The sequence below is a fragment of the Noviherbaspirillum malthae genome (assembly GCF_015352985.1).
Classification (GTDB): domain Bacteria; phylum Pseudomonadota; class Gammaproteobacteria; order Burkholderiales; family Burkholderiaceae_D; genus Noviherbaspirillum; species Noviherbaspirillum malthae.
In genome coordinates this window covers 1-44,470 of record NZ_JACYXF010000053.1, presented here as the reverse complement: position 1 = coordinate 44,470, position 44,470 = coordinate 1, and the positions used below count along the sequence as shown (strand labels likewise).

The following is a 44,470-nucleotide window of genomic DNA, read 5'->3' as shown; positions in this document are numbered from 1 at the left end:
GCGCGCTGGTTTCATAAAGATTCGCACCTCTATCAAACCGGGTAACCCCACCCTTTGGCAAGGCCTTGCTGTCAGATCAAGTCTGAACTACTACAGGTTAGGGTGGGGATGTTTATTCGCGTACTTCAAACCCATCCCCACCCTAACCCTCCCCTTGAAGGGGAGGGAACTACAAGGTGTTAGCCAAGCATTGGGAGATGCGGGCCATCGAGAGACTTTTATCTCACCTGCTCAACTGCCGGATCAAGGCTCTCCTTCTCCGTATCGATAGCAGTCAGCGCTGTGCCAAACATGAGGTCACCCTCCCCAAACGCCCTCTCCGGCAAAAACCCGCCCGACTGCTTATTCCAAAGTCGATGATAAGCCCCGCGCATCGCCAGCAATTCCGCATGACTGCCGTCTTCGATAATGCGGCCATTGTCAAAAACAAGAATGCGGTCCAGATGCGCGATCGTAGACAGCCGGTGCGCCACCACCAGCACCGTCTTGCCGAGCATGACCTCATCGAGCGTGTCCTGGATCGCCTTTTCCGTGACCGTATCAAGGCTTGACGTTGCTTCGTCCAGGATCAAGATGGGCGCATCCTTCAGGATCACGCGCGCAATCGCGATCCGCTGCCGCTGTCCGCCGGAGAGCTTGACGCCGCGCTCGCCTACCATCGACTGATACTGCTCGCCGATCTGCATGATGAATTCATGCGCATGTGCTTTCTTAGCCGCGTCGATCACCTCTTCGTCGCTCGCATCCAGCCTGCCGTAGCGGATGTTTTCCATCAGGCTGCGGTGGAACAGGCTTGGGTCCTGCGGAATCAGGCTGAGCTGTGCATGCAGCGCATCCTGCCGCATGTTGCGTACGTCGACGCCGTCGATCAGTATGCCGCCGCGCTGTGCATCGTAGAGGCGCAGGATGAGGCTGACGAACGTGGACTTGCCCGAACCGGAAAAGCCCACCAGCCCCACGCGCTGGCCGGCGGGAATGCGCACGTTGAGCTTGTCGAAGATCTTCCGGTCGGGGTGATAGCCGAACTCCAGGTTACGAAACTCGATCTCCCCGCGCCGGATGGAAGGCGACACGGCCTCGGACTTGTCGACCAGTTCATGCGATCGCACGATGGTCTGCACGCCGTTGGCGACATTGCCGACATATTCGAAGAACTCCAGGAAGCGCCGGCTCAGGTTGCGGGCTTCATTGATGATCAAAAGCGACAGGCTGACCGCCATCACGAAGTCGCCGACTCCGATCTCGCCTTTTCCCCAGAGGGTCATTGCGTAGTACAGCACGCCGACCTTGAGCACTGCGGCAGCCGAGAACTGGAACCAGCGTACGCGTTCGTTGTAGCCGTTGGATCTGCGCACCGCGCGCAGTTCATGCTTCTGCGTTTCCGCCAGCAGTTCGCGTTCATGGTCCAGCCGCGCGAACAGGCGGGCGCTGGTCAGGTTGGTCACGGAATCGACCAGCTTGCCTGTGGTTTCGCTGCGTGCGGCGGCGGCGCCCAACGCATGCGGCTGGCAGCGGCGCGCCAGCGCATAGGAAATGGCGATGAAGAAGAAGGCCCATGCGCCGACGAACAGCCCCAATTCTGCATGCGCACGGAAAAGCAGCACGATGGACACGCCGAACACGATGGCCACAGGCCAGAATTCGGTAATCACCGACCACAGCGTTTGCGTGACGCCCATCGCGGTTTCACTGATGCGGTGGGCCAGCGCGCCGGCGAAGTTGTTGCTGAAATAGCGGTGCGAATGGTATTGCAGATAGTGGTACACCGACCGCGTGACGTTCTGCCGCTGGCGCGGCCCGAGCCGGATATGGATGCCGCCGGCCATGCGCCCGAACAGCAGTTCGCCGGCCGAAAAGGCGACGAACAGCAGCAAGGGACCACGCATGGCGTCGACCATGGCCATCGAATGGCCGGTAGCGCCCGCCACACCCTTGACGATGGAATTGAGCGCATAGGGAATCATGATGCCGCAGACCGAATGTCCGGTTTCGAACAGCACCAGCGCAAGATAGGCCCAGCGGTAGCGCGCGACGAAGTGGAGGATGAAGCGCAGCGGCGTATTTGGCAGGGAAGGCGCATCGGGTGCGCGCTGGATGGTGTCGGCATTGCCTGGCGTGGTACTGCTTGATGTCATTCTGTCTATCTATCTGGGCGCTGGATAAGCGCAATGGTGGGCATGCCGCGTTCGGCGCCACCTTTCACTGGTCACTGTCCGAAACGCACATTGCTCAGAAATGCGTCGGCCTCGTTCAGGCTCGCTCTCGCCGGAGGCGGCTCCCATGCCTGCGCAAACTGTTCGGTATGGAATAGTTGAACGATCTGCAAGGAAGAGTCCGGTACCCGGCAAAACAGGCCGCGATGGCTGAACCGGTATCGCGGTTCGGTGGATTCCGGAAGATAGCGGTCGACCTGCACGGCGCGGTAGCTGATGCATTGCACGCCGGGGAAACGGTCGGGCGCAGCGGCGCTGGCGTCGAGTTCGACCATCTCCCGGCGGAAATTGTTCATTTGTGCCGACAATAAACGGCGTACATCTTCCGGACTCAGGCCATGTTGCCGATTCGGCAGCAGGTCGCGGCTAAATAGCGCCGCACCGGCGGTGATGATGTAAGGATGCGGGTCCGGCGACGCGTCGGCCGAGCTTGCATTCTTGCGATATAGCACTTCTCTTCCATCCTGCAGGACCAGGCGCCATCCCGTTCCGGCGGGCGGCACCAGCAGAACGGCACCATTGCCGAGCACCGCAGGTGATTGTCCTGCCGGCGGCAGGATCCGGCGGGCAGTACATGAAGAAAGCAGGCAGGCGAACGCACATGCCATGATGGCAACATGCATTCTTTCGCTCGTGGCCGGGGAAAACAAAAGTCGCTTATCGCAATGCAAATCCCAGCCCTTCAAGCGCCTCGCGCAGGCGATGCCGTCCTTTCAGGTCCTCGGCGGCGCGCAGGCGGGCAACCGAATGCTCGCTCCACACGCTGGCCTGCATCCCCTGCTCCGCATAAAAGGCCTTCATCGCTTCGTCATAGCTGCCGATTTCCTGCTCCACCGGCGCCGGCGCATACTGCTCGCGGTACAGCACCGACGACTGCGGCAGGCGCGGCTTGATGGCCGACGGGCGGTCCGGGTCGGGACGGCCGACGCACAGGCCGAACACCGGATAGACGCTGTCGCCGGGGCGTATGCCGAGTTCGGCGGCGACCTGCTCGGGCTTGTTGCGCAGTGCGCCGATGTAGACGGTACCGAGTCCGAGCGACTCGGCGGCATTGACGGCATTCTGCGCGGCGAGCGCCGCATCGATCACGCCCATCAGGAAGGTGTCGAGATAGTGCACGCCGTCGAGCTGCTGATGGCGCTGCTGTGCGATGCGCTGGAGGCGCGACAGGTCGACCAGCCAGGCAATGAACAGCGGCGCTTCCCTGACCTGCTTCTGATTGCCGACCAGCACCGACAGGCGTTCGCGGCGAGACGCATCCTCCACCGCGATCGCGCTCCACACCTGCAGGTTGGACGAGCTCGGCGCCGACTGCGCCGCCGCGATCAGCAGGTCTAAGGTGCCCGGATCAAGCGGATCGGGCAGGAAGGCGCGCACCGAGCGGTGGGCAAACAGGGTTTCCAATACCGGATTGAGCGATGCGCCGGCAATGGACGGTGCGTCTTGCCCCGCGCCATAGCGGGCTTTCAGGAGTTCGTAGGGGTCGGCCATGATGAACTGAGTGGATTGTTGTCTTACCAGGAAAACTGCCAGTCGGCGACGGTTCGCTGCACCGCTGGCTGCAGCAGCTCGACACGCGGCGTATCGGAAAACTCGGCCAGCACATCATCCTTGATTTCGGCGAAGGCATAGCTGCCCCGGTCGCGCGGGCGCGGCAGCGGCACGTCCACGATGCGGCGTATGCGGCCGGGACGCGGCTGCATCACCACCACGCGGTCGCCAAGGTAGACGGCCTCTTCCACATCATGCGTGACCAGGATCGCGGTGATGCCTTCCTGTTCCCAGATGCGCTGCAGTTCCTGCTGCAGATGACTGCGGGTCAGCGCATCGAGCGCGCCAAAGGGCTCGTCAAGCAGAAGCACTTCCGGCCGGTTCACGAGCGCGCGCGCAATCGCCACGCGCTGCGACATGCCGCCCGACAGCTGATAGGGGTAGGCGGACTCGAAGCCCTTCAGGCCGACGAGCTCGATATGCTCCTGCACCGACTTGCGTTTCTGGTCCTCGGGCAGACCGGCGTTGAGCAAGCCGAGGCTGACGTTCTGCTCCACCGTCAGCCAGGGAAACAGTCTATGTTCCTGGAACACGATGCCGCGCTCTAGGCTGGTGCCGACGATGCGCTTGCCGTCCAGCAGGATCTCGCCGCGGTAATCGTCCTCGAGGCCGATGACCAGCCTCAGCAGCGTGGACTTGCCGCAGCCGCTCGAGCCGACGATGCTGACGAATTCACCCGGCTTGATGGACAGCGAAATGTTGTCCAGCACCGGCAGGGATTCACCCTTCACTTGATACTGCTTGCTGAGATTCCTGATCTCCAGCGTGGCTGCGTGTGCCATATGGTCCTCCTTGAGTTTCAGTAGATTCAGTATTGGGCCGTCGATGTGCCGCGCCAGCGCAGCAGGCGGGCTTCGATCCGGGTAGCGATCAGGTTGAGCGCGAAGCCGACGAGGCCAACGATCACCACGCCGAGCAGCACCTGGTCCATCCAGAGATGCTCACGTCCATCGGTAAGCAGGTTGCCGATACCGATGCCCGAGGTCAGCAGGTATTCCGCGCCGAGCGTCGCCAGCCAGGCATAGATGAGCGCAAGATAGACACCGGTGAAGATGGAAGGCATGGCGGCCGGCAGCACCACGCGGCGCAGCAGCTGCGTGCGGCTGAACGAAAACACCCTGGCCACTTCGATCAGCTCGCGCGGCACGCTGCGTATGCCCTCGAAGGTATTGAGCATGACCGGAAAGAACGCTGCCAGCGACAGGAAAACGACTTTCGCCGTGTCGCCCAGGCCGAACCAGACCGAAATCAGCGGGATCCAGGCAAACAGCGAGACCTGCTTGATCGTATGCAGCGTCGGCCCGACGAGGTTTTCCATCAAGCGCGACAACCCGAGGGCGGCGCCGACCAGCAATCCGACCGTAGTCCCCAGCGTGAAGCCGGCCAGGTCGCGCGCCAGCGAAGCACCCAGCGACTTCCATAGATGGCCGCTGTCCCACATGCGTACCGCCGTGTCCCAGACTTTGCTGATCGGCACCAGCATCGGCGAATCGGTCCACTCGAAGCGAAATGCGGCCCACCAAAGGAGGAGCAGCAAGCCGGGCAGCGCCGCGCCGCGCAGGAAGCGCCGCCACGGCAAGCGGCGGCCGTACTCTCCTTCCTGTTTTGCAGCCTTGTATTCCGTGTTTGGTGCAGCATGCGTTTGGGTCAATGTCGTCATGGTCATTCTCGTGCAATGAAGTTGATGTAGACGCTGCTCAGAAGCCTTCTCGCCGCCAGCGCAGCAGGCGTGCTTCGATCACGGCCAGCAGCTTGTCGAGGACGAAGCCGACGGCGCCGACGACGATCACTGCGGCCAGCACCACGTCGAGCTGATAAAGCTGCCGTCCGTAGACGATCATGAAACCCAGCCCTTCCGACGACGCCAGCAGCTCGACGGCGACCAGCGCCAGCCAGGCATGGGTAAGGCCGTAACGCACGCCGCTCCATATCTGCGGAAAGGCGGCGGGAAAGACCACCTTGGAAAGCAGTTGCCAGTGCGTGAAGCGGTACACCTTGGCCACTTCGATGAAGCGCGTCGACACGTTCTGAATGCCCTTGTAGGTATTGAGCGTGATCGGCACGAAGGCGGCCTTGGAAATCAGGATGATCTTCAGCGCCTCCTCGATCCCGACGAGCATCATCAGCAGCGGCAGCCAGCCGATGGACGGCACCTGCGCGATGATGCGGAAGGTCGGATACAGGTAATCCTTGGCGACCGGCGACAGGCCGATCAGCACGCCGAGCACCAGTCCGGCAGCGCCGCCTGCAGCGAAGCCGACCACCACGCGCCAGAGGCTGATCCAGGTGTTGTCGGGCAGCTCGCCGCTCTGGATGAGTTCGTAGAATGTGTTCGCGACCATGGCCGGCGGCGGAAGGATTTGCGCCGGCACCCATTCCTGGTCGGCGGCGATATACCAGACCAGAAGCACCGCCAGCGGGAACGGCCATGACAGCGCAAATCGCTTCAGGCGTGCATACCATGCCGCATGCCGGTTGACGGCGGAAGAGGTCTTTCCATCAGTCTTCTGTGAAGCGGATGAAGGCTTAGGCGTGATGCTGCCCGCGACATCTGCGGGAATACGGGCGAGAGGTAGTGAAGACATGACGATGGTCGCGTAAGGGTTGGTAGGGATAATGGCCTGCCGGCCGACATGGTTCATCATTGGTTTGCCGGTCCGCGCCAGTGCAGCACGCGTTGCTCGATCAGCGTGGCAAGCTTGTTGAGCAGCACGCCTACCAGGCCGATGGCCAGCATGCCGAACAGGATCAGCTCGACGTTGAATGCGGCCTTGCCGCGAATGACGACGCTGCCTATGCCTTGGGAAGAAGACCCGAGCAGGTATTCGGCGCCTATCGTCGCCAGCCATGCGTAGAGCAGCGCGAGATGCAGCCCGGTAGCGATTTGCGGGGCCGCCGCCGGCAGGATCAGGCGCAATGCAAGCTGCATGCGGCTGAATCCGAGCACCCTTGCCACCTCAAGCTGTGCACGATTGACGCTGCGCACGCCTTCGAAGGTATTGAGCGCCACCGGATAGAACGCGGAAATGGCGATGAACACAATCTTCGCCGGCTCGCCGCTGCCCAGCCATGCCGACATCAGCGGCAGCCAAGCGAACAGGGAAATCTGCTTGAGCGTATGAAAGGTCGGTCCGATCAGCCGCTCGGCCCAGCGCGACACGCCGAGCAGCACGCCGAACAGGATTCCGGCGATGCTGCCGAGAGCGAAGCCGGCGAGATCGCGCAGCAGGCTGGCCTTGAGGCCGTTGAAGAACTGGCCGTTGGTCAGGTAGTTCCAGCCGGTTTCGATAACCCTGGCCGGCGGCACGATGAGTTTGGTGTCGACGATGCCGGCGGCGGTGATGGTCTGCCAGGTGGCTAGCAGGATCAGTGGCAGGGCCAGGCCGCGGAAGTCGTAGGTGCCGAGCAGAGGACGTAGCGAGATGCGTTTCATTGGCAATTCTTTAAAACGAAGATAGATAAAATTTTTCTGCCGATATGCTGGCGATGCGGATTGGCTCCCTTCTCCCGCAGGCGAGGCGCAGGCAGGACGTCGCAAACCACTGGTTTGCGCTGCCGTAGCCGACTTGGCTTGCAAGCCAAGTCGTGGGGCGCGGAGCGAGGGCTGGGGATGAGGGGCACCGCACAACCTCATGAGGTCTCGGCAATCTCCCTCACCCCTGCCCCTCTCCCGCCTGCGGGAGAGGGGTTTCGTTCTCCGTTGCAGCTTCAGGCTGTTGACTCAATACGCCGCCCGCCTCCATCCCTGCAGCCGCGACTCCAGCAAGCCAAGCACCCGATCCATCAGCAAGCCCACCGCGCCAATCACGATCATCGCCACCACGACAATATCAAGCTGAAGCAACTGCCTTCCCCAAACCATCAGGTAACCGATGCCTTCGCTGGACGCCAGCAATTCGACAAACACCAGCGACAGCCAGGCCTGCATCACGCCCTGGCGAAGACCGTTGAAAATACTGGCGGACGCCGCCGGCAGGACCACCCTCCCCACCACCTGCAGGCCGTTGAAGCGGTACACCTTCGCTACTTCAAGCAGCACGCGCGGGATATTGGCGATACCCTTGTAGGTGTTGACCGCGACGGGCACAACCACGGCAATGGAAATTGCCGAAATCTTCAGTGCCTCCCCGATGCCTGCAAAGATGATCAGCAGCGGAATCCAGCCCACCACCGGGAACTGCGACAACAGCGAAAAACCGGGATACAGATAAGCCCTTGCCGAACGCGAAATGCCCATCATCACCCCTAGCAGCAAACCGCTGCTGCCGCCGATGAGCAGGCTCCAGCCGAAGCGCGACAGGCTGATGCCGAGATGCGAAGCGAGCTCGCCACTGCTCCACAGTTCCGCAAGCGATTGCCAGACGAGGGATGGCGGTGGAAGGATCTGTTCGGCCAGCCAGCGTTCATCGACCGCATGCTGCCAAATCGTGAGCAACAGGAGCGGCAGCAGCAACCCGCTGGCAAACATGGCAAGACGTCGAGCGAACGAAGCGGCAGAGGCACGCCACGACACCGGTGTCGTTATTGCGGCCTGGCCGGGCAGATAGCGGGTGGACGAGACGGTATTCATGTCAATGGGTGTCGGTGCTGGTCGGTATCACTTCGGCGAAGCCTTGGGCTTGCCGGCCGCGTCGAACTCCGGCCAGTAGCCGTCTAGCTTCAATTCCTGCAGCGCCGTATTCAGGTACTGCGGCGCCAGCCAGCCGTTGACCTCGATATCGCGCCGGATCAGCTTGAATTCCTTGGCCTGCTGGATCGATTTCTTCAGGTTCTCGACAAAATATTCATCCAGCAGCGGCGACAGGCGCCATTTGAGCGGGATATCCCCGAAGGTCTTCTGGTACTCGTAGTAGCTGGTGCCGGAGTTGGACCAGAGCTTGTACTGCGCATCCCGGTTCTTTTCATCCGAACTCCATGCGGCCACCCTGATCAGCGTCGTCACCACGCGCTGAACGATGTCCGGGTACTTCTTCTCGAAATCTTCCGACACCCAGAACACTCCCTGCGACGACAGTTCAGGATCAGGACCTGTTGCATAGATGACCTTGCCCACGCCGCGTGCCTCAAGATCAAAGGGAGCGATCACGCCGCCGTCGACGTCCTTGGTGGCAATGGCCGCGCGCAGGGTGTCGCCATCCATGCTGAGCGTCTTGAAGTCCTTCTCGGTCAGGCCGTGCTTCTTCAGGATGCGTCCGAGCGTCAGCTGGCTTGCCGTCCCCTTGAATACCGCGAGACGTTTCCCTTTCAAGTCTTCCAGGCTTTTTGCCGGAGAGTCGATCGGGCCGGTGATGTAATTGCCGCCGAATCGGGTGTACGAAAACAAGATCTTCGTGCGCAAGCCGGTCGAGCGGCCGATGATAATGGGCAGGTCGCCATGGTGGGCGAAGTCGGCGAGGCCGTTCGCCAGCTGTTCATTGGTCGCCGGGCCGGCGCCGGGATTGAATGTCCACTGGATCTTGATGCCATCCTTGGCAAACTCCTTTTCCAGCGCGCCTTGCTGATGTGCGGTGGAGATCACGGTGCCGCCGGTCAGCGGCCGGCCGCCGGTGCCCGCGCCGGAATAGGCAATGCGGATGACCTTGGGCTTGTCCTGAGCGATCGATGCAGGAGCCGCCAGCATGCCGCCGGTAGCAAAGATGACCGCGCCCAGAATAGATGCAATTCGTGTAATGCTGAATTTGTTCATGTCGATATCCATTCAAACAATGCAAAACTGATCAGAATCCGAACTGGAATTGCGCAAGCAATTCATTGACGGCCTGCTGCGCCGGGGTCTCGTACTTGTAGCGGTTCAGATTGATCTGGAACTTGGTGGTCTCTGCAAAGAACAGGTTGAAGCCGGCGGTATAAACCTTGACCTTGTCGTTGGCGGCCCGCACGTTGGGATCGAAGGTGTCGAAGCGTGCGAACAGCTGATAGGACTTCGGCCAGTAGTCGTCGTACTTGGCTTGGGCGCGCGAACTGGCGACCCACTGCTCGCCCCAGGTGTAGAAGGCAGTGAGGTACTGGCCGCGCGCCTTGAGCTCCGGGCCGGCGCCGAGCACGCCATCGCGTCCTTCCGCATATTCATAGGTGATGCCGAAGGGTGCATGGTTGTAATAGATGTCGAATCCGTAGCGATCGCGCTTGCCCTGGCCCACCACCGTGGTGGTGCCGGTCGTCAGGTTCTTCGTGCCCTTATAGCCGGATACGCCGAACTTCAGTTCGCGGAACGGGCTGTTGTAATCCACCGGCAAGGTGTAAGCGAGACGGCCGATCCAGTCCTTGGCATTATTGTCGTCCGACTTGTTCGGGCCGCTGCCGTTGACGATGCCGACCGCATATTCGAGCAGCGGTGCGCGGTAATTGAAACCATAGTCAACATACGGATCGTAGTCACCGCGCACGATGAAACCGATCTGGCGCGTCCCGACGCCGAGACCGCTCAGGAACTGGGCGTTGTTGATCACCGGCCGCAGTTCCTCGCCGATCTGCGCCTCGAGCCCGAAGGGAATCTGCTGCTGGCCGAAAGTGAGCGTCAGGCGCGGATCTTCCAGCCCCGTCAGTGTCGGGAACGGGCTGTAACGCACGAAGGCATCGGTCACATTGAACTGGCTGCCGTCGGTGGCCGGATTGTTCTTCGCATACGCGAAAGCGAGACGGTAATCCAGGTTGCGGCCTTCGGAATAGTCGCGGTACAGGCTGCCGCTGAAGTTCAGCGTGCCCTGGGAGATGTCGAAACTGGAATTGCGGTCTGTAACTGTAGACGAGCTGCCGGTGCGCGTGCCTGGAGTTTGCGCAGCGGCACGCACCTGCACGCTGCCGCCGATGGTGGTGCCGCGTGTCGTCAGTGCGGTCTTGGTCTCTCGGCTGCGGCGCTGCTCGTACTTGTAGTTCTCAAGATCAGTGCGCAGGCCGTCGATATCGGCCTTGGTTGCACTTTCCGGCTTGTCAGCGGCAAGGCCTGGCGTCAGTGCTTCGGCGGCCGTTGCGCTTTCCTGCGCAGCCGGTCTCTGCTGAGACTGAACCTGCTGCTGCAGGCTGTTGACCACTGCTTTCAATTCCTCGATCTGCCGCTTCAACTCCTCGTTGCTCGGTCCCGCTGCGTGACCTGCGCCGGCGAACGCCAGCAAGCCGGCTCCCAGCAGTGCCCTGCCCTTTTTCCTCTCTGCGTGCTTCAATCAATACTCCCTGTATGTGCGTGATGCCGAGCCGCACTGCGGCCTGCTCCATGATTCGTCGCTTCGTGAGTCGCCTGTCCTGCGCCGTCTAGCCGCGGCCTGGGTTCAGCAGCGTGACGCCTGCCGTTGCATTGTCATTAGGCAGAATCCATGCCATGCGTTTTTCATCGTTTTTACGGCCGTCGCGAACGTTTTTCGCCGATGGCTGTGTGAATGCCAGCACATCGACACAGGATGCTGCTGATTGCGCAACAGGAAGTCGACACGAGAATCGATTTGCAAAGAAAACGGCGGCCGGTCCCATATAAATAGAGCGATGAACCAAGTACGAAAGCATTCGTTCTCGTGCGGAGCGTGTTGGCTTACCCTAAGCACACTGGGAGAGAAACCGCCTGATCAATGGCGGTCGTATTTCTTCGCTCATCCGTCAAAGGTTTCACATGCCCGCAAATCTCTTCGCCGACTTTCGGCTGCTCACCGTTCCCGGCCTGCACGGCAGCGGTCCGGAACACTGGCAATCGCGCCGGGAAATCCAGCTGCCGCATGCGCGGCGCGTGGAGCAGGAGCATTGGGATGTGCCGGAACTGGAAGTCTGGTCGAAGCGTCTGGCGCAGGAGCTACGGCAGTCAAGCAAGCCGGCGCTGTTGATCGCACACAGCTTCGGCTGCCTGACCACTGTTCACCGCGCCAGGTTCGATGCTTCGCGCATTGCGGGAGCGCTGCTGGTGGCGCCCGCCGACCCGGTGAAATTCGGCGTGGCCGCGCAGCTGAGCAATGTGCGCCTTGCCTTCCCCGCCGTGGTGATCGGCAGCACCGATGATCCCTGGATGAGCAGCGAGCGTGCCGCCCACTGGGCGCGCCAGTGGCAGGCCGGCTTCGTCAATGCCGGTGCGCTCGGTCATATCAATGCCGACTCCGGCCTGGGCGACTGGCAATACGGGCTTGATCAATTGTCCCGGCTTGCCGGTCTGGCGAGGCTGGCGGAAGCCGAGCGCATTGCCGTGAACTGATACAGGCAACGCTGCAATAACTCGTTTGAGCCAAGGCGCTTGGAGCGCGGTACGAGAAACGCGGTGCGGGCATGCAGGTCTGCACCGCGTTTTCTATTTTTGCAATAACCGGCGTCAGGCAGCCTTCGCCGCCTTGACCGTATGGCGGTTGACCGGCCGGTCGAGTCCCAGATTCTCGCGCAGGGTGCGGCCTTCGTATTCCGTACGGAACAATCCGCGCTTCTGCAATTCTGGAATCACGAGATCGACGAACTCATTCAGCGATTGCGGCAGCACCGGCGGCATGACATTGAAGCCGTCCGCCGCGCCGTTCTCGAACCATGCCTGCATCTCGTCGGCAATCTTCTCCGGCGTTCCGACGACCACCCAGTGGCCGCGAGCGCCCGCGAGGTATTCGTAAAGCTGGCGCACCGTGAATTTTTCGCGCCTTGCCAGTTCAATGACGACATGATGGCGGCTGTTGCGTCCCGCTGGCGGCTCCGGATAGTAAGGCGGCGGCGCATCCAGATCCCAGGACGACAAGTCTTCGTTCGGCCAGTAACGGGCTATCGTGCCGAGGCCGACGGAAGGATGGATCAGGCTTTGCAGTTCCGCCCATTTCGCTTCCGCCTCTTCCTGCGTGCGGCCGATCACCGGAGATATGCCGGGCAGGATCAGCAATTGTTCGGGACGGCGGCCGTATTTCGCCAGCCTGCCCTTCACGTCGCGGTAGAAGGCTTGCGCCTCTTCCAGGCTGGTCCATGCGGTGAAGATGGCTTCCGCGGTTGCCGCCGCGAGTTCGCGTCCGGGTTCGGAAGACCCTGCCTGGACAATGACGGGATGGCCCTGCGGCGGACGCTCGATGTTCAGCGGACCGGACACCTTCAGGTGCTTGCCGGCGTGGTTGAGTGCATGCAGCTTGTCGGGATCGAAATAGACGCCCGACTCGGGATTGCGGATGAACGCGTCGTCCTCGAAGCTGTCCCAGAGACCCTTGACCACGTCAAGGAACTCATGCGCCTTTTCATAGCGAAGCTCAGGGTCGGGATGGCGGTCGAGTCCGAAGTTGCCGTACACGCTCTCGGCACTCGTGGTCACCACGTTCCACGCGGCCCGCCCCTTGCTGATATGGTCCAGCGATGCAAATTTTCGCGCAAGCAGGAAAGGATCTTCATAGGTAGTCGACGCGGTAGCGACGAATCCGATATGTTTGGTGGCCACCGACAACGCAGCCCACAACGTTACCGGCTCGAAATACGATACTCGCCCCTGCCGGCTGAACGATTCATCGTCCCCCTGGTGCCAGACGCCGGGGCTGTCTGCGACGAATACCTGGTCGAACTTGCCGCGCTCGGCCGTCTGCGCGACTTCGATGTAATGGTCGATGTTGACACCGGAATCGATCTGCGATCCCGGATGGCGCCAGGCGGCGACATGGTGTCCGGTCGCCATGATGAAGGCGCCAAGGCGCATCTTGCGTTGGGTCATGCGATGTTCTCCCTGTTTGAAATCAAAACGGTCGCGCGCCGGCGAGGCTGACGCGCTTGAGCAGGCGGCGTTCCGCTGCATCGAAGCCGGTGCGAGCGTGCAGCGTGGCCTGGTTGTCCCAGTGCACGATGTCGCCGACCTGCCAGCGGTGGGTGTACTGGTACTTCGGCTGCAGAATGTGGGCGCGCAGACTTGCGATCAGCTCGCTGCCTTCCTTCGGATCGAATCCGGGAATTTCCACTTCCGAATGGGTGGCAAGGAAAAGAATCTTTCTGCCGCTGCCCGGATGGGTGCGCACCAGCGGATGCGGAAAGCCGTGTCCCAGCGGAGCGATATCGGGGGTGCGGTAGAGCGGCCGCGTCTGGCCGGGGCTGCGCACGAAGGGGTTGTAGGTAATCAGCTTCAAGCCGTCGATACGCTGCTTCGTCGCCTCGTCGAGATCGCTGTACGCCTGCGCAAGATTGAACCAGGTCGTGTCGCCGCCCTTGTGCGGCACTTCCTCCGCATACAGCAGCGACGCCGCCGACGGCAGCGGCGTCCACTGGTGATCGATATGCGGCCTCAATTCGCCGTTGCCGGTATAGCCGCCGTCCAGGTTGGAGACCGGAACGACATCCGGCGCAACGCCGGCATGATCGGAGGAACCCAGTACCGGCACATCGGCCTGTGAATGAAACACCGGACCGAAGTGCGTGGCGAACGCCAGCAAGGCCCGGTCATCGAGAGACTGGCTCTTGAAGATCAGGATGTGATGGTCTTCCAGCGCGCGCTTGAGGCGCCACACCAGCGCGGCGCTCAAGGGACGGTTCACGTCGAGGCCGGTAACGACAGCGCCGAGTCCTTCGCCGGCAGGAACGATGTCTACCTCATCGTCACGCTGCCGTGGAAGCGGCGAATGCGACGCCTCGTGAACGGCGATGGAGACGGAAGTGAAAAGGGGTTGGCTGGCAAAGCTGGTATTCAGTATGGCGCTCAATGAAGAATCTCCCTGACTGTTTCCGTCGAATGACGGAAATGCAGGGCGATTTGAGCAAGGGGTGTACCAGCGGAATGTGCGATCCCATGCGATAAAACGGCAAGACGGTGCGCAGAACGCAACCGCTCCTGCTGCGTTCGCAACATGAACTGTGGGCGAGGAAGCACCCCCGCCCACAGTGACCGATGCTAACGAATTGCTTCTATTGCGGCATCTCCTTCAACCCAGCTTCTTCGACAGATCCCACATCGCATCGACCAGGCGGTCGATATCCGAGGCGTTGTGCCACAGATGCGTGGAGATGCGTACCGGCCAGTGATCAGTGGGAGAATTGATCACCGGTACGTTGACGTTGCGGATCACGAATCCGCGGTTGTAGTCGGAAAGCAGCCTCGATACGAAGGTGCCGGACTTCGCGGAGTTCAGCACGTCGGCCGTATTGTGGAAAGGATTGAACGAGGTGATGGCAGACAGCAGCTTGGGATCGTCCTTCGGCGAATACAGGCGTTCCACGCCCCAGCGTTCGGCAATCTTCTCCTTCAGGTACTGGCTGAGCGTGAGATCATAGGTTTCGATCTTCTTGCGTCCGATCTGGTCCCACAGCTCGCACGCCTTCACCAGCGCCGAGAACATCGGCGTATGCAGGCTGCCGCAGCTGGTAATGATGCTGCCGATGTCGAAGCTTGCCGTGCCTGTCGTGGTGCGCACCAGCGGTGTGGTCGGATAGCTGCTGGTGTGGATCGGATACCACTTCGGCAGCGGCAGCGGGTTGGAACCGCGGATCTTGTTCCTGACCACAAGGATGCCTGTCGAACCCGGGCCGCACTGCCATTTGTGCCCTGCACCGGACATGAAGTCCATGCCCAGGCTGGCATAGTCGTAAGCCATCATGCCCGGCAGGTGGGCACCGTCGACAATGCTGATCAGCTCATTGCGCTTGGCCACGTCCACCAGCTCCGCGATCGGCAGCATGGTGCCCGTCTTGTAGGTCGGCGACGACCACATCATCGCCCTGACCCGCTTGCCGGCAGCCCTGAGTTCCCGGATGCGCTGTTCGAACAGGTTGACGTAGGTGGCGGCTGTCTGGTCATTGCCTACCGGCAGTGCCACGCGCGACACCTGGATGCCGTAACGATCCACCGCAATCTGGAGCGGCACGTCACCGCCGGGATGCTCGTGATTGGTCGTGACGACCACGTCGCCGGCCTTCCAGTCCAGGCCGAGAATCGCGTGGCACATGCCCGAGGAGGTATTGGCCGAGAAGGCGAGTTCGTCCGGGTCGACGCCGAAGCCCGGCGCCACCTTGGTCCGTTCCGCGAGCAGGTTGGTATAGCCGCTGCCGGACGTTCTTGCCTTGGTGCGGTTCTCCTCGTCGAAGACGTCGAGCGATATTTTCGGCATCGATCCCGCCGTGCCGATGTTCATGAAGGTGCGGCTCGGATCGAGCACGAACATGCTGTTGATGCTGGCCCAGAAACGGTCGTCCTGCAGCAAGCGGCTGCGGAGAGCGCCGGCGCCGGCGGAGCCGTTGTTTGCAAATGCGCTCAGCGGGCTGGCCGCGGCGACTGCCGCTCCTGCGCCCAGCATGCGCAGGAAGTCGCGCCTGCTGGGTGTCCAGTGCCGGGTTTCGTCGTGAGAAAAACCGGAAGGCTTGTTTCCTGCAACGTCAGTGACAACATCTTTGCTCATGGTCCTGTCTCCTGCATTCGTTGATGTTTAACGGCGGCCAGCAACAACAGCAATTTCGATCAGCACATCACGCGGCAGGCGGGCGACCTCGACGGTAGCCCGCGCCGGTGCGTTCGTTTTGAAGTACTCCCCGTAGATCTTGTTCATCACCGCGAAATCGTTCAGATTTTTCATGTACACGGTGCTCATCAGTACATCGTCATAAGACAGTCCCTGGGACTTCAGCTTTTCGCCGATATAGTCGAGAACCAGCCTGGTTTGTTCTTCGACGGTGGTTCCCTGAACGGCATTGCCTGCCTTGTTCAATGGGATGACCCCGGAAAGGAAGATCAATCCTCCGTGGGAAGTCATTTGGGAATAGGGCCCGATGGCTGGATAGATCTTGTCGGTGGAAAGGACTTGTTTGGAAGTTTTTCCGGGCATTGCGCAACCGGTCAGCGCAATTGCAGCGGACATGGCGACTACGCGGAATACCGCTCTTTTATTACCCATCAGAATGTCTCCTTATATTTATTGGCAGGATGATTACCCGGAGGCATCATCGAGTCCTGATATCCGATTGGCTTTTTCGATGTCGATGGCTCTCCTTTCAAGGTGGAATTAAGGAGTGAGAGCGGCGATGGAATGAGTGCGATTCATGAACAGCCGCGCCATATGCATTCACTGCATACTTAAATCACATTAGACGCAGTTGGTGTTACAGGATTGATTAAAGATAAACGGAATGCGGGAGATTAGAACGTTCAAGTATCTTAATTTTATTCTTAAGATTCGCTTAAGGTTTTCTGCAGTTGCACAATTTCCTGGTGGCTTCACGATGTATTGTCTGATGTGCAGAACGGCCGAATGAAAGTACGCAATTCGAATGTCAGGCCAAACGTAGATAGTGGTTCTTTAGCCTCCAACAGGAACTGGACAATTCACACTACGGACAATCAGAAAGGAAAGCCCTCTCCCGCAGGCGGGGCGAAGGCTGGGTGTCGCAAACCATTGGTTTTCGCTGCCGTAGCCGGTTCGGCTTGCAAGCCGAAGCGTGGGGCGCGGAGCGGGGGAAGGGGTGAGGGATGAGGGGGATTGTCAAGACCGCGGTGAGAGGGCCTGGCGGTCCCCCTCACCCCCAACCCTCGCTGCGCGCCCCACGACTTGGCTTGCAAGCCAAGTCGGCTACGGGAGAAGGAAGTTAAAATCTCAGCGCCAAATTTTAACAATGTTAAAAAATGGAAGATTTCCTTGATCAAACATTTTAATAATTCGATCTAATTAATCACCAGAGCTGAAGGTTTGTATTAAACATTTTTTAACCAATACTTATTCACCCGCCTTCATACCGACTTTTAATTTTCCCTCCACCGCAGTTCCCTTGAAGAAATCCGGGTTCGCCTCGGTGTACAGCTTGTACGGATTTTCAAACACATACGCCTTGAAATCCGCCTCGCTGAGGATCCCCTCCTCCACCAGTCCATACGCCTCGGCCAGCGCATCTGTCAGATCCGGCACATCCCAGTGTCCGACATCGGAGGAGTAAATCGCATTGATCTTGACGCCGAGAGGATTGGCCTTGTCATTGAAGGCGGTAGCGATCGTACGGTCGTCCGATTCGGAACCGAAGAAGAAGTTGTCGACCCAGCGCGCCTTGATGTCTTCCGGCCTTTCAATGCCTGCCGCCGCAAAATCCTCAAGTTCACTGCCCTGAGGCTGGCGGGCCGAACGGGTATAACGCTCGCCGAGCGTATCGCGAATCAGGTCTTCGCCCTCGATCGAACGGCCCTTGGTCAGGTCGGCGCCGTAGCGGGCGAACAGATCGGTCAGCAGCGCCCGGTCGGTGGCGGCGGGATCGTAATTCTTCAGACCTTCGAGACTGCGCTTTTCCCAGCGATCGACCAGATGGGTGAATACCCGCGCACCCCAGTCAGCCCCGCCCTCCAGCATGCCGACACGCAGCTTGGGGAAGCGGCGGGTGACCCCGCCGAAGAACAGCGACTTGGCAAAAGCTTCCGAACCGTCGGCGAAGTGGCCGATATGGTTGTTCATGTAATTGCTGATGGAACTGCGCCCGGTCCAGCCCTGGCTACCGTAGTGGGTGAGAATGGGCACGCCGAGCTCGACCGCCTTGGCCCAGAAGGGATCGTAGTCGTATTCGCTGTCGAGACCGTAGAAGTCCTGGTAGGAAATGTATTTCTGCAGTTCCGGGTATTTGTCGGCGGGATATTTCTCCGCAAGAGCCCGGATCGGCCGGCGCACGCTGCCGGCGATATTGATGGCCTTGAGGCCCAGCGTCTTGACGGAAAACTCAAGCTCGGCGATGCCCTCTTCCGGCGTGTGCAGCGGCACGCCGGCCACTGGCGTCAGGCGGTCGCTGAATTTGCGGTAGAGATCGGCATGGTAATGATTGACGGCGCGCTGCAGCGCGGTGCGGTCATCCTTGTCGCGTACGCCCAGCGGCGCCAGCACATTGTTCGGGAACAGCACCGAGTAGTCCGAGCCTTGCTCTTCCTGGCGCTCGTACAGCAGTTCCGGCAAATGGTAAGTGGCGACATCGAGCGTGTTTTTCGTCACGCGCGCCCACCACGGCGCACGGATGGTGCGGTAGTACTGACGCTCTTCCGGCGTCTGCTCGTACCAGTTCTTGCCGTTGCCGACGCCGCCGCGTTCGATGCGCGATGCGGATGCCTTGCGCAGCGCATCAACCAGTTTCACGCCGCCATAGTTGGCGACATAGTCTTCGAGGTCGGGCGTGTAGTCGTTGGTATGGACATCGGTATCGATGACGGGGAAATCGAGTTTCTGCTTGACGGCGACCGAGGGCGAAGCCTGGATGCGGCTGAGACGATCATTCACTGTGGTTCTCCAATGGATGTTGAGGACAGTCTGCAGAGTGGCGACGCATCGTCCGCCTGCAGAGCCTCTACCTCATTGCAGCATCCATGCCATTGAAAAACCCTTGATCGCCGTGGAAAACGCCACTGCGCTGCTGCGCTTTCAACCGTGCGATGCGAAAGACCAAGCAGGCTGGTTGAATTCGCAGCAGCATCGTCGCTCAGTCTTCAGCGGGCTGCATCGCCGCGCCGGTACTCGGCGGTGAGTTCGTCCAGCCGCTGCTTGAGCGATGCATCGAGCTGCACGTCGGCCGCCTTGAGCGTTTCATTCAGCTGATCCGGCCGGCTGGCACCGATGATGGCGGACGTGATCACGGGATTGGCCAGCACCCATGCGACCGATGCCGTAGTCAGCGAAAGACCGGATGCGGATACGGCTTCGTTGAGCGCTTCCACCGTGGCAAACTGCCGCTCATGCCAGTAGCGGTCCTGGTAACGATCGGCGGCAGTGCCCAGCGTGAAGCGGGTGCCTGCAGTCGGACCGGTGCCGTACTTGTGCTTGCCTGTCAGCAGGCCTCCCGCCAGCGGGTTGTATGGAATCACGCCGAGACGGTCTTCCTGCGCCAGAGGAAGCAGTTCGCGCTCGATTTCGCGGAACAGCAGGCTGTAGCGCGGCTGTATCGATACCACCCTGGTGAGGTTGCGCGCTTCTGCACGGCCCAGCAGGCGGGCGATGCGATAGGCGAGGAAATTGGAGACGCCGACGTAGCGGGCCTTGCCCGAACGCACGATGGTATCGAGCGCTTCTAGTGTTTCATCGAGCGGCGTATTCGGATCGTCGGAGTGCAGCTGATAGAGGTCGACGTAATCGGTACCAAGACGGTGCAGGGAGGCGTCGATGGCATCGAGCAGATGCTTGCGCGACGCGCCCTGGTCCCAGGCCGAGGGCCCCATCTTGCCGACCGCCTTGGTGGCAAGGATGAAACGGTTGCGCCTGCCCTTGAGCCAGCGGCCGACGATTTCTTCGGTGCGCCCCGCCGTGCCGGTATCTCCGCCGAGCGGATATACGTCGGCGGTATCGATGAAATTCACGCCGCCTTCCGCGGCCCGGTCGAGAATGGCGTTCGAGGTCGTCTCGTCCGATTGCAGTCCGAAGGTCATCGTGCCGAGGCAGAGGCGAGACACTGTCAGGCCGGTGCCGCCGAGTCTTGTGGTTTGCATGTGCTGTCCTTTTCTGTATTGGATTGAAGGCTGCAAAACTGAATGCTTATCCGATGATATTGAAGAGTTCGCCATCCAGCGGCTGCGAACGGAAACCGTCGGGCCCGACCGGCAGATCGCCCGCACGGTGATGCGGCGCACCACGCGAGGCAGGTCGAAGTGCGCATAATCAATCGGCCCCGCATGCGCAGTCGCCTGGTTGTCCCACATGGCGATCGCATTCGGCGTCCAGCGGAAACGCACCGTGTATTCCGGACGGCTCACTTCTTCGAACAGCAAGTCTAGCAGCGCTTGGCTTTCCCGTTCTTTCAGCCCAACGATATGGCTGGTCGTGCCGGGATTGACGAACAGTACTTTCTCGCCGGTATCGGGATGGACGCGCACCAGCGGATGCAGGGCCACGAAGGGGCCGGCCCTGCGGCCATCCTGCCGGATGCGTCCCGGCTCGCCGCTGTCGTAGCTTCCGGTGCGGTGCACCGCCTGCAGGCCGTCGATCAGATTCCTTATCTGCGGCGACAACCCTTCATAAGCCAGCGCGAGATTGCTCCACAGCGTGTCGCCTCCATAGGCCGGGATTTCGACGCCTCTCAGGATCGAATACTTGTTGGGATTGGCGACGAAGATAATGTCGATATGCCAGCCCTTGTAGTCGCGCGGCGGCCGCGCGCTCGGAATGGTGAGATCGCCGCGATGGCGCGTCTTGTACTCGGCCGCCTTGCGCTCCCAGATTTCCGGATGCCCGGCAAGTCCTTTCGCGATGGGATGCGCCGGTGTCAGGGGACCGAACAGGCGACCGAAGGCCAGCTGCTGTTCGTCGCTGATGTCCTGGTCGCGGAAGAACAGCACTTTCCATTTGTGCAATTCCGCGCGCAGGGCGGCGACGGTTTCGCCATCGAGCGTTTCACGCAGATCGGTGCCGTACACTTCGGCGCCGATCACCGGCGTGACCGGGCGTACGTCGAGCCTGACGCGGGTGGATGCTGTGAACATGATTTCTCCTTGTCTGAAAATGGTGATGGCGTTCTTGTAATCGGTGATGCTTCTCGCGGGGCTTATTGAGAGGCGTCCTTCCAGCGAAGGAGGAGCCATGCGCGCGTGCTGTTCCGGGGGCACGCGCGCATGACGGGAAGCTAACGTGGATCGACCGTTATTTCGGTTCGAACCCTTCGCGGTTGGGCATGCGGACCTTGGGCAGCGAAGCGGCATCGAGCACGGTGTCCGCGGCGACGATGCCGTTGAGATGCAGCAGGTAAGCCGACACCGCATAGACGTCTTCGCTGGAAAGGGATTGCGGTTCCCCGAATGGCATTGCACGCCGGATGTAATCGAACAGCGTGGTCGCATAGGGCCAATAGCTGCCGATGGTCTTGACTGGCTTGGCCGTCGCGAGCGTGCCTTTGCCGCCGGCAAGGGCATCGCCGATACCGCCCTCTCCGGCTGCGCCATGGCAGGCCGCGCATTTTGCCTGGTAGACGGTCTTGCCTTCGACGACACTTCCCCGCCCGGCAGGCAAGCCGGTGCCGTCGGCGGAGACATCGATATCCCAATGGCGCAATTGCTCAGATGAAATCGGCGTGCCGAGACCGAGCGGCGAGGCCGATGCCGCCGGAGACAGGCAAGCGATAAGCGCGAAGGCGCATGCCGGCAAGGACAGCCGGCGTCTGGTGTCTTGCCTATGCATTGCTCAGCTCCCCGGACGGGTCGACCTTCCAGCTCTGGATGCCGTTGTAGTGATAGGTGCTGTTGACGCCTCGCCGGGCGACCAGCTGCTCCCGCGTCGGCTGCACCTCGCCGGTTTCATCGACTGCCCTGCTCTGCAGGCGCGCCGGCCCGCCGTCCCATTGCCAGCCGATGCGGAAGCGGGTCAGCGCCCGGTTCAGCGGATCGCCGTCCAGCCTTGCGCGCTGCCAGCTTCTGCCGCCGTCGGTGGAAACGTCGACCTGCCTGATCCGCCCGCGGCCCGACCACGCGATGCCGCTGATTTCGTAAAAGCCGGCGCCGCGCAAGCGGTAGCCGGGCGAAGGCTGCAGGATCACGGATTTGGTCTCCATGACGAAAGTGAACTGATCGGCGCGCCCGTCGGGCATCAGGTCGGTGTACTTGGAAGTTTCCTCGCGCGTCATGAACGGCTCCCTGCCGAGCTTCAGCCTGCGCAGCCACTTGATGCTCATGTTGCCCTCGAAGCCCGGCAGGAACAGGCGCAGCGGATATCCGTTCTCCGGCCTCAGGCGCTCACCGTTCTGTGCATACACGATCAGCGCATCGTCGAGCGCCTTGCGGATGGGAATGCTGCGCGACATCGCCGCCCCGTCCGCGCCTTCGGCGAGTATCCATTTTGCTTCCCTGTCATAGCCGACCTCGTCGAGCAGCGTCGACAGCGGCACGCCCGTCCATTCGCAGCAGGACAGCAGGCCGTGGGTGACCTGCACTGGCTGGCCGGACGGACCGTTCCACTCGCGCCCGGTGTTGCCGGAGCATTCCAAAAAGTGAATGCGGCTGACCGACGGAAAGCGAAGCAGATCATCCATCGTGAAAACCCGCGGCGACTTCACCAGGCCGTGCAGCGCAAGGCGATGCGCATCGGGATCGATCAATGGAATGCCTGCATGGTGTCGTTCGAACACCAGGCCGTTGGGCGTGATGGTTCCGTACAGCTTGTGCAATGGGGCGAGCGAGGAAGCGGCGCCCGGCGTCGCAGCCTTCAATGTCACGGAGCGCCGTACGACATCGCGTTCATGGCTCGACGGCTGCCCGTAGGGATGCCAAAGCACGGGTTCGCCTTGCCTGAGGCTCCAGGGCGCGATATCGAGTGCCGGCGCCGGGTCGGCGTCCACCCTTGCAGGCGATGCCAGCGCCTGCGAAGAGGCTGCGCCGAGCAGGCCGGCAGCCATGCCCTTGAGCGCTCGCCGCCGGCCGGCATGCGCCTGCGTCGGGGTCTGGGTCAGGCCGGCATCTGCGCGTGCCGCACCGGCGTCAGGCCGCTGCTGCACTTGCAGCCTCCCGGCGCAATGCGAACTGGTTCTGCGGTCGCGTCAGGCCAAGATTCTCGCGCAGCGTCCGCCCTTCGTATTCGGTGCGGAAAATGCCGCGCTGCTGCAATTCCGGAATCACCAGTTCAACGAAGTCGTCAAGCGATGCCGGCAGCACCGGCGGCATGACATTGAAGCCGTCCGCGCCTTCGTTGCGGAACCAGGCCTCGATCTCGTCTGCCACCTTCTGCGGCGTGCCCACCACCACGCGATGCCCGCGCGCGCCGGCGAGGCGCTGGTAGAGCTGGCGAAGCGTCAGTTTTTCGCGCTGCGCCAGTTCGGTCACCAGCGCAAGGCGGCTGGTGTTGCCGTTGGTGCTGTCCGCAAACGGCGGCGGCGGACCGTCGAGGTCATATTGCAACAGGTCGACGCCGGGGAAGAAGCGCTGCAGGATGCCGCGCCCGACGGAAGGATGGATCAAGTCCTGCAGTTCGCGGTACTTGGCATCCGCCTCTTCCTGCGTGCGGCCCACCACGGGCGAGATTCCCGGCATGATTTTCAGCTCGTCCGGATGGCGGCCATACTTCGCCATGCGGCCCTTGACGTCGCGGTAAAAGGCCTGGGCCTCGTCCAACGTCTGCCATGCGGTGAAGATGACTTCCGCGGTCCTTGCCGCGAGCTCCCGCCCGGCATCCGATGCGCCGGCCTGCACGATGACCGGATAGCCCTGAGGAGGGCGCGAAATATTGAGCGGCCCGGCGACGGAAAAATGCTTGCCTTTGTGATTGAGCGCATGCAGCTTGTACGGATCGCTGTAGACGCCGCTTTCCTTGTCGCGCAGGAAGGCATCATCTTCGAAACTGTCCCACAAACCCTTGGCGACATCGATGAATTCCTCGGCGCGCTCGTAGCGCAACGGATGCGCAGGATGTTCTTCCTTGCCGAAATTGCCGGCCGCGTTTTCATTTCCCGTGGTGACGACGTTCCATGCGGCGCGGCCCTTGGAGATATGATCGAGCGAGGCGAACTTGCGTGCCAGCAGGTAGGGCTCTTCATAGGTGGTCGAGGCGGTCGCGACGAAACCGATGTGCGTCGTGGTCGCCGCAAGCGCGGAGAACAGGGTCACCGGTTCGAAATGCGCGATGCGTCCATAGCGGCTGCGCGATTCGTCGTCGCCGTGCTGCTGGATGCCGACGCTGTCGGCCAGGAAGACCATGTCGAACTTGCCCTTCTCGGCGGTGCGTGCGACCTGCTGGTAGTGATCGATATTGATTCCCGAGTCGGCTTGCGAGCCGGGATGCCGCCATGCGGCGATGTGGTGGCCGGTCGCCTGGATGAAGGCGCCGAGTTTGAGCTGGCGTTGCGTCATGATCGAGTTCTCACAGTCTCTGTGCGATGGAAGGAAGGACAGCCCCACGGCTGCATCCCGTATCGCTTCGCAAATCCTGTGCCATCGGGAATATGTGGAATCCGCCCAGGCGCCTGCAGAAGCGCCAGCAAATTTGCTGCCGAAGCAACAGCGGTCCACACAACGTGTTCAAAACCAAGCAGGTGCGGCGAGCCAGGACACCGGTATGCCTTAGCAGACCGCAGCTTGCGCTGGTATGGACCTTGCACCGGGATGGTCGTGCCGGACACTAATTCATCAACCCGCATTGCAGGATATCGACATGCAGAACGAAAGAACACCACGATCCGAATTGCGCCAATCGCATCGCCGGGGAGGCCATGCAGCATGACTTCACTCATCCGCAGACAACTGATCAAGGGTATCGCGTCCCTGCCGCTGTCGGGCATCGCACTGCCTGGGCTTGTGCAGGCGCAGGCGCCGCAGGTCATCCGCTTCGGCGTGTCGAACGCAGGCGTGGGCAATCCGCCGCGCATCAGCACCAGCACCCTGGCCATTGCGCAGTCGCAGCGCGTGGTGGAAGAGGAATTCAAGAAAGACGGCATCCGCGTTGAATGGATTTTCTTCAAGGGGGAAGGCCCTGCCGTCAATGAAGCGCTGTCGAACAACCAGCTCGACTTCGCAACCCAGGGCGGCTTGCCTGCCATCGTGGGCAGATCGGTCGGCCTGGACACGCGTGCCGTGTTCATCTCGAGCAGCCGTGCCAATACATTTTTGCTGGCCGGGCGCGATTCCACCATCAAGTCCGTTGCCGATCTGCGCGGCAAGCGCATCGCCTTCCACAAGGGCACGGCCACGCAGCTGGCGGTCAACCGCATCCTCAGCCTGCATGGCTTGTCCGAACGCGATGTGCGGGTGATGAATCTCGATCCCGCCGCCAGCCAGGCGGCGTTGCAGGCCGGCGACCTCGACGCCATCTTCGGCGCCATCACCATTCTCCGCCTGCGGGAAGCCGGCGCGGCGAAACTCGTCTTTACGACACGCGACGCTGCGGTCGCGACTTCGCCGTCTCAGGTGGTCGCCAATCAGGCATTCGCCAGCCGCCATCCAGAACTGACACAGCGCACGGTGAAGGCGCTGGTCCGCGCCGCGCAATGGGTGTCCGATGAAAGGAACCGGGAAGACGTGTTTGCGACATGGAGCAAGGGCGGCAGCATCACTGCGGACATGTACCGCGAGGAGTATGACGGCGTGCCGCTGGCGGAACGGCTGTCGCCGGTATTCGACCCGTTTGTCGTCGCACGCATGCGCCAGTCGGTGGAGGATGCGCACAAGTTCAAGCTGATACGCAAGCCCTTCGATATTCATGCCTGGATCGATACGCGCTATCTGGACGCGTCACTCAAGGAACTGGGCCTGGACAAGCACTGGCCCCGCTTCGATGCTTCCGGCAAGCGCATCGGCCATGCTGCCATTGCCTGAATGCTGCGCGGCTTGCGATGTCTCGGCATCGCAAGCCGCAGCTCTTGAAAAGTGCTGCGGTGCTGCAGCGCTACAGTGCGATGGAGATGTGACGGAACTGACCGCTCTCGGCAGGCGTGCTGCTCTCGGCGCCGCCGTCCGTGCCGCCGATCAGGCCGAAGCGCTTGAGATGGGTGCGCAAGATATTGCGGCTGATGCCGAGCACCTTCGCCGTCTGCACCTGGTTCTGATGGCACCATGCATAAGCCGTGCGGATCAACGCCTCTTCCACGGTATCGAACAGAACGGGCTCCCCGGCTTCGATGAATTCATTGAACAGGCTCTCGAGCCGCTGGCGCAATGCCGGCGCCGGCTGCACTTCCTCCGCCCGGGACGCCGGCACAGCATGCAGATGCCGCTGCTGTTGCTCTGGCGGCAGCTGCAGCGGCTGCGAATATTGCGAAGGCACTGAAGCCGGGCGGCTGCGATGCAGCGTGCCGACCATGCGCAGATCTTCGGAGCGTATGCTCCCGTCGCGGCAGACGATCAACGCATAATGGATGACGTTCTCCAGCTCGCGGATATTGCCCGGCCATTCGTAGGCAAGCAGCGCCGCCTCGGCGTCAGGCCCAAGATCGACATTCTCGAGCTTGAGCTTGGCGCTGTAGAGTCCGATGAAATGGCGGGCCAGCGGCAGGATGTCGCCAGGCCGCTCGCACAGCGGCGGCAGGTTGACCGTGGCGACACTGAGACGGTAGAACAGATCGGACCGGAAACGCTCGGCAGCGACGGCCTTGTGCAGGTCGACGTTGGTGGCGGCGACCAGCCGCACATCCAGCGGTATCGGCCGGCGCGAACCGAGGCGCACCACCTGGCGCTCCTGCAGCACCCGCAGCAGCTTGACCTGCAGGGCCATCGACAGGTCGCCGATCTCGTCGAGGAACAGCGTGCCGCCGTTGGCGGCTTCGAACCAGCCTGAACGTGCCTGCGTTGCTCCGGTAAATGCGCCGGTCTCATGACCGAACAGTTCGGCATCGATCAGCGATTCGCTGAATGCGCCGCAGTTGACGGCAATGAACGGTCCCTTGCGTTCGCTCTGCGAGTGGATATGGCGGGCGATCAGTTCCTTGCCGGTGCCGGTTTCGCCGATCACCAGCACGGTGGCATCGCTGCGCGCAATGCGCTCGACCTGCTCGAGCAATGCGGACGAGCGCGGGTCATGAAACAGGAGAGCCTTGGCGCGGATCGACAACGCCATGCCGAAGGAATCAGGGAATGTCAGGAGTTTGTTCACAATGCCGTCTTAAAATGGAATCCGAAGTCGTGTTTCAGACTATCGGTTGAACAAGCTGCTGAAAACGAATGATTTCAGAAAACCATATTTAATTTTCTGATAACGAGGCGTCATCCCGCCGAGTCCTTTGCTGCTTTGAATACACCCGTAAATGTAGTGTTCAAACTCCATGCTGTCTGAACCAGTCCAGCATGCGCTGCCAGCCATCCTGTGCAGCTTCTTTCCGGTAGGATGGCCGGTAATCTGCATAGAACGCATGCGGCGCATCGGGATAGACATGAATCGACGACGGACTGCCGGCTTGCGCCAGCGCATCGCGCATCTGCTCGACCGTGTCCAGCGGAATGCCCTGGTCCTGGCCTCCGTAGAGGCCCAGCACCGGCGCCTTCAGCTGCGTGGCTAGCTGGACCGGATGCTGCGGCGCCAGGGCGCTTGCATCGCCGACCAGCTTGCCGTACCAGGCGACGCCCGCCTTGAGCTTCGGCTGATGGGCCGCATACAGCCATGTAATGCGGCCGCCCCAGCAGAAGCCGGTCACGCCCGCGCGATTCACGTCGCCTCCGTGGTCCTGCGCCCATGCAAGGCTGGCATCGAGATCGGACATGACCTGCCGGTCCGGCACCGTGACCACGATCTTGCGAATTTCGTCGATGCTTTCCATTCCGGACACATCGCCCTGCCGTACATACAGGTCCGGTGCGACCGCGAGATAGCCGAGCTTGGCAAAGCGGCGGACGACATCCTTGATGTGTTCATGGACACCGAAGATTTCCTGCACCACCAGTACGACCGGATGCGGACCCGCCCCCGATGGCGCGGCCCAGTAGCCGGGAATCGTCCGGTCGGCGGCCGCTATCTGGATGTCTCCAGCCTGAAGGCCGGCGGTATCCGTCGTGATCAGCGTAGCCTGGACCGGCGGAGTTGCGGTGGCAAATGCGGTGGGAGTGGAATTGCTCATGACTTTCCTTTTCGCTGCATTGCTGCGCCGCCTTTCATGGCGGCACGAAAGAATATGGCCGCGGCATGCGATAGCCGCGGCCATGCCAGCCGTCGTGCGCGACGGCGCTATCTCAGGTTCAGTTCCAGCGGCCGCTCTGCCCGCCTATGCTGTATCTGCCGGCGCCAAGGAAAGCGACGGCAAGCGCAGAGGCCAGGAACATTCCCTGCAATTCCAGGGCCCAGCCGCCGGTCTTGTTCAGGCTGCCCAGATCCCCCATGTGCGCCAGCACGACGGCAAACACCATGTTGACGGCAATGATCAGCGCCGCCGGCCTGGTCATGAGTCCAACCAGCACCAGAAGCGGTGCAATCACTTCCCCGACGTAGACGAGGTAGGTGAATGCCGGCGGCAGGCCGATCTTGGTGACCATGCCTTCGATGCCGGTGACACCGTTCATGATCTTGGACACGCCATGCAAAAGAATGAGCAATGCGAGCGTCACTCGCAGAATGAGTTTTCCGAAGTCTTCGGATACGTTTCCTGACTGGTAACGATGCATGGCAGCTCCTTTGATTCATGTTGTTATTGGCGGAAAGATATGCGCTACGCCGAGTACCGCGCTGCCCTTGCCGAAAGGCACGCTGTTCGCGGGAGGCAGAGCTTGCGTGCGAACCTCGCCGGCGGACCTCCATGCAGCACCCGGCGGTTCAAGGCGGCTCTGCGCGCATGATAACTCCGAATGCTTGTTGAGGTGCAATCACGCCATTGATGCAACTCCAAGCTCCTTGCATTGCGCCGGCCGGCAGGCCCTCTCCACGAATGAAACATGATATACGACGGTCTCCCCCGCCATATCGCCGGCCGCGTCCGCAGTCCTTCGGCAACGATGGCACGCAGTCCTTCGGCAACGATGGCAGGCCGTTGTTCACATTGACCAGGAGCGATCATGAGTACAGCAAAAAACGTGGCTGTCATCGTCGGCAGCCTTCGGAAGGATTCGATCAACCGCAAGCTGGCGCAGGCATTGCAGAAAATGGCGCCGGCCTCGCTGACCCTGAATATCGTGGAGATCGGCAACTTGCCGCTGTACAACCAGGATAACGACGCCAACCCGCCGCAGGCGGCCCGCGATTTCAAGACGCAGATCCAAAATGCCGATGCGGTGCTTTTCGTTACGCCTGAATACAACCGCTCGGTGCCGGGCGTGCTCAAGAATGCGATCGATACCGCCTCCCGCCCCTACGGACAGAGCGCCTGGGACGGCAAGCCCGGAGCGGTCATCAGCGTATCGCCGGGCGCCATCGGCGGTTTCGGCGCCAACCACCACCTGCGCCAGTCGCTGGTCTTTCTGAATGTGCCGGTGATGCAGCAGCCGGAAGCCTATATCGGCAACGCGGGCAACCTGGTGGATGAGAGCGGCAATATCGCCAGCGACTCGACGCGCGACTTCATGCAGAAATTCCTGCAGTCCTTCGAGCGATGGGTGGAGCGCAATATCGGCAAGTAGCCGCCAAGCGTGCGACGGCTATGTTCGGAAATAGGCCTTCGCTAAAGGCAGCAGAATGACGGCCCAGGTCATGCCGGCGAGCACAAGCGAAAGAAAGACGGCGGCGCTTCCGATGTCCTTGGCCACCTTCGACAGCGGATGCCGTTCCAGGGAAATCCGGTCGACCACGGTCTCGATGGCGGAGTTGAGCAGTTCGACGATCAGCAGCAGCATCACGACTGCCACCAGGGCAAGCCGGTGCAGGGCTGGAAGCGGCAGGAAAGGCGCGATCAGCATGCCCGGAACGACGATCATCACCTCCTGGCGGAAGGCGTGTTCATTGCGCCAGGCGGCCTGAAAACCCTGCATCGAATAGGAGTAGGCCGACAGGATGCGCCTGAAGCCGCTCTTGCTCTTGAATTCGCTGAATTGTGATTCGTTTTCCGACATTGCCATGATTGCATCCCGATTCCGCCTAGATCGCTTGCCGGCATGCATTGCGCCGGCAGCGTCCGAAGCGTACACGCAAATCGGATGGCAGTCGACAAGCTTGCCATTACGTATCGGACCGTATGGTTTCCGCCTCGGCGGGTACAACTGCGTTTGATGACGCGCTATGAAGATAATCCAAATGTAAGAAAGCACCTTTTTCGTTTTTTCACGATGTGATATAACATGCTTATTGCAACGCACCAACCATATTATGAAAAACGATCAGGCACCTGAAAACAGTCAGACATCGATCCAGGTGATCGAACGCATGATTTCACTGCTGGATGCGCTCGCGCAATATCCTGATCCGGTGAGTCTGAAGGAGCTGTCCACCATGACCGGCCTGCATCCTTCCACCGCTCACCGCATCCTCAACGATCTGGTCGTCAAGCGTTTCGTCGACCGCGCCGAAGCCGGCTCCTACCGGCTGGGCATGCGCCTGCTGGAGCTGGGCAATATCGTCAAGAGCCGGCTCAATGTGCGCGAAGCATCGCTGGAGTACATGCGGGCGCTGCACCGGCGCACGCAGCAGACGATCAACCTGTCGGTCCGGCAGGGCGATGAGATCGTCTACATCGACCGCTCATTCTCGGAACGCTCCGGCATGCAGGTGGTGCGCGCCATTGGCGGCCGCGCGCCGCTGCACCTGACTTCCACCGGCAAGCTTTTCCTGTCGGTCGACGATCCGAAACAGGTACGCGCCTATGCTACCCGCACCGGCCTGGCGGGTCACAACAAGAATTCCATCACCGACCTCGCCAAGCTCGAACGCGAGCTCAGCCTGGTACGCGCGCGCGGCTATGCGCGCGACAATGAGGAATTGGAACTGGGCGTGCGCTGCATGGCCGCCGGCATCTACGACGATTCCGGCAAGCTGATCGCCGGCCTGTCGATTTCCGCACCGGCGGACCGCCTGCAGGATGAATGGGTGGAAGATCTGGTCAGCACGGCCGGAGAGATTTCCTCCGTGCTCGGGCATGTGCCGCAGGGCGCGGCAGCCTGAGATGGAAAATCGCAGTTCCGGGCGCAAAAGGCGGGGACGCGGGTACGCCCGCTCCCCTCGGGTGTCATGCAACGCGCCGGTAAACGCCGAGTTCGCTTGAAATCGGCTTGTAGCGCGACACGAACGGCGCCGCGTCGAGGCCATCTCCCTGATCGACGCTGAGTATGCCGAACACCGGCATGCTTTCATAAAACAGCTGCAGGGTGCGCCGCTTCAGATAGGCGCCGAAGTCCGGCATCGCGCGGCGGCAAATGATGGTCTGGAATTCATTGAATGATGCATCGGTCGCCAGGCTGTACTGCGCCCAGACGATGTTGCTGCGCAGCTGCTCGCTGAAGACGGCGCGCTCCCCTTCCCTCGCGCAGTAGGCGCCCAGGTCTGCCCTGCCGCCGCTTTCGCGGTAATTGCGCTCATAGCTTTCGAACCGTTCGCAGGCGAAACCGCCCTCGCTGGCTTCCGCCAGCAAGGCTTCGTTTTCCGCGGTTGCGAAGATCTGGGTGCGATCGAGCAGCTTTTCCTCCGAGAGCAGGATCGCCATGCCATAGACTTCTTCCGCGGTCGCGCATTCGGCCAGCCAGATGCGCGGCGACGGAAAGGAGCGAAGCCAGGGCACCATGGTCTGCCGCAGCAGCCGAAAGTAGACTGGATCGTCGAACAGCGCGCCGGGGCGCAGGCTGAGCGCCCGCAGCAAGGCGGCACCGGCGGCCGGGTCATGCAGCACCTGCTCCTGCAGGGCCGAAACCGTGCGCAACTTGCGGTTCTGCATCAGCGCGAGCAGCCTCTTCCTGACCGCTTCGCGCTGGTAGCCGCGGAAGTCATGCCCGAAATACCGGAAAACGCCTTCCAGCAGAAGGTCGATTTCCAGGTCTTCAACGATCCCGGCAATGGGCATGGACGGTTCCAAGCGTCATCCCATCCTATTGATGCAGCCAGACGCGCATCAGCGACAGCAGCTGCGCCACGTCCACCGGCTTGGTGATGTAATCGGAAGCGCCCGCCGCCAGGCACTTGTCGCGGTCGCCTTTCATGGCCTTTGCCGTCAGCGTGATGATGGGCAGTGACTTGAAGCGCGGAATGGCTCGGATGGCGCGCATGGTGTCGTATCCGTCCATTTCCGGCATCATGATGTCCATTAGCACGATTTCGATGGTCGGGTCCTTCTCCAGCACTTCGATGCCGTCCTTGCCGTTTTCCGCAAACAGTACCTTCATCTGCTGCCGCTCCAGCACCGAACTGAGGGCGAAGATGTTGCGCAGGTCGTCATCGACGATCAGCACCTTGCGGCCTATCAGTCCGCCGTCGGCCTGGTGGATATCCTCAAGCATCCGGCGCTGCGTCTCCGGCAGGCTGGTCGGCGAGCGATGCAGGAACAGCGCCGTTTCATCGAGCAGGCGCTCGGGCGAGCGCGCGTCCTTGACCACGATGGTCTTGGCGATGCGTTTCAGGTGCGTCACTTCCTTGCGGTTCAGTTCCTTTGCGGTATAGATCACCACCGGCAGGTTGCGCAGGCTGGCATCGTCGCCGATCCGGTCCAGCAGTTCCATGCCGTTGATATCGGGCAGCGACAGGTCGAGCACCATGCAGTCGAACTGGCTCGCATGCAGCGCGTCCAGCGCTTCCTTGCCGGAGCTGACCGCGACGATATGCACGTCGTTGGCACCGATGAGGTCGACGATCATGCTGCGCTGCATCGGGTCGTCTTCCACCACCAGCAGGCTGCGCTTGCCGCGGATGAGGAACTGCTGGATGCGGGTGAATTCCTCCTGCAGGCGCTCGCGGCTGACCGGCTTGTGCAGGTAGGAGATCGCGCCCTGGCGCAGCACCCGCTCGCGCTCCTTCAGGTTGGTCATGACATGAACCGGGATATGGCGCGTGCCCGGGTCTCGCTTGAGGCGTTCGAGCACGGTGAAGCCGTCGATGTCCGGCAGGTCGATGTCAAGCAGGATGGCCGCCGGCAGGTAGTCGCGCGCCAGGGTCAGCGCGGAATCACCCTGGTGCGTGACGATGCCCTTGAAATTCTTCTCGCGTGCGTAATCGAGCAGGATTCCGGCGAAGCGGGCATCGTCTTCCACGATCAGTACGGATGGATCGCCGGGCGCGATCAGCGCGCGGTCGTCGGAGGTGGTGCTTTCATAGGGCAATGAGGGCGCATCGGTACCGAGCTGCGACGGATGCAGTTCCTCCACATCGCTGATCTCGCTGATGTCGGAATTCAGGTAGACCATGTCGCCGCGCAGCATGCCCATCGACGATGTGGACTGCAGCGTCTCCTGGCTGATGAATCCGGAACGGTTGTACGGCAGGAACAGGGTGAAGGTACTGCCGACGCCGACCACGCTTTCCACGCGAATTTCGCCGCCGAGCAGGCGGGCAAGTTCCCGGCTGATGGACAGGCCGAGGCCGGTTCCGCCGTAGCGGCGGGCGGTACTGCCGTCGGCCTGCTGGAAGGCTTCGAAGATCAGCTGCAGCTTGTCGGAAGCAATGCCGACGCCGGTATCGGTAACCGAGAAGGCCAGCACTGCATCGGCCTGGTTCAGGTTGGGATGATCCGGCGTCCAGCCCGAGAGCACGCGGCCGATGCGCAGGGATACCTGTCCATGCGAGGTGAACTTGAAGGCGTTCGAGAGCAGGTTCTTCAGGATCTGCTGCAGGCGGGTGGTATCGGTCATCATTGCCACCGGCAGGTCGTCCGCCAGGTCGACCGAGAAGTTGAGCTGCTTGGCTTCGGCCATGTGGCGGAAGGTGCGCTCCACATAGCCGGACAGCGTGCGGAAACGGTATTCGCTGAGTTCCAGCGTGACCGTTCCGGACTCGATCTTCGACAGGTCCAGAATATCGTTGATGAGCGTCAGCAGGTCGCTGCCGGAACCGTAAATGGTCTTGGCGAACTCCACCTGGCGCGGGCTGAGGTTGCCGTCCGGGTTGTCGGAGAGCTGCTGGGCGAGAATGAGCAGGCTGTTGAGCGGTGTGCGCAGCTCATGCGACATGTTGGCAAGGAACTCGGACTTGTACTTGGAAGACAGGGCGAGCTGGGTTGCCTTTTCCTCGAGCGCGAGCTTCGCCTGTTCCACTTCGCGGTTCTTGCGTTCGACCTCGATGTTCTGCTCGGACAGCAGGCGCGCCTTTTCCGCCAGTTCGAGGTTGGTCTGCTGCAGCTCCTGGGCCAGCGACTGCGACTGGGTCAGCAGCGATTCAGTACGGCTATTCGCCTCGATCGTATTGAGCACCACACCGATCGATTCCATCAGCTGATCAAGGAACCAGAGATGAGTTTCGGTGAAGCGGTCCAGCGATGCGATCTCGATGACGGCCTTGACCTGCTGTTCGAACAGGATGGGCAGCACGACGATGTTGGTCGGCGGCGCCGCACCCAGGCCGGATGACACCTGGATGTAATCGCGCGGCACGTTGGTCAGCCAGATGCGCTGCTTTTCCAGCGCGCACTGCCCCACCAGGCCTTCGCCCGGCAGGAAGGAGGTCGGCAGCTTGCGGTTGGAACGGTAGCCGTAGCTGGCGATCATGCGCAGGCGGGCATCCTGGTCCTGCGAATCCATCATGTAGAACACGCCATGGTGCGCCGTCACCAGCGGTGCCAGTTCGGACAGGATCAGCGTTGTCACCGCGGTCAGGTCGCGCTGGCCCTGCAGCAGGCGCGTGAAGCGCGCCAGGTTGGTCTTGAGCCAGTCCTGCTGTGCATTCTTCTGCGTGGTTTCTTTCAGGTTGCGGATCATCTCGTTGATGTTGTCCTTGAGGTCCGCCACCTCTCCGCGCGTTTCCACCTGAATGGAACGGGACAAGTCACCGCGCGTCACGGCGGTCGCCACTTCCGCAATCGCACGCACCTGCGTGGTCAGCGTTGCCGCCATCTGGTTGAGGTTTTCGGTCAAGTCCTTCCAGGTACCTGCCGCGCCCGGCACCGAAGCCTGGCCGCCGAGCTTGCCCTCCACGCCCACCTCGCGGGCCACGGTGGTGGCCTGATCGGCAAACACCGCGAGCGTGTCGGTCATTTCGTTAATCGTGTTGGCCAGCGCCGCGATCTCGCCGCGCGCCGCCACGGTCAGTTTCTTTTTCAGATCGCCGTTCGCGACCGCGGTCACCACGCCGGCAATACCCCGCACCTGCGCGGTCAGGTTCGCCGCCATGAAGTTCACGTTATCGGTCAGATCCTTCCAGGTGCCCGCCGCGCCTTCGACCTGAGCCTGGCCGCCCAGCTTGCCTTCGGTACCCACCTCGCGCGCCACCCGCGTCACCTCGGATGCGAACGAGGACAACTGGTCCACCATGACGTTGATGGTGTTCTTCAGCTCCAGGATCTCGCCCTTGACGTCCACGGTGATCTTCTTGGACAAGTCACCGCGCGCCACCGCCGTGGTCACTTCCGCGATGTTACGTACCTGGCCGGTCAGGTTCGAGGCCATGAAGTTCACGTTGTCGGTCAAGTCCTTCCAGGTGCCGGACGCGCCGGGAACGTTCGCCTGGCCGCCGAGACGGCCTTCGGTGCCCACTTCACGCGCCACACGGGTCACCTCGGATGCGAAGGACCGCAGCTGGTCCACCATGGTGTTGATCGTGTCCTTGAGCTGCAAGATCTCGCCGCGCACGTCCACGGTAATCTTCTTGGACAAGTCGCCGTTCGCTACCGCAGTCGTCACGTCGGCGATGTTACGCACCTGGGACGTCAGGTTGCCCGCCATGGAGTTCACCGAGTCGGTCAAGTCCTTCCAGGTACCGGCCACACCGGGCACGTTCGCCTGGCCGCCCAGCTTGCCTTCGGTACCCACCTCTCGCGCCACTCGGGTGACTTCGGATGCAAACGAAGACAACTGGTCCACCATCACGTTGATGGTGTTCTTGAGTTCGAGAATCTCGCCCTTGACGTCCACCGTAATCTTCTTGGACAGGTCGCCGCGCGCCACCGCCGTCGTCACTTCCGCGATGTTTCGCACCTGACCGGTCAGGTTGGAGGCCATGAAGTTCACGTTGTCGGTCAAGTCCTTCCAGGTGCCGCCCACGCCCTTCACCTGAGCCTGTCCGCCCAGCTTGCCTTCAGTACCCACTTCACGCGCCACCCGCGTCACTTCCGACGCGAAGGAGTTCAGCTGGTCCACCATGACGTTGATGGTGTTCTTCAATTCGAAAATCTCACCGCGCACATCCACGGTAATTTTCTTGGACAGGTCACCGTTCGCTACCGCCGTCGTCACGTCGGCGATGTTGCGCACCTGGGACGTCAGGTTGCCCGCCATGGAGTTTACCGAGTCGGTCAAGTCCTTCCAGGTACCGGCCACGCCGGGCACGTTTGCCTGGCCGCCGAGCTTGCCTTCGGTACCCACTTCCCGCGCCACCCGCGTCACTTCGGACGCGAAGGAATTCAGCTGGTCCACCATCACGTTGATGGTGTTCTTGAGTTCCAGAATCTCGCCCTTCACGTCCACCGTGATTTTCTTCGACAAGTCACCGTTCGCCACAGCAGTCGTCACGTCGGCAATGTTACGCACCTGCGCGGTCAGGTTGCCTGCCATCGAGTTCACCGAGTCGGTCAAGTCCTTCCAGGTGCCGGCCACGCCCGCCACCCTGGCCTGGCCGCCCAGCTTGCCTTCGGTACCCACCTCGCGCGCCACCCGCGTCACCTCGGATGCGAACGAGGACAGCTGGTCCACCATCACGTTGATGGTGTCTTTCAGTTCCAGGATCTCGCCCTTGACGTCCACGGTGATCTTCTTGGACAAGTCGCCGTTCGCCACCGCCGTCGTCACTTCCGCGATGTTACGTACCTGGCCGGTCAGGTTCGAGGCCATGAAGTTCACGTTGTCGGTCAAGTCCTTCCAGGTACCGCCCACGCCTGGCACGTAAGCCTGTCCGCCCAGCTTGCCTTCGGTACCCACTTCCCGCGCCACACGGGTCACCTCGGATGCGAAGGAGCGCAGCTGGTCCACCATGGTGTTGATCGTGTCCTTGAGCTGCAGGATCTCGCCGCGCACGTCCACGGTAATCTTCTTGGACAAGTCGCCGTTGGCTACCGCCGTCGTCACGTCGGCGATGTTACGCACCTGGGACGTCAGGTTGCCCGCCATGGAGTTCACCGAGTCGGTCAAGTCTTTCCATGTCCCGGCCACACCGGGCACGTTCGCCTGGCCGCCCAGCTTGCCTTCGGTACCCACTTCCCGCGCCACCCGCGTCACTTCCGATGCGAACGAAGACAACTGGTCCACCATCGTATTCGCGGTGGAAGCGGCGCGCAGGAATTGTCCCTTGAGAGGCCGTCCGTCGACATCGAGCGCCATGGTCTGGGAAAGGTCGCCCTTCGCCACCGCGCCGATGACGCGAGCCATCTCGGTCGTCGGATGCACGAGGTCGTCGATCAGGGTATTGACGGATTTGACGATGGTGGCCCAGCCGCCGGCGACGCTGGGGAGCGTTGCGCGCTGCGTGAGACGGCCTTCGCGTCCGACCACGCGGCTGACTTCGGTGATCTCCCGCGTCAGCTGCTCGTTGGTCTCCATGATGTCATTCAATGTATCCGCGATCTTGCCTGCCAAGCCGGTCAGGTCCGACGGCATGCGCGTGGAGAAATCCCCCTTTTTCAGCGCGGTCAGGACGCCCAGCAACAGCTTGGCATCCAGTTCATCGGTCAACTTGGTCCTGGTGTCCATCAACGATCTCCCACTCCTGATCAAAATCCGTTATCGCACGCATGCTGCCGTCGAGGGCAGCCGCAGTTCCTCTCCGCACTCCGCGGCCGGCATCCGGATAATCATCTTATCCTTGCGGCGCAAGCGGGCATAGCATCTCCAGGCTGACATACGGGCAGCCTGGATGCTTTCTATGAAGAAAGGAATAACGTATTTTGGGCGAAAGAGTGCCGTCAAGCAATTCGCGGATGGATAGCTGACGGTATTAGGCGACCAACCATTGATTAATATCAAGCGCCATAGGAAGGCAGTGAGAGGCGCTTGTCAGGTCAGTTCGTTGAGGTTGTCCGATTCCTTCTTGCGGCGCGCTGCGGGCGCCCGCTTGCGGCCGATTTTCAGGTCGAGCGCATCGCTGGCGCGCCGGTCGAACAGCACTGTGGGCAGGCTGCCGTCAGCGCCGTCGCTGGCCATTCCGATTGCGTCGTCGAGCGGTATGGAAATGCTGAGAGTGGTGCCGATATCCTGGCCGGTCTGAATCTCGAATTCGCCGCCCAGGGTGCTGACGCGCTCCTTGATGCCGACCAGGCCGAAGGAATTGGCCTTGCGCCTGCATCCCGGGAAAATGCCGACGCCATTGTCGGAAATCTTCATCTGCAGCTGGGTGGCGCTCAGCGACAGTTCAATATTCGCCTTGGTCGCGCGCGCATGCCGGAACACATTGTTCAGCGACTCCTGAACGATGCGGAAAAGCGCAGTGGCTCGGCCGTCATCCATGACCAGTTCCGTAGGCGGCATGATCAGTTCGCAGGCGATGCCGGTGCGCCGCTGGAATTCCTTGACCTGCCATTCGATGGCAGCATTCAGGCCGAGGTCAAGAACCGTCGGCCGGAGGTTGTTGATGATGGCCCGCATGGCTTTCATCGTGCTGTCGATATGATCGAGCACGCCATGCACCTTCTTGTTCAGCTTGGGATGCGTCGCGCCGGTGCGCGCATGCAGCATGGCGATGTCGATGCGCAGGGCGAGCAGGTTCTGGCCGAGCTCGTCATGAATCTCGCGGGCGATCCGCTTGCGCTCGTCTTCCTTGATGCGTTCCTGGTAGCTGGCCAGCTGACGCAGCTCTTCCTGCGACTGGCGCAGCGCTTCTTCGGCCTGGCGCCGCTCGCTGATGTGCTGCAAATCCTGCTTGCGCTGCTCCTGCAGGTCTTCATTGAGCTTTTCAAGCTCCTTCTTCTGGTGCTGCAGCTGCAGATTCTTCTTGGCCAGCTCGACGAAGACGGCAACCTTGGATTGCAGGATTTGGGGAATGATCGGAGTAAACAGATAATCGACCGCGCCGCGCTGATAACCTTTCAAGCGGTTCATCTCGTCCGCGTAATGGGCGGTGACGAAAATGATCGGCACTGCGGCCGAGCGCGGATGGGAGTGAATCGCCTCCGCGGTTTCGAAGCCATCCATGCTGGGCATGCTGACGTCGAGCAGGATAACGGCAAAATCGTGGGTCAACACCTTCCGCAACGCTTCCTCGCCCGAGCGTGCCGTGATGACTTCGTAGTTGTCACGGTCGGTCAGCAGGCTGGCCAGGGCCAGCAGGCTTGCGGAATCGTCGTTGACTAGTAAGACCTTAGGAGTAAACACCGGTATCAGGACGCATCTATGAACGAGGAAGGCTCATGAAATTTCCGCGTCATCAGGGCTATCCCGAAACGGAATTTCCCCGGCCTGCGCGACATGTCTGGCCGTCCTTCGTCTGGGTTAAACAAAACTGCAGACTTCTCATCCCCGGAACCGGATGCACCTCATATTCCGCAACGCATTGATTTCATTTGAGAAATATGCTGGTTCCAAGAAACCCCAATGTAACATAGATAAATGAAAACGGCTGCCCGGTCCCGGCAGCCGTTATTGCTCTATATCAAGTGTTGATCACGGGAAGTATTGGCTTCAGCGCGCCGCCGCCTGCACCTGCACCAGAGTTTGCGGCTTGGTGGACTCCAGCCATTTGCGGACCCGGCCGGCGTCGGCGAGCCGTGAATCCTTGCCTTTCGAGTCCAGGAATACCATCACGACCGGGCGGCCGTCGATGCGGCTCTGCATCAGCAGGCATCGGCCTGCTTCGGAGATATAGCCGGTTTTCTGAAGACCGATATCCCAGCCCGGGTTCTTGACCAGGCGATTGGAATTCATGTACTGCAGCTGATGCCCGTTACCGGTATCGACTGCGTAGTTCTCATCGGTGGAGTAATCCCGAATGACGGGGTACTGGTAGGCAGCAACGACCAGCCTGGCCAGGTCACGCGCGCTTGCAACGTTATGGCTGGACAGGCCGGTCGAATCGACATAGCGGGTGTCCATCATGCCGAGGGCCTTGGCCTTTGCATTCATGGCGGCTACGAAGGCCGGCAAGCCACCCGGGTAATTGCGTCCGAGGGCGGAAGCGGCACGGTTCTCCGAGCTCATCAACGCAATGTGCAGCATGTTGGCCCGGCTCATGTGGGAGCCTACGCGCAGACGGGAGGTGCTGTTCTTTTCGCGATCGATATCGTCGGTCGTGACTTCAAGGACCTCGTCCATGTTCTGCCGGGACTCGACCACGATCATGGCTGTCATCAGCTTGGTGAGCGATGCGATCGGCAGGGGCACGGCGGCGTTTTTCTCGAACAGGACCTGGGACGTTCTCTGGTCGATGACGACCGCAGCATTGGATTTGAGGGAAAGCGGATCATGGGTCAGGTTCAATCCTGCCATGTCACCGGCTGTCATGACGGGGGGCACCGCTGCGGCTGCCGGGTTGGGCGAAGGACTGAATGCCACCCGCTGGTAGCCGGAATTCGGCTTCGCCTTGACGGCCACGGCAGAACGCACGGCAGTGGCTTGGACGACCTTCTTGCCTGAACGGCGCTCGACGGATGTCTTGACCTTGGCGGAAGCGGTTTTCGCTACCGGCTTCTTGGCCACCTGTTTCTTGACAACCTGCTTTTTGCCGGATTTCGCGGCGGCCGAACCCTGCGCATGCACTGCGGGGCTCGCAACGGCAAAAGCGAATAATGAAATAACGATACCCAGCGCGGACTTAACCATCGCCCCTCTCCCTGATTCTGCAAGTCGCAATTATAGCTTGCAGCCTAGCAAAATAGTGAAAATCAGCAAGGGAATTAAGGCCTTAGCGCAACGTGTTAAACGAGTTTCTCACTCGGATTTGACGATTCGCAATCTTGACCAATGGAAATATAGTTTCTTAAGAACAATTTACTTGATGCGTCATATCTCCCTCGCATGTTGCATCATTACAACTTTTTTATTCCTCGGCGTGCAGGATCGTCTGCAGCAGCGACCGGAGCCGGTCAGGCAGGGGAGTCGGCTTGCGGCTTGTGCGGTCTACGTAGACATGGACGAAATGACCTTGGGCTGCAGCCTGGTCTTCGTTCGCTCTGAATATTCCCACCTCATAGCGCACGCTGGAATTCCCCAGTCTGCTGACCCTCAGTCCGGCCGAGATTTCTTCGGGAAAGGCGACCGACGCAAAATAATTGCATTGCGTCTCGATGACCAGACCAATGACCGGGCTGTGCTCGATATCCAGCGCGCCGTTGTTGATCAAAAACTGGTTCACCACGGTGTCGAACCAGCTGTAGTACACGACATTGTTCACATGACCGTAGGCGTCGTTGTCCATCCAGCGGGTGGTAATCGGCAGAAAATGCCTGAAATCCTTTCTGGTCAAGCGGCTTGTTTTCTCAGGCTTGCTGTTCTGATCCATCAACTGCGTCTCCCTGTCTTTGCCCGACCGATCCCGGCCAGGCCTGGTCATTTTCAACGTGGAGCGGAGTGTATCCCAATCACCGCCCCGCGTCTCGGGAGGTTTTACTTCTTGACGACGAGGGCGACGCCGATCACCGCGAGCAGCATTCCAAGCATGCCGATCATGCTGAAGGCTTCCCCGAACATGATCCAGGCCATCACGGCCGTCGTCGGCGGCGTCAGGTACAGCAGGCTGGTCACCTGCGTCGCCGCGCTTTTCCGGATCAACGCAAACAGCAGGAAGATGGCGCCGATGGAGAGCGCAAGAATCGACCAGAGCAGCGCACCGACGAACTGGGGCGTCCACTGCACCGTGGAGAATCCGGGGTCAAGGTGCTCGAACAGGATCGCGAACGGCAGCACCGCCACGATGGAAGCGGAGAACTGGATGATGGTGCCGGTACGCAGATCGAAATTGGGGCAATAGCGCTTCTGGTAGAGCGTCCCGACGGTGATCGACAGCAGTGCGAAGATGCACAGGGCAATGCTTTCCCAGGAAAGGCCGATCAGCGATATCTTGTTGGCCACGACCAAGCCCACGCCGGCAATGCCGAAACCCAGCCCGACCCACTGCTGCCTGCGTACCGATTCGCCGATCAGCGGCGCGGCAAACGCCGTCAGGATGGGCTGCATGCCGACGATCAGCGCCGACAGTCCCGCCGGCATGCCGACCTTGATCGCGCACCATACGCCTCCGAGGTAACCGGCCTGCACCAGCACGCCGGCAACGGCGATATGGCGCATGCGTCCGACCGGCCAGGGCGCGCGCATCAGCAGCACCAGCGGCAGCAGGACGATCAGCACGCCGAAAAACCGCAGCAGCAGGAAACTCAGCGGCTGGGCATACGGCAGGCCGAACTTGGCGACGATGAAGCCGGTGCTCCAGATCAGCACGAAGACGAAAGGCATGGCGGAGAGCATGGGGCTGTTGCTGCCCGAAGCCACGGAAGTGGGTGGAGTAAGAGCTTTCATTCGGCGGATGCGGTCTGTTCAAGGCCGGCGGTGCCGGCATAAGTGGAAGCGATCGCGATAGTCTGCAGGTGCACCGCTACCGTGTCTTGTATATTCTTGCCGTAGCCTCCTGCCATGGCGACCGCCACCGGCAGGCCCCGCTCCCGCGCGCGGTCGAAGACCATGCGGTCGCGCGCCGCAAGTCCGGCTAGCGTGAGCTTCATCTTGCCGAGCCGGTCGCCTTCATGCGGATCGGCGCCGGCGAGATAGATCAGCAGGTCCGGCGCGAAACGGGAAAACAGCGTGTCCAGCCCCTCCTTCAGGCTGGCGAGATATTCATCATCTTCCACGCCGTCCGGCAAGGCTATGTCGAGATCGCTTGTCTCCTTGGCAAACGGATAGTTGTTTTGGCCGTGGACCGAGAACGTGAACACCGAATCATCATTGGCCAGGATGGCGGCCGTGCCGTTGCCCTGGTGGACGTCGAGGTCGATGACGGCCACGCGCCGGGCGCGGCGCTCGGCCTGCATGAGGCGGGCTGCGATTGCGGCATCGTTGAAGATGCAGAATCCTTCCCCGTGATCGGCATAGGCATGATGGGTGCCCCCGGCCAGATTGACGGCGACGCCGGAATCGAAGGCGGCGCGGCAGGCGGAGATGGTGGCGCCGGAAGAGCGGCGCGAGCGCTCCACCATCTGCGGTGTCCAGGGAAAGCCGATCGCCTTTTGTTCCTTGTCCGAGAGGAGCCCGTGCGAGACGCGTTCTATGTAAAGCGGATGATGCGCCAGTGCCAGCACGCCGTCCGTCGTATACGGCGCTTCCTCGAAACTGACCCGAGGAAGCTCAGCCGCCACGCCGTCGCGCAGCATCCGGTATTTCTGCATGGGGAAACGGTGTCCCTGCGGCAGTGGCAGGACGAAATGATCGCTGTAAAAGGCTTTCACCGGGGGCGTGTGCACTTGAAGGAAAGTCGTCGAGTTTAACATCCGCGTCCCGGACCTCTTGGCAGAACCCGACCGTTCTCCGATGCAATTGATTTTCAAGCGAATTTCCGAATTTTGTGCTTCGCAACAAAAATTGTTGACTCGCCAAAAAAAATCCATAAAATGCGAATTGTTGCGACGCACAAAAATGAAATCCGGGTGCGTCTCTTTCTTCAAACGAAGCACCTCTTTCCAGGAGATCATCATGTTTGCAATTCCCGAGCAATTCTCTGCAGCCTCCAAAGCCAGCGTCGAAGCCCAGCTCGCCGTCCTGTCCACCCTGACCAGCAAGACCTTCGAAAGCCTGGAAAAGGTCGTGGACCTGAACCTGGCCACCGTGAAGTCTTCGCTCGAAGATTCCGGCAACGCAGTCAAGCAGCTGCTGACCGTCAAGGACCCGCAGGAATGGCTGAGCGTCGCTACAGCCCAGACCCAGCCCAACGCCGAGAAGGCCATCGCCTACGGTCGCCAGCTGGCAAGCATCGCTTCCAGCGTCCAGGCAGAGTTCAGCAAGGCCGCCGAAGCGCAGATCGCGGAAAACAGCCGCAAGCTGCTGGAACTGATCGATGAAGTGACAAAAAATGCACCGGCCGGCTCGGAAAACGCCATCGCCCTGTTCAAGTCCGCCATCGGCAACGCCAACGCCGGCTATGAGCAGTTCAACAAGACTGCCAAGCAGGCTGCCGACACGATCGAAACCAACCTGAACCAGGCTGTCACCCAGTTCGCCCAGCCGGCAGCGGCTGCAGCCAAGGCGACCGCCCGCGCTGCGAAGAAGTAAGACGACGAGAAACACGGCGCACCAGCCGCCAACGAAAAAGCCCCGGTTTCCGGGGCTTTCTTTTTTATTATGCGTTTTAGCCTGACCTACATGACCTAGCGGTACTTTGTTGAAAGTGGATTATTGAGCGGCTATGCTGGGAGCAGGAGGTCTGCTGCCATGACTGCTCGTCGACCCTGTCCAGTTGCACCGGGCCCACTTGAGGACTATGCGGTACAGTTTGATT

36 protein-coding genes and 1 pseudogene are annotated in these 44,470 nt (G+C 61.1%); 5 read left to right on the top strand and 32 right to left on the bottom strand.

What is annotated here, in order from left to right:
- Nucleotides 1-218: 218 nt before the first annotated feature.
- The 11 genes from IGW03_RS29315 to IGW03_RS29265 all read right to left on the bottom strand — a co-directional run bounded on the left by IGW03_RS29315 (nt 219) and on the right by IGW03_RS29265 (nt 11,261).
- The gene (locus IGW03_RS29315; protein WP_194726033.1) at nt 219-2,135 is read right to left on the bottom strand and encodes an ABC transporter ATP-binding protein; all 1,917 of its coding nucleotides are present in this window, start codon (nt 2,133-2,135) and stop codon (nt 219-221) included.
- A 71-nt stretch (nt 2,136-2,206) separates the two neighbouring features.
- Nucleotides 2,207-2,836, bottom strand: a complete 630-nt coding sequence (locus IGW03_RS29310; RefSeq protein ID WP_194726032.1) for a hypothetical protein — start codon at nt 2,834-2,836, stop codon at nt 2,207-2,209.
- Nucleotides 2,837-2,870: 34 nt separating this feature from the next.
- Nucleotides 2,871-3,704 (bottom strand): NADPH-dependent oxidoreductase, encoded by an 834-nt coding sequence (locus tag IGW03_RS29305; protein WP_194726031.1) that lies wholly within the window; start codon nt 3,702-3,704, stop codon nt 2,871-2,873.
- A gap of 23 nt (nt 3,705-3,727) precedes the next feature.
- The gene (locus IGW03_RS29300; protein ID WP_194726030.1) at nt 3,728-4,546 is read right to left on the bottom strand and encodes an ABC transporter ATP-binding protein; all 819 of its coding nucleotides are present in this window, start codon (nt 4,544-4,546) and stop codon (nt 3,728-3,730) included.
- Between the two features lie 26 nt (nt 4,547-4,572).
- Nucleotides 4,573-5,424: an ABC transporter permease gene (locus IGW03_RS29295; RefSeq protein WP_194726029.1), complete on the bottom strand. Its 852-nt coding sequence runs from the start codon at nt 5,422-5,424 to the stop codon at nt 4,573-4,575.
- Between the two features lie 37 nt (nt 5,425-5,461).
- Nucleotides 5,462-6,409 carry an ABC transporter permease gene (locus tag IGW03_RS29290; protein WP_228536175.1) on the bottom strand — a complete coding sequence of 316 codons (948 nt, stop codon included), beginning with the start codon at nt 6,407-6,409 and terminating at the stop codon, nt 5,462-5,464.
- Nucleotides 6,406-7,197 (bottom strand): ABC transporter permease, encoded by a 792-nt coding sequence (locus IGW03_RS29285; RefSeq protein ID WP_194726028.1) that lies wholly within the window; start codon nt 7,195-7,197, stop codon nt 6,406-6,408. Before IGW03_RS29285 ends, IGW03_RS29290 begins: the two co-directional genes overlap by 4 nt.
- Before the next feature lie 288 nt (nt 7,198-7,485).
- On the bottom strand, nt 7,486-8,334 hold the full coding sequence (locus tag IGW03_RS29280) for an ABC transporter permease (RefSeq protein ID WP_194726027.1): 849 nt from the start codon (nt 8,332-8,334) through the stop codon (nt 7,486-7,488).
- Nucleotides 8,335-8,361: 27 nt separating this feature from the next.
- On the bottom strand, nt 8,362-9,450 hold the full coding sequence (locus tag IGW03_RS29275; RefSeq protein ID WP_194726026.1) for an ABC transporter substrate-binding protein: 1,089 nt from the start codon (nt 9,448-9,450) through the stop codon (nt 8,362-8,364).
- Nucleotides 9,451-9,481: 31 nt separating this feature from the next.
- Nucleotides 9,482-10,924, bottom strand: coding sequence for a putative porin (locus IGW03_RS29270; RefSeq protein ID WP_194726025.1), 1,443 nt, complete (start codon nt 10,922-10,924; stop codon nt 9,482-9,484).
- Between the two features lie 88 nt (nt 10,925-11,012).
- Entirely contained in the window at nt 11,013-11,261 is a 249-nt protein-coding gene (locus IGW03_RS29265) for a hypothetical protein (protein ID WP_194726024.1), read from the bottom strand.
- A 103-nt stretch (nt 11,262-11,364) separates the two neighbouring features.
- Between IGW03_RS29265 and IGW03_RS29260 the strand changes: the two genes are divergently transcribed.
- Nucleotides 11,365-11,934 carry an RBBP9/YdeN family alpha/beta hydrolase gene (locus tag IGW03_RS29260; protein ID WP_194726023.1) on the top strand — a complete coding sequence of 190 codons (570 nt, stop codon included), beginning with the start codon at nt 11,365-11,367 and terminating at the stop codon, nt 11,932-11,934.
- 114 nt (nt 11,935-12,048) lie between these two features.
- On the opposite strand, the gene IGW03_RS29255 is transcribed toward IGW03_RS29260, so the two are convergent.
- From IGW03_RS29255 to IGW03_RS29210, 10 genes and pseudogenes are all read right to left on the bottom strand, one after another.
- Nucleotides 12,049-13,401 (bottom strand): LLM class flavin-dependent oxidoreductase, encoded by a 1,353-nt coding sequence (locus IGW03_RS29255; protein WP_194726022.1) that lies wholly within the window; start codon nt 13,399-13,401, stop codon nt 12,049-12,051.
- Nucleotides 13,402-13,423: 22 nt separating this feature from the next.
- A complete protein-coding gene (locus IGW03_RS29250; protein WP_228536174.1) occupies nt 13,424-14,377 on the bottom strand; it encodes a TauD/TfdA dioxygenase family protein in 954 nt (317 codons plus the stop codon).
- Nucleotides 14,378-14,596: 219 nt separating this feature from the next.
- Nucleotides 14,597-16,066, bottom strand: coding sequence for an aminotransferase class V-fold PLP-dependent enzyme (locus IGW03_RS29245; RefSeq protein ID WP_194726021.1), 1,470 nt, complete (start codon nt 16,064-16,066; stop codon nt 14,597-14,599).
- Between the two features lie 27 nt (nt 16,067-16,093).
- The gene (locus IGW03_RS29240; protein WP_228536173.1) at nt 16,094-16,522 is read right to left on the bottom strand and encodes a Rid family detoxifying hydrolase; all 429 of its coding nucleotides are present in this window, start codon (nt 16,520-16,522) and stop codon (nt 16,094-16,096) included.
- Between the two features lie 852 nt (nt 16,523-17,374).
- The gene (locus IGW03_RS29235) at nt 17,375-18,904 is read right to left on the bottom strand and encodes an amidohydrolase family protein (protein ID WP_194726019.1); all 1,530 of its coding nucleotides are present in this window, start codon (nt 18,902-18,904) and stop codon (nt 17,375-17,377) included.
- A 206-nt stretch (nt 18,905-19,110) separates the two neighbouring features.
- Nucleotides 19,111-20,103: an aldo/keto reductase gene (locus IGW03_RS29230; RefSeq protein WP_194726018.1), complete on the bottom strand. Its 993-nt coding sequence runs from the start codon at nt 20,101-20,103 to the stop codon at nt 19,111-19,113.
- Nucleotides 20,104-20,292: 189 nt separating this feature from the next.
- A pseudogene (locus IGW03_RS29225) lies at nt 20,293-21,093 on the bottom strand (TauD/TfdA dioxygenase family protein); the annotation flags it as partial.
- Nucleotides 21,094-21,250: 157 nt separating this feature from the next.
- The gene (locus IGW03_RS29220) at nt 21,251-21,784 is read right to left on the bottom strand and encodes a c-type cytochrome (RefSeq protein WP_194726017.1); all 534 of its coding nucleotides are present in this window, start codon (nt 21,782-21,784) and stop codon (nt 21,251-21,253) included.
- Nucleotides 21,777-22,994, bottom strand: a complete 1,218-nt coding sequence (soxC, locus tag IGW03_RS29215) for a sulfite dehydrogenase (protein WP_194726036.1) — start codon at nt 22,992-22,994, stop codon at nt 21,777-21,779. Before soxC ends, IGW03_RS29220 begins: the two co-directional genes overlap by 8 nt.
- 82 nt (nt 22,995-23,076) lie before the next feature.
- Nucleotides 23,077-24,441, bottom strand: coding sequence for an LLM class flavin-dependent oxidoreductase (locus IGW03_RS29210; RefSeq protein ID WP_194726016.1), 1,365 nt, complete (start codon nt 24,439-24,441; stop codon nt 23,077-23,079).
- A gap of 366 nt (nt 24,442-24,807) precedes the next feature.
- On the opposite strand from IGW03_RS29210, the gene IGW03_RS29205 reads away from it, so the two are divergent.
- Nucleotides 24,808-25,902, top strand: coding sequence for an aliphatic sulfonate ABC transporter substrate-binding protein (locus IGW03_RS29205; RefSeq protein WP_194726015.1), 1,095 nt, complete (start codon nt 24,808-24,810; stop codon nt 25,900-25,902).
- A gap of 70 nt (nt 25,903-25,972) precedes the next feature.
- On the opposite strand, the gene IGW03_RS29200 is transcribed toward IGW03_RS29205, so the two are convergent.
- The 3 genes from IGW03_RS29200 to IGW03_RS29190 all read right to left on the bottom strand — a co-directional run bounded on the left by IGW03_RS29200 (nt 25,973) and on the right by IGW03_RS29190 (nt 28,674).
- A complete protein-coding gene (locus tag IGW03_RS29200) occupies nt 25,973-27,175 on the bottom strand; it encodes a sigma-54 interaction domain-containing protein (RefSeq protein WP_323745041.1) in 1,203 nt (400 codons plus the stop codon).
- A gap of 160 nt (nt 27,176-27,335) precedes the next feature.
- A complete protein-coding gene (locus IGW03_RS29195; protein ID WP_228536172.1) occupies nt 27,336-28,133 on the bottom strand; it encodes a dienelactone hydrolase family protein in 798 nt (265 codons plus the stop codon).
- 118 nt (nt 28,134-28,251) lie between these two features.
- Nucleotides 28,252-28,674, bottom strand: a complete 423-nt coding sequence (locus IGW03_RS29190) for a DoxX family protein (protein WP_194726013.1) — start codon at nt 28,672-28,674, stop codon at nt 28,252-28,254.
- A gap of 387 nt (nt 28,675-29,061) precedes the next feature.
- Here IGW03_RS29190 and IGW03_RS29185 point away from each other — a divergent pair, with 387 nt between their 5' ends.
- Nucleotides 29,062-29,622, top strand: coding sequence for an NADPH-dependent FMN reductase (locus tag IGW03_RS29185; protein ID WP_194726012.1), 561 nt, complete (start codon nt 29,062-29,064; stop codon nt 29,620-29,622).
- 18 nt (nt 29,623-29,640) lie between these two features.
- Here IGW03_RS29185 and IGW03_RS29180 read toward each other — a convergent pair whose 3' ends face one another.
- On the bottom strand, nt 29,641-30,051 hold the full coding sequence (locus tag IGW03_RS29180) for a diacylglycerol kinase (protein WP_194726034.1): 411 nt from the start codon (nt 30,049-30,051) through the stop codon (nt 29,641-29,643).
- Nucleotides 30,052-30,304: 253 nt separating this feature from the next.
- Here IGW03_RS29180 and IGW03_RS29175 point away from each other — a divergent pair, with 253 nt between their 5' ends.
- Nucleotides 30,305-31,096 carry an IclR family transcriptional regulator gene (locus IGW03_RS29175; RefSeq protein WP_194726011.1) on the top strand — a complete coding sequence of 264 codons (792 nt, stop codon included), beginning with the start codon at nt 30,305-30,307 and terminating at the stop codon, nt 31,094-31,096.
- A 64-nt stretch (nt 31,097-31,160) separates the two neighbouring features.
- On the opposite strand, the gene IGW03_RS29170 is transcribed toward IGW03_RS29175, so the two are convergent.
- The 7 genes from IGW03_RS29170 to IGW03_RS29140 all read right to left on the bottom strand — a co-directional run bounded on the left by IGW03_RS29170 (nt 31,161) and on the right by IGW03_RS29140 (nt 43,424).
- The gene (locus IGW03_RS29170) at nt 31,161-31,988 is read right to left on the bottom strand and encodes a CheR family methyltransferase (protein WP_194726010.1); all 828 of its coding nucleotides are present in this window, start codon (nt 31,986-31,988) and stop codon (nt 31,161-31,163) included.
- 25 nt (nt 31,989-32,013) lie between these two features.
- Nucleotides 32,014-37,749, bottom strand: coding sequence for a hybrid sensor histidine kinase/response regulator (locus tag IGW03_RS29165; protein ID WP_194726009.1), 5,736 nt, complete (start codon nt 37,747-37,749; stop codon nt 32,014-32,016).
- A gap of 303 nt (nt 37,750-38,052) precedes the next feature.
- Nucleotides 38,053-39,366, bottom strand: a complete 1,314-nt coding sequence (locus IGW03_RS29160; protein WP_194726008.1) for an ATP-binding response regulator — start codon at nt 39,364-39,366, stop codon at nt 38,053-38,055.
- A gap of 306 nt (nt 39,367-39,672) precedes the next feature.
- Nucleotides 39,673-40,809, bottom strand: coding sequence for a D-alanyl-D-alanine endopeptidase (pbpG, locus tag IGW03_RS29155; protein ID WP_194726007.1), 1,137 nt, complete (start codon nt 40,807-40,809; stop codon nt 39,673-39,675).
- Nucleotides 40,810-41,026: 217 nt separating this feature from the next.
- Nucleotides 41,027-41,488 (bottom strand): acyl-CoA thioesterase, encoded by a 462-nt coding sequence (locus tag IGW03_RS29150; protein ID WP_194726006.1) that lies wholly within the window; start codon nt 41,486-41,488, stop codon nt 41,027-41,029.
- Between the two features lie 104 nt (nt 41,489-41,592).
- Entirely contained in the window at nt 41,593-42,450 is an 858-nt protein-coding gene (locus tag IGW03_RS29145) for a DMT family transporter (protein WP_438943684.1), read from the bottom strand.
- Nucleotides 42,451-42,497: 47 nt separating this feature from the next.
- Entirely contained in the window at nt 42,498-43,424 is a 927-nt protein-coding gene (locus IGW03_RS29140; RefSeq protein ID WP_194726004.1) for a histone deacetylase family protein, read from the bottom strand.
- A gap of 244 nt (nt 43,425-43,668) precedes the next feature.
- On the opposite strand from IGW03_RS29140, the gene phaP reads away from it, so the two are divergent.
- Nucleotides 43,669-44,244, top strand: coding sequence for a TIGR01841 family phasin (gene phaP / locus IGW03_RS29135; protein ID WP_194726003.1), 576 nt, complete (start codon nt 43,669-43,671; stop codon nt 44,242-44,244).
- Nucleotides 44,245-44,470: the final 226 nt, after the last annotated feature.

Excerpts from the sequence above, each read along its gene's own strand:
- IGW03_RS29300 (WP_194726030.1), bottom strand. The coding sequence starts at position 4,546 with ATGGCACACGCAGCCACGCTGGAGATCAGGAATCTCAGCAAGCAGTAT.
- IGW03_RS29285 (WP_194726028.1), bottom strand. The coding sequence starts at position 7,197 with ATGAAACGCATCTCGCTACGTCCTCTGCTCGGCACCTACGACTTCCGC.
- IGW03_RS29240 (WP_228536173.1), bottom strand. The coding sequence starts at position 16,522 with ATGTCCGCTGCAATTGCGCTGACCGGTTGCGCAATGCCCGGAAAAACT.
- IGW03_RS29290 (WP_228536175.1), bottom strand. The coding sequence starts at position 6,409 with ATGATGAACCATGTCGGCCGGCAGGCCATTATCCCTACCAACCCTTAC.
- IGW03_RS29280 (WP_194726027.1), bottom strand. The coding sequence starts at position 8,334 with ATGAATACCGTCTCGTCCACCCGCTATCTGCCCGGCCAGGCCGCAATA.
- IGW03_RS29220 (WP_194726017.1), bottom strand. The coding sequence starts at position 21,784 with ATGCATAGGCAAGACACCAGACGCCGGCTGTCCTTGCCGGCATGCGCC.
- IGW03_RS29170 (WP_194726010.1), bottom strand. The coding sequence starts at position 31,988 with ATGCCCATTGCCGGGATCGTTGAAGACCTGGAAATCGACCTTCTGCTG.
- IGW03_RS29165 (WP_194726009.1), bottom strand. The coding sequence starts at position 37,749 with ATGGACACCAGGACCAAGTTGACCGATGAACTGGATGCCAAGCTGTTG.
- IGW03_RS29150 (WP_194726006.1), bottom strand. The coding sequence starts at position 41,488 with ATGGATCAGAACAGCAAGCCTGAGAAAACAAGCCGCTTGACCAGAAAG.
- pbpG (WP_194726007.1), bottom strand. The coding sequence starts at position 40,809 with ATGGTTAAGTCCGCGCTGGGTATCGTTATTTCATTATTCGCTTTTGCC.
- IGW03_RS29180 (WP_194726034.1), bottom strand. The coding sequence starts at position 30,051 with ATGTCGGAAAACGAATCACAATTCAGCGAATTCAAGAGCAAGAGCGGC.
- IGW03_RS29190 (WP_194726013.1), bottom strand. The coding sequence starts at position 28,674 with ATGCATCGTTACCAGTCAGGAAACGTATCCGAAGACTTCGGAAAACTC.
- IGW03_RS29315 (WP_194726033.1), bottom strand. The coding sequence starts at position 2,135 with ATGACATCAAGCAGTACCACGCCAGGCAATGCCGACACCATCCAGCGC.
- phaP (WP_194726003.1), top strand. The coding sequence starts at position 43,669 with ATGTTTGCAATTCCCGAGCAATTCTCTGCAGCCTCCAAAGCCAGCGTC.
- IGW03_RS29210 (WP_194726016.1), bottom strand. The coding sequence starts at position 24,441 with ATGACGCAACGCCAGCTCAAACTCGGCGCCTTCATCCAGGCGACCGGC.
- IGW03_RS29260 (WP_194726023.1), top strand. The coding sequence starts at position 11,365 with ATGCCCGCAAATCTCTTCGCCGACTTTCGGCTGCTCACCGTTCCCGGC.
- IGW03_RS29265 (WP_194726024.1), bottom strand. The coding sequence starts at position 11,261 with ATGCTTTCGTACTTGGTTCATCGCTCTATTTATATGGGACCGGCCGCC.
- IGW03_RS29145 (WP_438943684.1), bottom strand. The coding sequence starts at position 42,450 with ATGCTCTCCGCCATGCCTTTCGTCTTCGTGCTGATCTGGAGCACCGGC.
- IGW03_RS29305 (WP_194726031.1), bottom strand. The coding sequence starts at position 3,704 with ATGGCCGACCCCTACGAACTCCTGAAAGCCCGCTATGGCGCGGGGCAA.
- IGW03_RS29310 (WP_194726032.1), bottom strand. The coding sequence starts at position 2,836 with ATGCATGTTGCCATCATGGCATGTGCGTTCGCCTGCCTGCTTTCTTCA.
- IGW03_RS29245 (WP_194726021.1), bottom strand. The coding sequence starts at position 16,066 with ATGAGCAAAGATGTTGTCACTGACGTTGCAGGAAACAAGCCTTCCGGT.
- IGW03_RS29185 (WP_194726012.1), top strand. The coding sequence starts at position 29,062 with ATGAGTACAGCAAAAAACGTGGCTGTCATCGTCGGCAGCCTTCGGAAG.
- IGW03_RS29295 (WP_194726029.1), bottom strand. The coding sequence starts at position 5,424 with ATGACGACATTGACCCAAACGCATGCTGCACCAAACACGGAATACAAG.
- IGW03_RS29255 (WP_194726022.1), bottom strand. The coding sequence starts at position 13,401 with ATGACCCAACGCAAGATGCGCCTTGGCGCCTTCATCATGGCGACCGGA.
- IGW03_RS29275 (WP_194726026.1), bottom strand. The coding sequence starts at position 9,450 with ATGAACAAATTCAGCATTACACGAATTGCATCTATTCTGGGCGCGGTC.
- IGW03_RS29205 (WP_194726015.1), top strand. The coding sequence starts at position 24,808 with ATGACTTCACTCATCCGCAGACAACTGATCAAGGGTATCGCGTCCCTG.
- IGW03_RS29175 (WP_194726011.1), top strand. The coding sequence starts at position 30,305 with ATGAAAAACGATCAGGCACCTGAAAACAGTCAGACATCGATCCAGGTG.
- soxC (WP_194726036.1), bottom strand. The coding sequence starts at position 22,994 with ATGGCTGCCGGCCTGCTCGGCGCAGCCTCTTCGCAGGCGCTGGCATCG.
- IGW03_RS29230 (WP_194726018.1), bottom strand. The coding sequence starts at position 20,103 with ATGCAAACCACAAGACTCGGCGGCACCGGCCTGACAGTGTCTCGCCTC.
- IGW03_RS29195 (WP_228536172.1), bottom strand. The coding sequence starts at position 28,133 with ATGAGCAATTCCACTCCCACCGCATTTGCCACCGCAACTCCGCCGGTC.